Raw genomic sequence first — 55,458 nt, forward strand, 5'->3', positions numbered from 1 at the left:
AAAGAGTTTCGGAGTGCCGGCGCCGCCGCGCCAGAACCCCCCTGCGGTCCGAGCGGATCCCGGCCGACGACGGGGCTGTCCATCAGGGGACAGGGGTCTAGAGTGGACGCGTGCTGGGAGTAGTCGCGGCCGCGCTCGGCGGTCCTGAGGTGTTGCAGGTGACGGAGCTGCCGGAGCCTGAGGCGGGGCCGGGGCAGGTTGTGGTCCGGATCCGTGCGGTCTGTGTGCACCCGGCTGACGTCGCCGCCACCACCGGAGAGATTCCTCGCGGGCCGGATGTGCCGCCGTTCTCGCCCGGGTGGGACATCGCCGGCGAGGTGGCCTCGGTCGGCCCCGAGACGGCTGATTTCGGGGTGGGCGATCGTGTCGTCGGGATGATTCCGTGGTACTTGACCCGGGGTGCACCGGGCGGCTATGCCGAGCTGGTGGCGGCCGATACGGACTGGTTGGTGCGGCTGCCGGACGAGCTCGACTTCGTGTCCGCGGCCACGGTGCCGCTCAACGCCCAGACCGCCCACCAGGGGCTGTCACTGGTGTCGTTGGCCATGCTTCCGGCCGGCAGCAGCATTCTGGTCACCGGTGCGAGTGGCGGTGTCGGCGGCTTCGCCACCCAGCTTGCCGTTCAGGGCGGCTATCGTGTCCTGGCGCAGGCCGCCCACGAGGATGAGCCATGGGTCCAGGGTCTCGGCGCTCACGAGGTGGTCTCCCGTTCCGTCGAGCTGGCCAAGGTGGGGCCGGTGGCCGCGGTGTTCGACGCGGTCCCCCTCGGCGAGGCGGCAGCCGCTGCCGTCGAGGACAGGGGAATCGTGGTCGTGACCCGGCCCACGCCGGCCATCGTTCCGGCCCGTGGTGTGCGCCAGGAGCTGCAACTCATCCGGCACGACCGCGAGCTGCTGGCCGACTTGGTGGGGCAGGTGGCGGCGGGACGGCTGCGCACGCGCGTGGCGGACACGATGCCGTTGACCGAAGCGGCCGACGCCCACCGGCGGGTGCTGGCCGGTGGCCTGCGCGGAAAGCTCGTACTGACGGTCGGCTGACGGTCGAGCGTGGCGGCGGCCGAGCCGGCCGCCGGCTCGCGATCACCGGTTGGTGGAGGACTTCCGGTCCAGGTACGGATCGGCTTCGGCTCGGACCGTGAGACAGTTCGTGGGAATGGTGTCGACCATCGTGCCGGCGCCGTTCGGGCCTCGGTAACGGACCAGGGCTGCCCATTCGCAGGCACTCTCGACCACTCCCGCACGACGGGCGCCGCTGCGGTGCACCCATACCGGGTCGCCCGGCCGGCACGCCACCGCAGGGCCCGGGGCGGTCAGGTCCGACGGCGATCCGGGGGTCGCGGCCGGCTCGTACGTCCCGGTGTGGTCGCCGCTCTCTGTGGCCACAACCCAGGTGATGCCGGTCTTGTCGGTCGTGTTCGCGTGCCGCTTGGCGCTGAACATCGCCTGGTCCGCGCGGCGCAGCAGGTCGGCCAGGTCGGCGGAGCGTCCAGCCGGTACGACGCCGATCGATGCGGTGACGGACAGGGTGTGGCCCTTCACGTCCATCGGGGGTGCGATCGCGGCGCTCAGCGAGCCGGCCACCTCGTGCCACCACGCCTGCGGGACGTCGGCGCGCGGGGCGCGGGGCAGTGCGGCGAACTCGTCGCCGCCGAACCGGGCCACCAGGTGATCGGTGAGGCAGGTGGCCATGCGCCGGGCGACGACGCAGAGGACCTCGTCGCCGGCGTCGTGCCCGTACGTATCGTTGATCGGCTTGAAACCGTTGAGGTCGAGGATCAGGACGGCCGATGAGTGATCGTCGCCGCGCAGCAGCTCCGGGGCGAGCGCGTGGAAGAGGCGGCGGTTGGCGAGGCCGGTGAGCTCGTCGTGGTCGGCCATCCACCGGAGCGAGGCGCGCTCCTGCTCCAGCTGCTGGACGTGCGCTGCGAGCTGATCGATGCGGGCTCGGAGGTGAGCAGTTGCCGGCTCGGTTCGCGGCTGAACATCATCCGGTAGTGCACCGCCCGGGTCGGCGGCGGCAGGTTCGAGGATCCGCATCGGCCGTCCTCTCAAGACTGCGGCGGACCAGCGGGAGCTGTCGAGTCGATGGCGAGGCATCACCGAGCGCCACAGTGGAATCATGGCAGTCGGCCGAGGCGCGTGCAAGATTTCACGCGGACAACTATCACGCCGACAAGATGCATCCGTGGCAGGTTTCGGCTACGTTAGGTACGTGCACTTTCGTGGTGAAAGAGTCGCCCCTGGACCTCAAATGCAGTTCTCGCACTTCAGGCCGGTAATGGGAGGGGTGCTGGACCGCTGGACCGGTGGCCCGGCGATGACCCACGGTGAGCAACTCCAGAAGGAGGGGCACTGATGAGTGGCGAAACCGGCTGGATCATTTCCAGCAGGTCGACGGGCAACGGAGGCAGTTGCGTCGAGGCCCGCCGCCAGGACGGCCTCATCGAGGTCCGCAACAGCAAGGCCCGGGAGGCCGGTACCGTGGTGTTCACGATCGAGGAATGGGACTCGTTCCTCTTCGGGGCCAAGCGCGGCGAGTTCGACCAGCTCCTGACCGACTGATCCCGGCGCGCCTCCGCACCGGGCTCAGTTCGTCAGCGGAACTCCCCGACCGGTACGGAGTCTTTACTGATGAGATCGAAGATCCGCCGGTATTCGTCGACCTCGACCTGTTCCTCCAGGTAGAGCGCGCCCACGTGGGATTCGAGGTAGACCACGTCCGGATCGGCCGGGTCGTCGAACTCCAGGATCCGGAAGGCGCCGGCCATCGCCGCGTGCGCCCCGACCGAGAACGGCAGCACCCTGATGTCGACCGTGTCCTCTTGGGACAGCCGCCGAAGATGCTCGATCTGTCCCTTCATCACCTGTTCGCTGCCGACCGCCCGGGTCAATGTCCCCTCACCGAGCACCGTCACGAGGCGGATCGGTGGGTTGCGGGCGAACAGCGTCCTCTGCCGCTGCATGCGGAGATTGATGTGGCGTTCGGCGATCTCCGAGTCGACCGGCTGCTCGGCGCCGAAGACGGCTCGTGCGTACTCCGGGGTCTGCAGCTCGCCGGGAACGACCTCGCCGTCGTAGCCGAACATGCGGGACGCGGACGCCTCCAGCCCGACGTACAGCTTGAACCATTCGGGGATCACCGGGCTGGCGTCCCACCACTCCTGCTGTGAGGTGCCCAGCGCGAGGTCGGCCAGCGCGTCGGTGATGCTCTGGTCCGCACCGTAGAGCCAGCAGAGCGCGCGCACGTTGGCCCCGGTGACCGGCACTTTGCCCGTCTCGATGCGGTGCAGCGTCGGCTCCGAGATGCCCAGCCGCGCTTCCACCACATCACGCCGGCTCATGCCGGACGCCGTGCGTAGCCGCGTCAATCGCCGCCCCAATGCCCGTCGCACGACGCGTTGGCCTGTGACCGGCACCCTTACCTCCGCCTTGCCAACCCCTGTGGACGGTGACGCCGACCACCGTACCCGCAACGGCGCGTCGTCAACAGGCGACCCGGCGTTGCTCACCGAACGTGCCGGGGCGATGGGCCCGTGTTTGCGGTGATGCGCGGTGATCTCGCTGGACGCCCCTTCAGCGGGGTGGCCCGGGTCGTCGCTCGCGGCACACCGTCGTGTGACAACGGCTGGGGAACTCTCTCCCTATTCCGGCGGGTGTATCCCTATTCGGGCTATTCTGCGTCCGTGACGCATGTATCCGCCCCCAGTGGCGAGCCGGCTTCCTGGATCCATGTCGGGCGGCAGCCGATCTACGACCGCAGCGGAGACGTGGTCGCCTACGAGCTGCTGTTCCGCGATTCAGCGGCAGCGCAGAGCGCCTCCCGGAGCACCGCGCAGGCCACCAGCCAGGTGATCGTGGCTGCCTTCACCGAGTTCGGCCTGACCGAGCTGGTCGGGTCGAGGGCGTGCTTCGTCAACGTCACCCGCGAGTTCCTGACCGGCGAACTGCCTGTGCCGTTCGACTCCGACCAAGCCGTTCTGGAGATCGTGGAGACCGTCGAGGTCGACGACATGGTCATCGACGGGACCCGGGCGCTGGTCGAGCGAGGTTTCACCATCGCGCTGGACGACTTCGTCTGGGGCGCGGGAGCCGAGCGCCTCCTGGATTGGGCCACCTACGTCAAGGTGGACATGCTGGACGCCGACCCGGCCGGCGTGGCGGAGACGGTTGAGCAATGCCGCCGATACCCCCAGATCCAGCTGGTGGCGGAACGGCTGGAGACCGAGGAGCAGTTGCAGCACGCCATGCAGCTGGGGTTCGACTTCTTTCAAGGCCACGTGCTCGGGCGCCCCCACGTGCTGTCGACCGCGTCGATGTCGCCGACACGCGCTGCTCGCCTGCAGTTGATCGCCGCGTTGAATGCCGACGAGGTCGACTTCGACGGGGTCGTGTCGCTGATCAGCCGGGACCCCGCGATCACCTACCGGTTGTTGCGGGCCACCAACTCCGCGGCCTCCGGTCTCGCCGCCCGCGTCTCCTCGGTCGCTCAGGCCGCGACCCTGCTCGGTCCGGCGACGATCCGGCAGTGGGTCACGCTGATGCTGTTCAGCGACCTCACCGACGCCACCGAGGACCAGGTGATGTCGACCTTGATCAGGGCCCGGCTGTGTCAGCTGCTCGCCGAGAGACTCCGCTTGTCCGGCGGCGCGGCCTTCACGGTGGGACTGCTGTCCGGCATCGCGGACCTGCTCGCCGAACACCCCGCACAGCTGATCACCGAGCTGCCCTTGGCCGACGACGTCGTCGCGGCACTGACCGCCGAAGCCGGAGACCTCGGCCGGGTCCTGCACGCCGTACGCGCATACGAACAAGGGCAGCCGGCCGCCGGTGCGGTCATCAACGCCGAAGACATGATGGAGATCTACCTGTCTGCGGTGAGCTGGTCCACCCACACCGTGAGCGGCGCCCTCGCCGACCAACCCCTGCGCCGGGTCGACCTGTCGCGTTGATCCGCTCGGACACCAGGTGGGCGGGGGCCCGGGTCAGCCGTCCAGGCCGTGCACGGCCGGCACGCGCAGGGTCCGCGCGCCGGGCTTGCCGCCCAGGATCACCTTGCGCAGCGCGGCGTTGTTGTCGGTGCGCAGTTCGGCCAGATGCTCTTCGGGGTTGGCTCGGACCTCGATCCAGTACGTGCCGTTGGGCAGGTCGGTGACCTCGAAGGACTGGCCCGGGAGGAACTGCCCGTACGTGTCGCCGTTGCCGATGTCGAGCACCTCGCGCACCGCCACCGCCGTGTTCTGCCCGCACGAGGTGGCCAGGCTGGTGTTGCCCGGCCGCCACTTGGCCAGCGGCATGGTGTAGTCCACCGGGTCGGTGTTGGCGAGGCAGAACGCCTCCTTGCCGGAGCGCACGGCCAGGTTCTGGCTGGCGTCGAGCAGGTTGTACTGGGCGAAGTCGGTGAAGTGCCAGTGCAGATGCCCTTCGCGGGCGTCCCACTGCATCGTCCCGGCGAGCCGGGCGCCCACTTCGGTACCGGCGGCGTCGTAGAAGTACTGGTACGCGTCCATGAGGTCCTCGCCGGTGCGGCGGAAGCCGTCCACCACCAGTGGGGACGTCCCACCGTTCCAGACGGTGGCCGCGAAGGTGAGGTACGCCTTGCCGTCGGTGTCCTGCTGCAGGGCGATGTCCCAGGCGGGCAGCGAGCGCAGATCGGGCTTCGGGCCGGTCGCCGGCACCGCGGCCAGGGTCGCCGGCACCTTCGCGGGCGGCCGGAAGCGCGGGTCGTAGCCGGTCACCTGAGCCGCCGGGTCACCGGCCGTGGCGTGCCGGTGTGCCTCGGTGGCCGTGCGGACCTCCGCCTTCGCCACCGGGGCCGACGCCTGGCCCACGCCGATGTCGACCACGGTCAGGTCGAGGTTCACGGTGGCGTCCGCGGCGGGCACCGCCAGCCATTCCCGGTACGGATCGTTCAACCGTACGGTGACCTGGTATTCGCCGCCCGGCAGATCGATCTCCGGTTGCCCGGTCCAGGCCCCGTCGCCGCGCGGGACGGTCTCGATCGGGGTGGCCCAGCCGGCCGGGATGCCCCAGACCGAACCGAGCAGGAACGGATTGCCGCTGCCGCCGTCGCCGTACCCCTGCCAGCCGCAGTCCAGCGGGTACGCGTTCTGCGACGGGCCGTCCGGGCGGCTGCGCACCGAGCGTTCCGAGTTCGGGCACCAGTCGGTCGTGTAGTCGTGGACCACCGCGCCGGCGGCGTCGCGGATGGTGATCGAGGTGAAGTCCTCGAAGCCACCGAACGACGTGAACAGGCCGGCCGGCAGCGGGGTGCCGTTGAGCTTGGCGACGATCGGCTGCGCGTACGACTTGCGTTTGGCCCGGATGTCAAAAGGCTGCGTCCCGGCGACCATGTGGATGCCGAGATCGAGATCGAACCAGATGTAGTCACCGTCGACGAACCGTTGCGCCACCGGGTGCGCGGTGGCGGAGCGGAGGGTCAGGATCGGCTGAGCCTCGGCGGCAGCTGCGACGGCGGGCCCGACGCCGACAACGAGCAGTGCGGTAGTGGTCAGGGCGGCCAGTGGACGTCGAATGTGCATAGATCCCCCTCAATGCTACATTCGGTCAACGTAACATCGCCCTCCTCCAGGGGTAGTGCCGTCGTCCGCTAGCGGACACTCGGGCCGGCTGAGTGCGCTGTCATCCCGCGCGGATCGGTACGGCGGTGCAGTGCGCGTCGACCCGGTCGACCAGCAGGTCCTCGGGTGTCGGGTACCGGCGGTGCAACGCGGCGACGGCATGCTGGTGAGCCAGGCGGTTGTACGGCGTCTCCTGCATTCTGGCCACCGAGTCCCGTACCACCGACAGGAAGCCGGCCGGCCAGCGAACCCGGTGCACCGCCCGGATCACCCGGCTGTCCCGGTCGACCAGCGCGATCCGCACCCCGTGCGTACCGTCGACGCCGGCCGGTCCCTCCTCGGCCGGGACCAGATGAGGGTGGAAGGTCACCTGCCCCCAGGGCAGCACCGGGCCGAGCCGGTACAACAGGACCCCCGCAGCGCCGACGTCGATCCACGCGAACCGGGTCGGGGCCGCGGTGACCGCCTGCACTTCCAGCTCGTGTGGACGACTCAGCGCCAACAGCAGCTCCACCGGCGCCCCGGAGACCATCGTCAGGCCGGCATGCTCCGGGAGCTTGACGTCCGGATCCAACCGGCTGCCCTTGCTGAGGACGGTATGCACATCCTCAGCGTATTGGCTCGGAGGCGAGCCCGTGGGCGCTTCGCCTCTGTCCGGTCGCCGGCCGGGCCACCCGAACGGGTGGCTCTGCTGCCATCGGCGGACCGGCCCGGGGTCCGGCCCTTTAGCGTCGCGGTTGATCCGGGGATGTGCCGGACGCCGTAGCCGAGGGCGTCGCGGCCGGCCCGGTCCACCGGGAAGGGATGCGGACATGAGGTCACAGACGGTTCCACGGGTTGCCGCCGCCGCGGCCGCGTTGGCGGTCGCCGCGGGTGTCGTGGCGGCGCCGGCGAGTGCGGTGCAGGCCGGTGGGAAGGACGGGCCGCGCCTGGTGGACAAGGCCGTCGTGCCCACGGTGCGGGCCGGTGTGGCGAAGTGGGTCAAGACGTGGTGGACGTCGCGCTCGGATGTGTGCGATTTGCGGGTCACGGTCACCGGCGACGACGTCGCCGCGCTCACCTATCCCAGCAACACCGGCTCGTACACGTCGCTGTCCCGCAGCGCGAACCTGGCCGGTGGCGATTTCGACTACACCGCGTTCCGGGTGACCCCCGATGCCGACGCGGCCGGTTTCATCACCTTGCAGGTGTCCGTGTCCTACACCAAGCGGCCGGCCGGGACCCCGGGCCCCGGCAGCGGCGGCGATGAGGCTTCGTGCAGCGGGCACCGCTCGCATCGCGCCACCACCGCCAGGTTGTACGTGCGCCCGCGTTCCTGACAGGGGATACCGGCCGCAGCCCGGCACATTCGAACGCGGATCAAGCAAGAGGCGCATCCGAGACCGGCGGACAACGGCAGGACACGGCCCCCTGGCCTACGCCAGAGGGCCGTGTCGCCACCGTCAGGAAACGATGCAGTTCCTGCCGTTGGCGCCGGAGCCGGTCTTGGTCGGTTCGGCGCCGGTGTTGTTTCCGGTGTACAGCCAGCAGGTGGGGATACTGCCGATGTTGTTGCCCTTCAGCGTCGCGACGTCACCGTAGTTGGTGTTGACGCCGGCGATCACCTTGCCGCTGGTCGCGGTGACGTTCTGGATGGTCACCTTGCGGGCGGCCTGGGTGGAGCAGTTGCCGCAGGAGCGGTAGAGCTTGCCGAAGTTGGAGACCTTGAAGTTCTTGATGGTCACCGACCCGCCGGCACCGCGGTTGTCCTGGAACACCTTGTCCGACGCGCTCGCCGCACTGCCGCCGTCGATCACGACGGTCGCGTTGGTGCCGCGGAAAGTGGCGGCGTCCTCGCCGACGTCCTGCCAGACGACGTTGGTGAGGTTGCAGCTGCCGGCGCAGTGGACGCCGTCGGCGGACGGGGCGCCCAGGATGACGTTCTTCAGGGTGGCCCCGGCGGCCAGGTCGAAGATCGGGTCCTGGCCCTCGTTCTGGCCGCCACTGCCGAGTGCGCCGGAGCCGATGTAGCGCTTGCCGCCGCCGTCGAAGGTGCCGCTGACCTTGATCGACGCGGTGACTTTCACGTCCGTGGCGGCTGACGCCAGACCCACCGTCGCCACAGAGCCGGCCATGGCCGCAACCAGAACCGCGGCACCGATGAGTATGCGGGGTCTTTTCATGAGGGGACCTTTCGCAGAGCCTCCACCTTCGATGAAGGCGGACGGAACCGTCGTCATCGCAGCTCACGGGTTCGTGCGGACGATGCCGACGGTATCGGGGGAGGACTTCTCCAACCTGACACGCCAATCGATACACGTCAATGAATATGGTTTGCAGCTTTGTTGCAGGATTGGGGTGGTTGCCGGCCTTCGCACTCCCGGCAATCTGTAGTGGCCGTCCGGCCGCGGAAGGTTGCCCGACGAAGGCAACTTGCCGTTCGGTCAGCAGCGACCCGGCGGCGGGGAGGGCAGCAACTGGAACTGTGGCAGCCGCGGCCGGGCGGCGTCCGGTTCGACGGTCACTCCGGCCCACACCAGGTCGTCCGCGTCGGTCTGAACTCCCCAAGATGTGGACTCCATAGTCCAACCTCCGTTAGGGCATGGGCTGCCACAAACGCAGCGCGGCATTCTCTGCGGTCCACATGTTCGACTGTGGCTCGGTTGGACGCCCGGCCCTGTTGGACCTTATAGTCCTGTTGTGGGTGTCGCGAAGGTCTCGACGTGGGTCAGGGCCATGTCCAGCGCCACCCGCATGGGCTCGGCGTCATGTGCTGCCTGAGCCAGCAGGTAGCCGCCCTGAACGGCGGCCAGCACCGCTACCGACAGCGTCGCCGGGTCGGCGTCGGCGCGCAGGGTGCCGTTGTCACGCATGCGCCGGAAACCGTCTGCCAGCAACTGTTCCCAGGTGGCGAAATGGCCGGCCAACGCCTGCCGGGCGGCCTCGTCGGTGTCGGACAACTCGGCCGCGAGGGTGCCGATCTCACATCCGTGCGCGCCGCTGCGCAGCACGTTGCGTTGCAGCACGGCGTCGCGCCACCGGCGCAGCCCGGCGAACGAGCTGACGCCCCGCAGCAATTGGTACTGACGCTCCAGCACCACCTGGGCCTGATACGTGACGACCTCGCGGACCAGTGCGTCCTTGGCCGAGAAGTGGTGGTAGAGCTGGGACTTGCTGGTGCCGCTGGCGATCCTGACCTCGTCGAGGGTGGTGGCAGCGACCCCCTTGGCCGCCATCAGCTCGGCGGCCGCCAGCACGATGCGTTCCCGGGTGGCCGCGCCGCGCGCGGTCAGCCGGGTGCCCTCGCTGTTCACCGGCGGGTCGACCACGGCCGTCAGGCTACCCGACCCCCGAGGCGGAAAACGCGTGCCGGGCGCCTCCGCACCACCGCCACTGAAAACACCGAATGAGCAAGGAGACAACACCGATGAAGGCGATCGTGGTGACGGACCAGGCTGCCGGAACGGCCGGGATGACGCTGGTGGAGCGCCCCGAGCCGCCGGCCGCGATAAACGACGTCATTGTCGAGGTTCATGCGTCGGGGTTCGTCCCGACCGAGATGGCGTGGCCTTCGACCTGGACCGATCGCCGTGACCGGGACCGGACACCGTCGATCCCCGGGCATGAGCTGGCCGGAGTGGTCAGCGCCCTCGGTTATGGCACGACGGGTCTGTCGGTGGGGCAGCGGGTGTTCGGCCTCACGGACTGGCATCGCGACGGCACCCTCGCGGAGTATGTGGCCGTCGAGGCCCGCAACCTCGCGCCGCTACCCGGCGACGTCGACTTCACGGTGGGCGCGAGCCTGCCGATCTCGGGTCTGACCGCGTGGCAGGGACTGTTCCAGCACGGCCGCCTCCAGGCCGGGCAGAGCGTGCTCGTGCACGGTGCGGCCGGCGCGGTCGGGACGATGGTGACGCAACTCGCCCGTGAGTTCGGCGCGTACGTCATCGGCACCGGACGCGGGGCCGACCGGCAGCAGGCCCTCGAATTCGGCGCGCAGGAGTTCGTCGACCTCGAGAACGACGCGCTGGCGGACGCCGGCGGGGTCGACCTGGTCTTCGACGTCATCGGCGGAGACATTCAGCAGCGATCCGCGCGCCTGATCCGGTCGGGCGGAACGCTGGTGTCCGTCGTCGGGCCCGCCGAGGCGCGGCCGGCCGACGGCCGGGCCGTCGACTTCGTCGTCGAGGCCGACCGGGTCCAGCTGAACGAGATCGTCCAGCGCGTCCGCGACGGACGACTGCGGACGAACATCGGCACCGTCGCCACCCTCGACGATGCCGTCGCCGCTCTCCATCCGACCGGGCGGACCAAGGGCAAGACAATCATTCTCGTACGTCCGTCAGCAGCGCACAGTGGGTGATCCAGCAGCGAAGGCCGGGGCTCGTCCAGCGGAATCCGGTCGTACGCTTGCTCCGTGATCACGACCGTGGCGGTCATCGGGGGCGGTCAGTCCGGCCTGTCGGCGGCTTATCACCTGCGCCGGCGCGGCATCGACTTCGTCGTGTTCGACGCCGAGGAGCGGCCGGGTGGCGCCTGGCAGCACCGTTGGGAGTCGCTGCGGATGGCCACCGTCAACGGCATCTTCGACCTGCCCGGCTTCCCGAGGCCGCCGCTTGAGCCCGACGAGCCGAGCCGGACCGCCGTGCCACGCTACTTCGCCGACTTCGAGCGGGCCGCCGGCCTGTCCATCGAGCGGCCGGTCCGGGTCACCGCCGTACGCCGGGCGGACGCCGACCCGGACGGCGACCTGATCGTCGAGACCAGCACCGGCGTCTGGCGGGTCCGCGCGGTCATCAACGCGACCGGCACCTGGACGAACCCGGTCCGCCCGCACTATCCGGGCCAGGAGACCTTCGCCGGCCTGCAGGTGCACACCCACGACTACGTGTCGGCGGATCGTTTCGCGGGGCTGCGGGTGGCGGTCGTCGGCGGCGGGATCTCGGCGGTCCAGCAGCTGGAGGAGATATCGCGGGTGGCGACGACGTTCTGGTACACGCGCCGGGAGCCGGTCTTCCGCGACGGCGCGTTCGAGCCGGAGGTGACCGGCCGCGAGGTGATCGGCCGGGTGATCGCCGACGTCGAGGCGGGCCGGCCGACCGGGAGTGTCGTCTCCTACACCGGCCTGCTCTGGACGCCCTACGCGCTGGCGGCCAAGGAGCGTGGGGCGCTGGAGCGCCGCCCGATGTTCACCGCGATCGAACCCTTCGGGGTACGCGAGGCCGACGGCTCCTTCACCTCGGTGAACGCCATCCTCTGGGCCACCGGTTTCAAGGCTGCCCTGGCCCACCTGGACCCACTGAACCTGCGCAACGAGCAGGCGGAATCCGCCTGGTCGGCACCCAGGTCGCCGGCGAACCCCGCGTACACCTCATCGGTTTCGGCCCTTCGCAGTCCACCGTCGGCGCCAACCGGGCCGGGCGGGCCGCGGTCGCCGCCCTCAGCCGGCGCTTGAGCGGCTGACGGGGGCCGGCCGGACCGGAAGTCACTCGGTGTCGTCGCCGGCCTCGGACGCGGGCCGCATCCGCCGGTGCGCGAGCAGGCCTCGATCAGGGCGGTGAGGGCGACCGGCAGGGTCAGGCCGGACAGTGCCCCGGTGCATGAGCCCGATGCGGTCGGCGTGCTGCTGTGCCTCTTCGAGGTAGTGCGTCGTCAGGATGACGGTCGAACCGTTGCCGCGCAGTTCCGCCACGGCCTCCCACAGGGCGTCCCGGGACTGGATGTCCAGCCCTGTGGTGGGCTCGTCCAGGACGATCAGCTCCGGCCGCCCGTAGACGGCGGTGGCGAAGTCGAGTCGCCTCTGCTCGCCGAAGACCTGTACGGAGCCAGACGACGCCCTCCGATGCCCCTCGATGACCTCCAGACCGGTCCACAAGGCAGCAGTTGGCAGGCTCACATCTGCTGCGGGGTAACGGCGCCGTCGTGGAGGATGGCGGCGATGTCGGAGCGGGCCCGGGCCAGGCGTTCGATGTCGGCCGCGAGTCCGGCGTCGACCTGCCGCAGTGTCTCCGGGGCAACAGTTCCGTCCGTGCCGGCTTCGCCGATCCGGGCGAGCGGTACGCCCAGCTCGACGAGCCGCCGGATGCTCAGGAGCCGTTCGAGTTCCCGATTTCCGTACTGTTTGTAGCCGTTGTGCCGGCGCTCGGGCTCTTCGAGCAGGCCGAGCCGGTGATAGTGCCTGATGGTGTTCACGGTCGTGCCGGTGAGCTCGGCGAGTTCACGTGTGCTCCAGGCCACGGTCGTCTCCTCGTACGTTCAGGGGGCCGGGGGGTTCGCGGCGCGTGGCTGGACCAGTCCGTTGTCGTACGCGAAGATCACCGCCTGGATCCGGTCGCGCGCTCCGATCTTGGCCAGGACGCGTCCGACGTGCTTCTTCACGGTCGACTCGGTCAGGATGAAGCGTTCGGCGATCTCGGTGTTCGTGGCACCCTGGCCGATCGCCTCGAGGACTTCGCGCTCCCGCTCGCTCAGCGTGGCCAGCCGGCGGTCCTGCTTGACCGGCGCCGCATCCTGCAGATACGCGGTCATGAGCTTGCGGGTCAGACTGGGCGCCACCACCGACTCCCCGCTCGCGACGGCTCGGATGCCGGCGATGAGCTCCTCAGGACGGGCGTCCTTGAGCAGGAAGCCGCTCGCCCCGGCCCGCAGTCCGGCGTAGACGTACTCGTCGAGGTCGAAGGTGGTCAAAATCAGCACGTGGGTGCGCGAGCCGGCCGTGGTGATCCGGCGGGTGGCCTCTATGCCGTCGACGCCGGGCATGCGCACGTCCATCAGCACCACGTCGGGGCGAGTCTGTTCGACCATCCGCACTGCCTCGGCGCCGGTGGCGGCCTCGCCGACCACGGCCATGCCGGGCGTGCCGTCGAGCAGCATCTTGAAGCCCATGCGCTGCAACGGCTGGTCGTCGGCGATCAGCACGGTGGTCATGCGGGCTCCTTGAGGACGACATCGACGAGCCAGCCCCGCTCGGCCGGGCCGGCGTTCACCACCCCGCCGTACATGGCCGCGCGTTCGCGCATGCCGAGCAGGCCGTGGCTGGGGGCGGCGGGTCCGCCACGGCCGTCATCCCGTACGCGTACGCGTACCTCTCCATCGGAGGCAGCCAGGGTGACGTCCGCGGTCGCACCGCGCCCCGCGTGTTTGAGGGTGTTGGTGAGCGCTTCCTGCACGATGCGATAGACCGCGAGCTGCACGCCCCGGCCGAGGGCGCGCAGCTCGCCTGCGGTGGAGTAGGTGACCGGCAGCCCCGCGGCCCGCACGCTGGGCAGCAGCCGATCGAGATCGTCGATGCCGGGCTGCGGGCTCAGTTGCGCATCCGCGTCCTCCCCGCGCAGCACCCCCAGCACCCGTCGCAGCTCGCCGAGCGCCTGCCGGCCGGTCTCCCCGATCAGCTGCAGTGGTTCGGCGGTCTGTTCGTCGCGCGATCTCGCGAGCGTGACTCCGCCGTCGGCCAGGCCGATGATCACCGACACGTGGTGGCCGACGATGTCGTGCATCTCGCGGGCCACCCGGGCCCGCTCGTCGGCGACGGCGAGGCGGGCCCGCTGGTCACGCTCGACCTCCAGCCGGGCGGCCCGGTCCTCCAGCGCAACCAGGTACGCCCGGCGGGTGCGCACCGCGACGCCGGACGCGACCGCGGCCACCGACATGCCGAGCGCCAGCACCGACGTGAAGAGACGGTTCTCCACCGCCGGTCCGAAAAGATGGATCTCGGCGGCCAGGAGCGCGACGGTGATCACGGAGGCCCAGGCGAGCGACCGCCACGCTCCCCGGGAGGCGACCCCGAAGAGCATCACCAGCAGGATCACCCCGGCGCCCACGCCGATGTCCAGCAATCCCTCGATCAGTTCGGTGGCCGCAGTGACCACGAACGCCGGAAAGGGGTACCGTCGCCGCCAGTACAGCGGCGGCAGCAGCAGCAGGGTCGCGATCGTGGCCGGGAGAGGCTCCTCGATCAGGTTCGGGATGCTGAAGAGCACGATCGGGACGGCCAGGAAGGTGTCCATGACCCACGGCCGGCGGCGGTGGAAGGTCCGCAACCGGCCCTGCCGGTCCACCAGCCATCCTTGTGCGCTCATCCGCCGATTGTCCCCTCACGCGTCGGTCTTCTTGAGCCGAAATGCCGCGGCGGCGAGGGTCACCACGACATAGCCCGCGAAGACCGCGAGACCGGTCCACGGCGCCAGTGTGTTCTCGGCCTGGGTCAGCGCCATGACCGCGCTGCCGGCGTTGCTGGGCAGGTAAGGGGTGATCGTCTCGGAGACCGGGTCCGGCAGCAGCGCGGCCAGGCCGGGCACGATCAGCAGGAGGCCGGCCAGGATCGCGATGGCGCCGGCGCTGGAACGGACGAGCATGCCGAGCGCGACGCCGAGTACCGCGACCAGGCCCAGATAGCAGCCGGCGCCGAGCAGCGCGCGCAGCACGCCGTCGTCGCCGAGGCCGGCCCGGCCGACCCCGTCGTTGAGTACGGCCGAGCCCAGCGCGAAAGCGGCGAAGGCGCCGGCAGTCATCGTGACCAGTGCGGCGGCCCCGGCCACCAGACTCTTCGACCACAGGACCGGCAGCCGGCGCGGCACCGCGGCGAGGGTCGCCCGGATCATCCCGGTGGTGTATTCGCCGGCCCCCAGCAGCGCGCCGAGCACCCCGACGGCGAGGCCGGCCAGGGTGCTGCCGGACAGGGCCAGATCGACGGCCGACAGGCTGTCGCCGGAGAAGGACGCCGAGGCGATCATGCCGAACGCGATCAGCAGCACGACCGAGATCCCGGTGGTGATCCAGGTCGAGCGCAGGGAGGAGAACTTGGTCCATTCGGCGGCGACGACGCCACCAGGGGTGATCTTCATCGGGTGGCCTCGTATTCGACAGCGTTGTGGGTCAGGTCCATGAACGCCTCTTCGAGTGAGGCGTTCTGCGGGGTGAGCTCGAACAACGGGATGCCTCGGGTGGCCGCGGCCAGTCCGATCGCGCGGGCGGTGGTGCCGGCGACGAACAGTTCCTCGGCGCCGGTCGACGTGACGGTGATGCCCGGGCCGGCGATCACCGTGCGCAGCGCGTCGGGGGCCGCGGTGACGACCCGGACGCCTTCGGCGGTCACGAGGTCGGCCACGGTGGTGTCGGCCAGTAGTCGGCCCCGGCCGATGATGACCAGGTGGTCCGCGATCAGCGAGACCTCGCTCATCAGGTGTGAGGACAGCATCACGGTGCGGCCTTCGGCCGCCAGCCCGGTGAGCAGGTTGCGCACCCAGAGGACACCGTCCGGGTCGAGTCCGTTGACCGGCTCGTCGAGCATCACCACGGCCGGGTCGCCGAGCAGTGCGGCGGCGATGCCGAGCCGCTGACCCATGCCGAGGGAGAAGGCGCCGACCCGCTTGTGGGCGACGGCCGCGAGGCCGGCCAGGTCGAGCACCTCGTCGACCCGCGAGCGGGCGATGCCGTGCGTGCGGGCCAGGGCGCGAAGGTGGCTGACCGCGGTGCGGCCGGGGTGCATGGCCTTGGCCTCGAGCAGCACGCCGATCTCGCGCAAGGGGGCTTTCGACGACGCGTACGGCCGGCCGTTGATCAGCACGTCGCCCGAGGTCGGCGCGTCGAGAGCGACGATCATCCGCATGGTGGTCGACTTGCCGGCGCCGTTGGGCCCGAGGAAGCCCGTGACCTGTCCCGGCTGCGCGGTGAAGGACAGCTGGTCCACGACTGTTTTGGCACCGTACCGCTTCGTTACTTCGCGTACTTGAATCATGCTCACCACGCTAGGTACGCGGAACGCCGGGACCGTGGTACCGCGGTCGACACTTGCGCGCTTCCCTTGGTACCCCGGTACACCGGCGACGCGGTCAGGATCGGCAGGCGACGTCCCGGGCCGGTAGCTTGCCGCCGACCAGGTAGGCGGTGGTCAGGTTCAGCGCGCAGGCGTTGCCGCCGAGGACGTAGACGCCGTGCCCGCTGTCGTCGACGGTCACCAGCCTGGCCCGCTGACCGAACTTCTGGCGCAACAGCTCGGCGTTGACCGCCGGAGTGACCGGGTCGCGCCGGTTCTGCAGCATCAGCACATCGGCCGGCCCGGCGTTGTCGACCTTGACGGGTGGCTCGGACGGCTCGTGCTCCCAGTACGCGCACGGGGTGACGTTGGCGGTCGCCGCGCCGAACATGGGGTACCGCCGGCGGTCCTGCGCGACGCCGCGCCGGTAGGTCGCCAGATCCTCGGGCCAGTTCACGTCGTTGCAGGTGACCGCGAGGAACACGGTCAGCGCGTTGTCGACCGGGGGAGCAGCCTGGGCAGCCGAGGGCGCGGAACTCGCCCGGGCGGTGCCCGGGGTCAGCAGCGCCTGCCAGATCCGGGCCAGGTTGCCGTACTGAACGTCGCCATAGAGGTGGGCGAAGGTGAGGTACCGGAAGATGGCGCCGGTGGTCCCGTCGGCGGCCGGGGTCCGGTCGAGCCGTTCGGCGATGGCGAAGTAGGTCTTGCGCACCTGCGCGGGCGTCCGGCCCAGGCCGTAGGAGGCGTGCCGCGCCGCCGCCCATTGCGCGAAGTCCGGAAAGGTCTCCTCGACACCACGGGCGAACCGGCGCAGGCCGTCCCGGTCGAGGTGGGTGTCGGCGAGGTTGCTGTCGATGACCGTACGGTCGGTGGTGTCCGGGAACAGCGACACGTAGGCCGCGCCCAGCGCCGAACCGTACGATGCGCCGTAGAAACTGGCCGTCGGCTCGCCGAGGGCGGCGCGGATCCGATCCAGGTCGCGGGCCATGTTCGCCGTCGTGAGGTGCCGCAGCCGCCCGCCGACGTCGTTCGCGGCGCATGTCTGCGCGACTGCTTCAGCGATCCTCGCCTGCGCGGTCACGGCCGCGTCGTCCGCCGCGTACGGCGGCACGTTGGCCCAGTAGCCGATCTCCTCGGTCAAGCCGCAGCTCATCGGCGTCGAGTGCCCGACGCCCCGGGTGTCCATGCCGATCAGGTCGTAGGTGTCCATGACGGTCGCCGGCAGGCCCTTCTTGGCCAGGAACGCCGGCTGGTCCAGCCCGGAGCCGCCCGGCCCGCCGGGGTTGAACATCAGGATGCCGCGTCTCTTCTCCGGCCTGGTGCTCGCGATCCGCGACACCAGCAGCGAGATCTGCGCGCCGTCGGGTTCGCTGTAGTCGAGGGGAACGGGTACGGTCGCGCACTGGGCCGTCAGTGGCGCCGTCTTCGCGTTCACATCCGCGGGGCAGGCGGCCCAGTTCAGTTCCGCCGCCGCCGCAGGATTCTCCGCTCGCGCCGGCATCACCGTGATCAGCGTACCGATCAGACCGAGCGCTGCCACCCAGGCGGCGCTACGCCGTCGACTCATGTCCAGCCTCCATCGATCGTCCTTTGCGGTCCGATCCATGCGACACCATGTCCTCGGCACACAGTCAAAGCCGGAATTTGACTGTGTTCCTGGAACACAGGCTTCACTGCGGAGATGTTCGACGAATGGCGAAGGCGCCGAGCCATCCAGCGCGTCAAACCCGGGGACGGGCGCGCACTGAAGCGATTCCGCTGGTGGCAGCTGCTGACTCGATCCCTGTTCTTCCTGCCCGTGGACGCCGGTACCGGCCGTCCGGTGGTCTATGCCGTCGACGTGAACCACCTGAAGAGCAATGAGAACGGCGACACCGAGGCTTACCTGTACCGCGACGGACGGCTCCGCGCTCGAGCGAGGCTCCCCGCCGTCTTCCCGATCGAAGGTGGTGAGATCGAGGTGGAGACGTCGTCGTTCGGTATCCGGCGATGCCACTTCGTCACCACCGACGGGATCGAGCAGCAACTCGTGCCGGAACCCCGCTCCGCCGAGGGACGCCGCGCGCGTCTCGACCGCGAGCACCCCGCCCTCAGCCGCTGGATCGGCACGCTTGCCGTCATCATGGTCGCCGTCCCGCTGTTCTTCGTCGTTCCGCAGACCCTGGAAGCGATCTCCCGGTTCCCGCCGCTGGCCGACCGGTTCGGGGTCTTCGAGTCACCCGTCGAGGCGCCGGGTTGGTTGACCATCGCGCTCACGATCAGCGCTGTGGTGGGCAGCACCGAGCGCGCCCTGCGCCTGCGGTACAACCGCTGGCTGGACCCGGTGGCGAGCTGACCGGGAGGGCGGTGTCGGCAGCAACGCCGATACTGACGGTGAGGTTCAGGTCGAGCTCGCCGGTGGTGGTCAGGCTGCCAGTTGCTCTGCGATGGTCCGGGCGTCGAGGAGGTACCACATGCGCTCGAAGCGGCCGTGGCGGAAGTGGTGGACGTCGGCCAGATAGACCTTGCGCAGGTCGGTGTTGCCCATCGGAGACTTTTCCGGGGGATCAGGCTGCCGCCGGACCTGGGGCCCGGTAGGTGAAGATCCCGTAGCCGAAACCGGCCGCACTGAAACCGTCGGAGGTGGCCGTGACTCCGGATGCCAGCAGCGCAGTGGCGCCGACCGCCTCGGCGGCGGCCAGCGTCGCCGGTTCCCGACGGGGATTGACGACGACCAGGTGGGACTCGCCGCGCACGTACGCGAACGGGTAGCCGTCGTGGAGCACGCGCGCGGTCGCCCGGGTCCTGAGCGCGGGCGTGGCCTGCCGCAGGGCGATGAGGTCACGAACCAGGTTGAGCGTCGATGACGGGTCCGTGTCCTGGGCGGCCACCGTGGGCCGGTCCGGGGCCGGGTCGACGGGCAGGTAGAGCCGGGACGACTCGGCCGTGGAGAAGCCGGCGTTGGGCCGGGCGTCCCACTGCATCGGGGTACGGCAGCCGGCCCGGTTGTACGCCGGGTTGCACACCGATCCCTCCACGTTCGGCAGGCCCGGCAGGTACCGCATACCGATCTCGTCGCCGTAGTACAGGCACGGCACGTTTCCCCAGGTGAACAGAAAGGTCAGCGCGGCGCCGAGCTGCTCGGCGGTCCGCGGGCCGCAGCAGAGCCGGTCGTAGTCGTGATCGGCGGTCGACATCACGATCAGCCGGTCCGGATCCCCGGCGCGGGCCGCGTCCCAGGCGTCGAGGAAGACCCGGGTGCTGCCGCTGCCCGCGGCGTCGAAGAACGGTTCGCGTGGCTCGTGGAACGGCAACAGGCCGGCGTAGTGGTTGTCGAAGAGGCTGCCGTGTTCGTCATGGATGACGAGGAAGAAGTCGGCGTCGAAGGCGGCCGGTCCGCCCGTGCGGGGCTCCGTGCCCTCGGGTATCAGGACGGCGTCCGGATACTCGGCATCCAGCCACTCGCGGATCTCGCGCCACAGGGCCACCGTCTCGGCCAGTCCGTCGGCCACCTGCTCGTCCTTGACCAGCGAGAACGCCATGTCCACCCGGAAGCCGGCCACACCGCGGTCGAGCCAGAAGGCGATGATGTCCTTGAGGGCCTGCCGGTTGCGACGCGGGCCGGGCGCGTCGATCGGATCGCGCCATGACGGGTCTCCGGGCCGTCGCACCCACCCGAAGTTGAGCGCGGGCTGCTCGTCGTAGAAGTTCTTGAGGTAGTAGCCCGGCCGGTGGCCCGGCGACGGCACCCAAGCCGGCGTGCCCGGAATGTCACGATTCCACGCTCGGTCCGGCAGGTCCTCGCACCAGATGTAACGGTCACCGTCCGGATCCGGCCCGTCGGCGGCCAGCTCCCGCTGGAACCATGCGTGTTCGATCGAGGTGTGCCCGGCGACCAGGTCGAGCATGACCCGGATACCGCGTTGCTTCGCCGCGGCCACCAGCTCGACCATGTCGTCGTTGGTTCCGTAGCGCGGAGCGATCGAGTAATAGTCGGAGACGTCGTAGCCCGCGTCCACGAACGGCGACGTGAAGCACGGGTTGAACCAGATCACGTTTACGCCGAGCGAGGCGATGTGGTCCAGGCGCGAGATCACGCCCCGGAGATCGCCGACGCCGTCGCCGTCCGAGTCGGAGAATGACTGCGGGTAGATCTCGTACAGGACGGCGTCGGCAAACCAGTCTCGGCCCATGACCGCCATGCTAGAGAGACATCGCCGAGGTGACTGACCTAATCCGCGGCACGGTGGCGCCCACCGCCGCCTGGCTGGGAAGCGGCCGTACCGCGCCCTCCAGGGGTCAGCGGGCTGCGCTCGACCGCTCGGTCGGTGGGCTGCTCGCCGACGGGATCCTTGTTGATCCATTCGTGCGGGGCAGCGGACACCTCGGTGCGCAGATCCGACAGCCAGTGTTCCAGGTCGTCGCTTGGTCGGTCCGGACCAACAGGCTCGCTGTCCGGGCCGGGGTCCTCGATGGCGCTCATCGCGGCGCACGCTCCGATCGGTCGGGTGCGGTCAGGCTGAGAGTAGCTGGCTCGCGCGAGCCGCTGATGGCGCCCGATGTCAGTCCTGCAGGCCGCGATGGTCGACCGGCGACCCACTGCGCCGAGGTGTCAGCCGCTGACGATCCTGTTCGTTCGGCCGATCACAGGGAGCGGCGTTGCTCGTGCGCGTCGGTGGGGTCACTTTCCAGCGGTACGGAAAGGGGCTCGTCGCTACGGTCGACCACGGGCATGCTCTGTTCGATGACGTCGGCCTCGGCCGCCTCCATCGGTACGGCGTCAAGGTCCAGGTTCGCCGTGCTCATGGCCGGCGAGTCGCCGGTCGAGCCTGCTGCCGCGGTGGTGGTGGCAGCCTTGGGGCGTCGGTTCCGCGGCCGGCGCGGCTTGTCACCGGTGACCGCCGGCGTTGGTCGTTCGATGGTGGGCACCTCGGCCGGCAACACGGCTGCCCCGGCATCAGGGTCGTCGGCTGACGGACCCCCGGGCCGGTTGCTCACTGTACGGACGGCAGCCGTGATCTTTTCGTACTGCTCTCGCCCGGCGCGCGCCCCCAGCACATACCCCGCGGCGAAGCCGGCAGCCAGTTTCACGATTCTCATGCGAAGGTTCTCCATCTACTCGGTGGGTCGGTGATCAGGCGCCGGCTCATGGCATCGCCGAGCGCGACGGCGGGGCGGTGCCGCCCTGCGGTTCGGTGGCGTGCATGAGCTCGGCGATGGTCGATCGGTCCGCCTCCGACGGCAGGCCCCAGCCGGGTTGGTAGCCGTACACCTGGTCCAGGCCGGTGGCCGCGGTGCGGCCGTCGAGGATCTCCACGGACCCGGTGTCGATCAGGCCGGGATGTTCGACGCCGCACGCTTCGGCGACCTTGAGCAGGTCGCGGCGCAGGGTTTTGATGTAGTTCGCGGCGCGCACGCTCTTGAGCGCCGGGTCCAGTCCTCGGGTGAGCCAGGGGTTCTGGGTGGCGACGCCCGTCGGGCACGTGTCGGTGTGGCACTTCTGCGCCTGGATGCAGCCGATCGCGAGCATGGCCTCACGGGCCACGTTGACCAGGTCGCAGCCCAGTGCGAACGCGACCACGGCGTTGTCGGGCAGTCCGAGCTTGCCGGCGCCGATGAAGACCACCTGCTCGTGCAGGCCACGCTGGGCGAACGTGGCGTACACCCGGGCGAAGCCGATCTGGAACGGCAGTGACACCGTGTCGGTGAAGATCAGCGGCGCGGCGCCGGTGCCGCCCTCGCCGCCGTCGATGTTCACGAAGTCGACGCCGCGCCCGGTCGTGGCCATCAGCGAGGTGAGTTCGTCCCAGAAGCCGAGGTCGCCGACCGCCGATTTGATGCCGACCGGCAGGCCGGTCTCCGCGGCCAGCAGCTCCACCCAGTCGAGCAGGCTGTCGGTGTCCGAGAACTCGGCGTGCCGTGACGGGCTCACGCAGTCGACGCCCTGGGTGATGCCGCGGGTGGCGGCGATCTTCGCCGACACCTTCGCTGCCGGCAGCAGGCCGCCGAGGCTGGGCTTGGCGCCCTGACTGAGCTTGATCTCAAGGGCCCGCACCGGGGCGCCGGCCACCAGATCCTTGAGCCGCTGCAGGTCGAAGCGGCCGTGCTCGTCACGGCAGCCGAAGTAGGCGGTGCCGATCTGGAAGACGAGATCGCCGCCGTGCCGGTGGTACGGCGACAGCCCACCCTCCCCGGTGTTCTGCCAGCAGCCGGCCAGCGCGGCGCCCTTGTTCAGCGCTTCGATCGCGTTGCCGGACAGCGAGCCGTAGCTCATCCCGGAGATGTTGACGACCGAGGCCGGCCGGAACGCCCGCGCCCGGCCGCGCGCGGCCCCGAGGATCTTGGCACACGGCACCGACGCCTCGTAGCCGGCGGCCGGCGCCGACCGGGGCACCGCCCGCCCGAACGTACGGTGCTTGATGATCGGATACCCGGCTGTGTACTCGATGTCGTTGTCGGTCCCGAAGCCGAAGTAGTTGTTCTCCTTCTTCGCCGACGCGTAGACCCAGCGCCGCTGGTCGCGGGTGAACGGCCGCTCCTCGTCGTTGCCGGCCACCACGTACTGCCGCAGCTCGGGACCGATGGCTTCGAGGAGGTACCGGCCGTGGCCGATGACCGGGAAGTTGCGCAGCAGGGCGTGATCGCGCTGCAGGAGATCACGGACGGCGACCGCCGCCAACGCTGACACTGCGGCCGCCGCGGCGCCGATGCCCACCTTCATGCCGCATCATGTTGCCCCCAGCAGGACCGCTAAACAGCAGATGGCCACCGTCCTTCACCGAGAGCTGGCCGGGCCGCCTTCGGTCGCGACGAGGCGGTGGGCCGGCGCCCGCCTGTCGCTGGACCGACGGCGGACGTGGACCACAGCGGTGCGGACCGCGCGGAGCTCGAGGGCCTGGTGCTGGTCGACCCGTGGCGGGAGGACTGGTGGCGCAGCTCATGCTGGCGCTCTACCGGTCCCGGCGGCAGGCCGACGCGCTCGGTGCCCGTGACAACCTTCTCGCCAACATCAACGATGTGTCGAATTTCCGGACGTCCGTCGATCTGCCGGGTTCGGCGTTGATCCGAGTTCCGGCTCGATCTCCTCGATCCCCTTGGTTCACGCGAATCGCGGAGAACAGGGTGCTGGAGCTCCGGTGCGGAACCGGAGCTCCAGCACTCATCGGCGTTTCTTGGGCAGGTCGAACTGGTCGGCGGCGCGGCAGTCCTTCTGGCTTCCGATCGCGGCGGGACCCAGTTCGGCGAGGGCTTCACGGGCCCGTTGCCGGCCGAGGTTCCAGGCGTACCAGGGGTCGGGGTCCTCGAGGTCTTCGGCGATCCAGCTGAGCGTGCACCGGCGTACCGGATCCGGCAGTTCGGTCAGGGCCGGCGTCGCGTCGGCGGAAAGGGCCCGCAGGTACCAGGCGTCAATCTTGCCGGAGCCTTCGTAGCGGGCCGCGTTGCGGCTGGCCACATAGCCCTCGGGGTCGAGGGCCGCGAGGCCCAGCAGCATCAGCACGGCCAGACCGACGGTGGCTCCGGGGATCCAGCGGCCCTGCCACTTGACGCCGGCCACCGCGATCAGCACGAAGATCACGCCGAGCAGCATCTCGGAGGCCATCACGAAGATCCGCTCACCGGTGAAGCTGTAGACCCGCTGATACTCCCACATCCGCGACAGTGCGGACGCGACGATGATGACGCTCAGGGCGCACAGCAGACCCAGCAGCAGGCGCAGCAGTATCCGTTCCACCGGCTGGTCCCGTTTCGCCCAGCGGGCCAGGCTCGCGATCAGCGCGAGGGACAACAGCGTGACCGCGACCAGCTGCCAGAAGCCGCTCCGGGCGTACTGGGAGTAGCTGAGCCCGGCCGTCTCCAGCACGTGCCGGCTGCCCCCGAACAGCACGGTGAACTGCACGGCGACGAAACCGCCGAAGAGCAGCACGAGCGCGGCGCCGGCCGGCGCCCACTCGATCAGGCCGAATCTGCCCTTGCCCTCGGTGTCCAGGCTGGACGTCACCGGCGGTGCGGCCAGCGTGTAGATCCCGGAGACGGCGAGCAGGCCGCCGGCCGCGGCCAGGAAGATCCACTGGAAGATCGAGTCGATGCTGAGATCGGGGATGGCGTCGTCCAGCAACCGGGAGAACGCGACGTCGGCGGACGACAGCAGCGCACCGAAGACCAGCAGCACCACAGCGGTGAGGGCGACCGAGAAGAGGATCCGCCGGGCCATGCCCGGACTGCGGCCCGCTTTCAGGTGCCGGCGGACCCACGGGATGCCGACCAGTGCGGCGTACGGGGCAGCCACCAGGCTGAACAGGATCGATCTGATCCGGCGGCCACCGACGATCGCCAGCGCGGTGCAGCCGATCGCGCCGAGCACACTGAACGTCACCAGCCACCACGCGTTGCGGAACGCCGGGATGAGCAGCAGGGCCAGCGCTGCCACGGCCCAGCCGGAGCGGAGCAGCCGCTCGCGGCGCGGCAGCTCGGCGGATCGCCGGACGGCGAACGCGACTCCCAGCGTCAGCGCCAGCCAGCCGAGGAACCAGCCGATGCCCACCCGATTCAGCGGCAGGAAGATCAGGAAGCCGAGGGCGCCGGCGAGCACGCCGGCCGGGACGGCCCAGCCCCGGGCCTCCTTGGGCCCGGGCCAGTGCTTCTTGCGGAACGTCTGCCACGCGCTCGGCGGCCGCTCGTACGTGCCGAGCGGCCGCGGCGGGTACTGCGGCGAATGGGGTTGCGGTCGCTGAGGAGCCGGTGGCAGAACCTTCGCCGGCGGGACGGCCGAGGGTGCGGTGGCCGGGCTCTTGGCTGCTGCCGGAGCGGCGGCTGCCGGAGCGGCCGTGGCCGGGGTGGTGGCAGCCGGTTTGGCGACGGCCGGGCTGGCGACTGCCGGTGTGGTGGTGACGGCCGGCGTTGCCGCGGATTTCTGCGGTTGCTCGGCCGGCCTGGCGGCGGGCGGCTCGGTGGCGGCCGGTTCGGCGACGGCCGGGGCCGGCGCCTCGGCGGGAATCATCGGCATGAAGATCGCGTATCCCCGCGTACCGGGCGGAACCAGGACCGGTATCGCCCAGGCCGGTTCCCCTTCGGCGCCCGGCCAGACCAGCGACGGGATCGCTTCGGTGGGCGGCATGACCAGCAGTTGGGGCGTCGGCGGCGGGCCCGCGGAGGCGGCCTGCGCCGCCTTCGGGGGATCAGGCTGTTTCGGTGGCAGATCCGCCACTGCACCCTCCTCGGTTGATCAGTTCGGCACACGGTGAGCCGATCGCGCGGCACTTCGTGCGTTGGGACGGGTCCGTATCGCCGCGACGACGGGAGAGTAGCCTGCGGGAACAAGGAGCGCCCGTACGGACGCTGGCATCGGTGTGATCAACGCCGAAGTTCGACTCTCGCTGCTGGACCGGTCACGCACCCGTAGCGGCGAAACCGACGGTGCGGCGCTCCGGGGCACCGTGGCTCGCGCGACGCGGGCCGAGCAGCTCGGCTTTCACCGCTTCTGGGTCGCTGAGCACCACGGAGTCCCCGGGATCGCGGGCGCCGCCCCGGCGCCGCTGCTGACCGCCGTCGCCGGCGCCACGACGATGATCCGGCTCGGCTCGGCCGGTGTCATGCTGCCGCACCACCAGCCGCTCGTCGTCGCCGAGCAGTTCGCCACGGTGTCCGCCTTCGCTCCCGGCCGCGTCGACCTCGGGCTGGGCCGCTCGCCGGGCTTCACCGCGCCGGTGCGCCGGGCCCTGCGGCAGACCGACAACGACTTCGCGGCCGACCTGGCCGAGCTGCGTGACTTCCTCACCGGTACGGCGGACATCACCCTGCACCCGCAGCCGGACGGCCCCATCCCGCTGTACGTGCTGGCCACCGGGACCGGCCTGCGAATCGCGGCACGACTGGGCCTCCCGGTGATCGTGGGCGGCCCGCTGCTCGGCGCGGACGGTACCCAGGCGCTGGCCGACTATCGGCGCACCTTCGAGCCTTCCGCCCAGCAACCCGAGCCGTGGCTGGCGATCAGTACGGACGTGCTGATCGCCGACACCGACGCGGAAGCCGCCGACCTGCTGCTGCCCGAGGCGTGGGCGATGGCCCAGAGCCGTACGACCGGGGTGTTCCCGCCGCTCGAACCGGTGGCTGCCGCCCGCTCCGCTGCCCGCACCCCGCGCCAGCAGCAGTACCTCGACCGGATCACCACGGCGGCGATCACCGGCACGCCCGACCGGGTACAACGCCGCCTCGCCGAGATACTCGACCGCACCGGAGCCGCCGAACTGGTCGCCGCCGGCAGCACCTTCGACCGCGGCGCTCTGCACGCCTCGGACGCCGCCCTGGCTGCTATGTTCTCCCGCCCCTGATCTGCGACTATCGTTGCGCCGATGAGTTCGAGCACGCCTGTACCCGCATCCGGCCCGGTCGCCCTGCCCGGCTGGCAGCGGTACACCGTGCTGATGGCCGAGGCGGACTACCGGTCGGTCAGGAAGGACCCCCGGGTCGCGTACGCGTTGTGGTGCGTGGTCGGCATTCTCGGTGGGCACCGGTTCTACCTGGGGGACACCGGCCGGTCCATAGCGATGCTGTGCACCTTCGGTGGGCTCGGCCTGTGGACGCTGCTCGACGTGTTCTTCGTAGGACGCCGGGTGCGCGCAGTCAACCGGTCCCGCCGGTCAGCGATCATGGCCCGGTACGGCATCATCGAGGACTGAGCAGCGGATCGGCCTGCCACTCCTCGCCGGGCCAGCGCCGTTGGTCGACATCCCCGATGACCTCGGCATAGCCGGCGACGTGGTCCGCGAACTCGATCGCAGTCGGCAGACTCCGGTGCGGGCTCCGCCGCGCTGTGCGCAGCCGTTGCTGCATCTGGTGCTCGGTCCACGAAGCGGTGTAGGCGTGCATCGGAGACTGGCCGGCGACTTCGCTTGTCACCATGGTCAGCAGTGTCCAGCACACCAGTTCACCGACGACGGCCGCGTGGATGTGCTGAGCAGAAGCGTCGTCGGGGCGGTCGGCGCCGACTTCCGCGACCCGGTCGATCAGCTTGAGCACCTGCGCGGTCGGTTGAGCCTGCTGCACGAGTTTGGCGAACTCGTCGGGATGCTTGACGAGCATGGTGCCGAGGAACACCGAGATCGCCTCGGTGGAACCCTCGAAAATCCTGAACAGCCGGTAGTCACGGAAGTGCTGGCCGACGGTGTTGGTGTCCAGGAAACCCCGGGCCGCCAACACTTGCAGAGCCGTGTCTATGGCGCCCCATCCCAGCTCACACCCCAATATCTTCGCGCAGAAGAACCAGGCGTCGGGCACGTCCCGGCCCTCGTCCTGCCACGTCGCCATACGGGAGATCAGCGTCTCCACTGCCTGGACCGCGGCTCCGGCCTCGGCCAGCGTTTGCCGGATGCGGCCGTTCTCCGCCAGCGAGCCGGTGGCTACCTCACGGCCTTTGGCGAATCTCTGGGCCAGCTCGAGGGACCGCATGGCCGCGCCCACCGACATCGCGGCGAGCACGACGCGACCGCCCATGAACGCCGCTTTGGCCGTAGCCAGACCGTCTCCCTCGATGCCCAGCAGCGCAGACGAGGGAACCTGCAGATCGGTGAAGCTGAGATCATACTGTGGCACTGCGCGTAGACCCAGAGTGAGCATCTCGGGACCGATTCCGAAACCGGGTGTGCGGCTGTCCACCAGGAAGCCGGTGATGCCCCTCGGCCGGCCGCTTTCATCGTGGAGCTGAGCGAACACGTTCACGTATCGCGCGTCTCCGCCCAAGGAGATCCATTTCTTGGAGCCGTTGATCGTGTAGGTGCCGTCCCTGTTCTTGGCCGCCCGGGTGGTCATTCCCCGCAGGTGCGAACCGATGCCCGGTTCACTGATCGCGCTGGTGGTCAGCGCCTGGCCCGCGGCCAGGCGGGGCAGCACGTGACCCTTCACATCCTCAGGTGCGGAGAGCAGAATCGGCGCTGCCCCCAGGGTGTTGTGCACGGCGCAGAATACGGCAAGGTTCGCATCGATGGCGCCGAGTTGTGTGAACACCCGGTTCATGTCGGCATGGGACAGATCTTGTCCGCCGAGTTCCCGGGGAATCTGCAAACCGAGCAGACCGGCTGCGGCGAAGTCCGATACCAGTGCCGGAGGTAACGAGCGGCGCTCGTCCAGCAATCGGGAGTTGAGGAAATTCTGGGCGTACTCGCGCAGGAAATTCAGCATCCCCGTCGCCGATGACGTTTCCGGCCGGTCGTCCGTCGCTGCGGAGAGCACAGCACCCTGACTGAGGGCATCCGGGTCCATCGTTCGCTCCTTCTGGGGATTCATGCCGCCCCGTGCTGACCTTCGTAGCCGGGTGGTCTCACCCTCCAGGAGACAACTGGATGCATGAGGCATCCTTGATCCGTTTTGTACACCTGGGTGTACGTTCGTCTATTTCGAGAGCACTCTACAGCGGAACCTTTGGTTCCTCAACGGGGTCGTGTCGCTACACACGGTGAAGTGGTTCTCGTTGACGTCCGCGGCATGGCCTCTGACGCGGGCCCTTGTAGCGAGCGCCAGGTGCCTCATGGTGCGTAGTTGTCTGTAGTCGTGCGGCGCAGCCGCCACCCTCGGGCAGGACCGGGCGATGGTGCTTCGTCTGTTTACGCAGGACGCCTCCGGCAGATGCGCCAATATGCCGCAGGCGCCCGGCACCTGCGGCATGTTCGCGGCTTTTCCTACTTCGCCTCGCGGGCATGGATCTGGGCAACCAGTTCCACGGCAAGGGCCTTGATCGTCTCCAGCCCCGGCCGGCCCCAGGGGCGCGGTTCCATGTCGACCACGCAGACCGTGCCGAGCGCGATGCCGGTTCGATCGATCAACGGCGCACCCAGATAGGAACGGATGCCGATCTCGTCCACCACCGGGTTGCCGGCGAACCGGGGATAGTCGCAGACGTCATCGAGGACCAGGGCCTTGCGCCGGACGACGACATGGGGGCAGTACCCGTGCTCGCGGGTGAACGTGCGGCCGGCCAGGGCGGCCTGCAGAGCTCCCGGAACGGTGGCGCCGGTGTACAGACCGCCCAGGTACTGACGGTCATCCTGGATGAAGTTGACCATCGCGAGTGGCGCCCGGGTGACGTCGCCGACCCTGCGCGCGAACTCGTCGAGCTGCGCGTCCGGGCCTTCACCCAGGCCGATCTCGCGCAGCCGGCGCATCCGGGCGGGAATCTCGGGATCCGCCGGGGTGAGGGGATGGTGGCCGGAGAGGTCGTAGATCATGCCGGAGCTCCGTTCGGTCATCGGCGGGCACGCGAAGCGAGGAGATGGTGGATCAGACTGATGAGCACGGCGGTGGCAGATCGTCGGTCACGCGCATCGCAGAGCATGATCGGGATGTCGGGCTTCAGGTCGAGCGCGCTGCGCAGGTCGTCTGCCTCGTACCGGCACGAGCTGTCGAATTCGTTGACCGCGATCAGAAAACCGATGCCGCGCGACTCGAAGAAGTCGACGGCGGGAAAGCAGTCCTCCAGCCGGCGGGTGTCGGCCAGCACGACCGCGCCCATCGCGCCGCTGGACAACTCGTCCCACATGAACCAGAAGCGCTCCTGTCCAGGGGTACCGAACAGGTAGAGCACATGATCCTGGCTGATCGTGATCCGGCCGAAGTCCATCGCGACCGTGGTCGTCGACTTGTGCTCGACGCCGGTCAGCCGGTCCGTGCCCACGCTTGCGACGGTGAGCAGCTCCTCGGTGTGCAGGGGCTCGATCTCGCTGATCGCACCGACGAACGTCGTCTTGCCGACGCCGAAGCCGCCCGCGATCAGCAGCTTCAGCGCGGACGGGAACCCGTCAGAGCCGTCGTTGAAGGGCATTGAGAATGGTCTCCAGTACCGCCGGGTTTGAGGCATTGGCCATCGGGTCGGGGGAGCGGGCGTCCACCGCGCCCCAGTCCACGAGATCGGAGAGCAGGATCTTGGTGACCACCGCGGGCAGCCGTAGTCGCGCCGCGACCTCGGCGACCGTGGTGACGCTGCCGCAGAGCCCGAGCACCTGGGCATGGTCCGGTCCGAGCTGACCGTGCGGATGGCGGCCGGTGGCGATCACCATCGACAGCAGCTCCATCGGGGTGGTCGGCTCGGTCCGGCCGTTGCTCACCGTGTACGGCCGGATGAGGCGTCCCGCAGCGTCGTCGAACCAGTGCTCCTCGTCGGTCCCCGGCTTGATCACCGTGCGCGCACGTCCAGGAATTCGGGTTCATGCCGGGCCGGCGTCGCCAGGTACGGCCGGACGCTCTTGACCATCTGTGCCATCTCGTAGCCGAGCACCCCCGGATCGGCCGCTTTTCCCGCGATGACCGCGAGCACCGCGCCGGAACCAGCCGCCGAGACGAACAGCAATGAATCGTCCAGCTCGGCCACCACCTGCCGGACCCCGTCGCTGCCGCCGAACCGGGTGCCGGCGCTACGGGCCAGCGAGAACAGCCCCGACGCGACCGCGGCCAGGTGATCCGCGCCGTCGTCGTCGAGTCCGTGAGCGGCCTTGCGCAACCCGTCGGACGACAGGAGCAGCGCGCTCTTCGTGTCCGGTACGCGATCGACCAGGCCGGACAACAGCCAGACCAGGTCCTGGGACGTGCGTGCGGGGTCGCTGCGCGACATGTGAGCTGGGCCTTCCTGGGGAACGAAGTGGGGATCAGCCATGACTTCCGGGGGCGGACGCGTCTGCCTCGCCCCGCGAGACGCCGTTCATGAACGACGCCATCAGGCCTGCTTGGTGCTCAACGGCCGGTTCCGTGGCCGGGCGCGGCGGGCCCAGCTGCAGCTGCGGGGCCATGTGGGTCTGACTGCGGCGACGCGGGAGCGGGGGCCGCGACGGCGTGGGTTGAACCTGTTGCCGGTCGAGGGTCGCGCCGGCGATCTGCAGGGTCGCGGCGGACGCCGAAGCGGCTCGACCGGACCCGGCCGGGCCCGGCGAGACACGAGCCGGACGTTCCTGCGGCGGGACCCGTTCCCGCAACGGGATCCGCTTCTGGAGGGGAACCCGTTCCTGCACCTGGAGCTGCTCCGGTGCCTGGGGCAGGCGCTGCGGCCGTACCGCTTCCGGCGCGGACTCCGGCGGCGAGCCGATCAGCATCTGCGGCAGGATGACCACGGCTTGGGTGCCGCCGTAGATGTTGGTCTGCAACTGCACGACGATCCCGTGCTGCCGGGCGATCATCGACACCACGTAGAGCCCGATCCGCCCGTCCCGCAACAGATCGTCGAGGTTGGTGTCCTCCGGGTTGGCCAGCAACTGGTTGACCCGGTCCAGATCGACGCGCTGCATGCCGAGCCCGCGGTCCTCCACCTCGATCGCCATGCCCGCGGCGACCTGCTGTGCCCGCAGCAGCACCTGGGTGTGCGGCGGGGCGAACATCGTCGCGTTCTCGATCAGCTCGGCGATCAGGTGGATGACGCTGGCGACGGCGTGCCCGGGCACCGTACCTTCGATCGGCGGCACCAGTTTGACCCGCGAATAGTGCTCGACCTCGGCGATCGCGGAGCGCAGCACCTCGGTCAGCGCGACCGGCCGGCTCCACTGCCGGCGCGACACCGACCCGCCGAGCACCGCCAGATTCTCCGCGTGCCGCCGGATCCGGGTGGCCAGGTGGTCGACCTGGAACAGGCCCTTCAACAGGTCGGGATCCTCGACCTCGTTCTCCAGTGCGTCCAGCAGCTTGATCTCGCGGTGCACCAGCGACTGCAGCCGCCGGGACAGATTGACGAAAACCTCGACATGCCGGCCGTCGGCATGCGCAGCCGGCACCCGGACGGCTTCCACCGCCGGAGCCTGCCGGAGCCGCTCAGTGAGCTGATCGATCTGGGAGCGGGCCGCCGCCAGCTGCGACTGGGTCTCGGCCAGTGCCGACGGGGTCTCGTCGGCCGTGACCCGCCGCCCGCTCGACCGGGCGCTGGAGTGCCGGGCCGCCCGGACGGCGAAGGCAACCGCGGCCAGCACCGCGACGACGGCGATCAGATAAGGCGTATCGGGCATGAGCATCCTCGTTCTTGGTGATGCGGCAATGTCCGGTGCGAAGGCGTTTACTTTAGTGCGGACAGGACGCACGACCAAAGGCAGGAATCTCGCGCGACATCGATCTGATGAATCGGCCGGTCTCGATACTGAATTATGTCATCTGAATGGGTGAACCAGTGGTGACAGAATTCCGCGGCCGAGGTTATTCTCCGGCTGGCCGCAATGCCCGGTCCCGGGATCGATGTCTGCCTTGTCGTCCGGAATCCCTGTGCTCGTCAATCGGGCCCGTGAGGGCGGGATGCGGTGGAGCCCGTCCGCGCAGTTGCCTTCGCGACCTGCGCTGCAACCATGCTGCAACGCCCCGCCTGAACCATCGGTCAGCGTATCGCCGGCCCGATGGACAGGAGCGACAACATGGACGGTCTCCGCAAGACGTCGACCTGGTTCCTCGAGCCCTACGCGGACCACTCCGCCGCCTTCGTGTTCTCCCGCGAGCCGTTCGGCGTCAGCGTTCTGGACCGGCTGACCTGGTACGTCCTCGAGCTGTGTGACGGGCGCTCGGCCGAGGCGATCGGGGAGCGCGTCGCGGGCCTGCTCGGTGACCGCGCCACCCGCGAACAGGTCGCCACCCTGGTCGACCGGAAGCTGGACCTGCTCGGCCGGCACGGGCTCATCACGGCGGGAGCCGGGCGATGACCGCCGCTGTCGTCGACTGGTCCGGTGTCCTCGCCCTCGCGACCGGGCTGGAACGCCGGCTCGCCGGTGGCATGTTCGGCCGCGGGGACGACATCCGCCGCACGGCTGCGGCCTATTACCGCGGCCTGGGTGTGCTCTGCGCCCAGACGTGCGGGTTGGACCCGGCCGATCTGGCCCCCGCCGGCGTACCCCAGCTCGAGTCGCTGCGCCGCGGTGCCCTCGATGCCGGGCTGCGCCTCCTGCTGGCCGGCGACGTCGAGCAGGGGCGTGTGCTGCTGAGCGAGCATGCCGCGTACCGGCGGACCCACCAGGACGATCCCGCGCTGGCGGCCGACGCGGCGCCGGGACGGGCGCAGCCCGGGGCTCTTCAGGCCTGGCACGGGCATCCGGTCGGCGAGGAGCTGGTCGCCCGGTTCAACACCTCGATGGCCGGTACGGCCGACACCTCCGTGGTCGCGACCGTGCCGTCCCGCCGGGATTCCGACACCGCCCTGCGCGCAGCGGCCGAGGTGCTGACCACCGCCCTGCCGTTGATCGGCCCGGACGTGGTCGAGGGCATCTCTGTGGGCGTCTACGACGGGGCCATGAACAGCGGCTACTACGCCGGCACTCCGCTGATCGTCTACGTCAGCGAACGGATCTTCGCCGACCCGGTTCGTACCGCCGAGATCGTGCTGCACGAGAGCCTGCACCAGAAGCTCGCCGACCTGGGCGTGGCCCGCGACATCCTGCGGGCCGGCTACGTCGACGAGAGCAGCGAGCTGCTGCCGGTGCCCTGGGGTGGACCGGGCCGGCTGTTCAGCGCGGACCGCTCACTCGCGGCGTACCACGTCTACACCCATCAGAGCCTGTTCTACCTGGCTCTGCTCTGCCGGTACGCCGACGACCCGGCCCGCCGCGCCGGGACGGCCGGCAATCTCGTCAAGTCCTGGGCCCGCGCGCGGCACTTCGCGCGAGGGGCCGAGAGTCCCGGGCTCGCCGGTGAGTACGGCGTCGACGGCCGCCGTCTGACGGCCTGGCTGGCCGAGGTCGTCGATGCGCTGGCCGAGGTGCCGTTGCCCGGCGGTTCGCCGCTGAGCGCCCACGCCGAGAACTACACCGGCGTGTCCGTTCCCTCCTGATACCCGCACAACACCGTTCGGGACTGTGACGCTGAAAGGAGGTGAGTGTTATGGAGTCCATCGAGGCGCTGGAGCGGTCTCTCGCGGACATGTTCGCCGAGCCGCAGGGGCTGAAGGTCGAGGACCTGGGTCTGACGGACGACGTCGAGGTGCTCAGCGGGGACGTCCGGGAGATCCGGACCGACCTGTCGATCCTGGCGATGAACCGCCCGAAGACGAGCGAGCTGGGCCAGTAACGGCCCAGGCGTTCGGGTGCCGGGCGCGGCCGGACCGCGCCCGGCACCGTCCGGCCCGCAGACGAAGGGAACCTGACGTGACCACACCCTCGGCCGGCCGGCCGGTGCCACCGCTGGTGCGGTTCCCGGACGCCGCGATGTTCCGGTACGCGCTGGAGCTGCCGACACCGTCGCTCGTGTACGACCTCAAGGGACTGCGCCACTCGGTCGGCGTGCTCGCCACCGACGTCGCCACGGTGCACGGAGCACAGCTCAATGTGGCCCTGAAGGCTTGTCACACGATCGGCATCCTGAGCGAGCTGGCGGGTCTGGGTCTCGGGGCGGACGTCGCCTCCGTCGGAGAGTACGAGCTGGCCCGGGCGGCCGGGTTCGCCCGGATCACCGCCACCGGCCCGGCCTTCTCGATCGCCGACGCCGAGAAGCTGCGCGCGGACGGGGTGCTCGTCGACGCGAGCTCGTACGAGCAGCTCGACGCCCTCTGCGCGGCCTTCCCGGGCGAGCCCGTCGGGGTGCGGCTGCGGGTGCCGTTGCCGGACGAGATCGAGAACGAGCACAGCACCTTCGGCGCGCAGAGCCGCTTCGGGCTGCTCGCCACCGATCCGCGCCTGCACGAGCTGCTCGGCCGTACCGGAAATCCGCTCGTCCGGTTGCACACTCACACCGGGCAGATGAGCGCGGCCCACCTGATCTTCAAGACCCGCTACCTGCTCGCGGTCGCCGAGGCCTTCCCGAGCCTGCACACCATCGACCTGGGCGGCGGCTTCTTCAGCCTCTACGCCCAGCGCAGCGCGGCCCTGGGCGCGCTGGCCACCGTCGACCGCACCGTGCGGCAGTGGTGTGAGCGCACGGGCCGGCCGATGACGTTGCAGTTCGAGCCCGGCGGTGGGGTCCTCGGCCCGCACGGCTACCTGTTCGTCTCCGTGCTGTCGACCGAGCGCGATCATCCGGCCTTCGCCGCCGATGTGGTGACGGTGGACGCCTCGGCCTGGAACTACGCGCCCTGGCACCGGCCGGCCGTGCTGCCCGCCGACCCGGACGCGACGCCGGGCGAGACCCGCACCACCCTGCTGGCCGGCAACACGCTGTACGAGAACGACTTCTTCGGCACCGATGTACGCGGGCGGCGTGCCCCGTTCGACCTCGGCCCCTGCGCGGTGGGGGACCGGCTGGTGCTGACGGCCTCGGGCGCCTACACCTCGACCAACCGGCGGTGGTTCAACCGGCTCGAGCCGCCCGGCGAGTACGCGTACGACGGCACCGGGATCCGGCCGGTGTCATGAGCACGGGCACGCGGGTCGCGCCGGCGACCGGGCAGCGGCACCGCGACGAGCTCGGCCTCGAACGCGAACTGCTGACCGGCCTCGCCACCCTCGCGCAGGCCCAGGATGCCGGCGATCAGCGGCACTGGGCCCGCTTCCGCAGCCGGCTCGCCGCGGTCGACGTGACCGCGGACGCGCGGGCCGCCGAGCACCGCCTGGAGACCGCGTCCGAGCGGCTCCGGACGTTGCTGCTGCGTCGCGGGCACCGCCTGGACGAGGAGCATTTCCGCTCGCCGGACTCGACCGGCGACCGGCGCCTGCCCAGCGGGCTGGCCTTCCCGCACAGCTACGAGCGCGGCCTGCCGGTCGCCCACCTGGAGAACCGGCTGGCGGCCGGGCCCGTTCCCGACGGCTGGCACAAGACAGTGGTCACCTTCAACAGCTGTATGGCGGGTCTGGGCCACGTGTTCCAGTCCCTCGTGCACATGCTGAGCCCTGATCAGCGGCGGCCGTTGTCGGTGGCGTACTGGGGTGACTACTTCGAGACCGACCTGCTGCTGGAGTACCTCGGCTCGGCCGTGCTGCGCTACGACAAGGTCGACACCGCCGGCCTCACCCAGTGCCTGCGCCGCGGCGGCCACGAGGTGCTGCTCATCGAGCCGGTGCGCTACAACTGGGAGCTGGATGTCCTCGACGTGACCGCGCTGCTGCGGGCCTGGCGCGCCGCCGCGGCCCGGCCCAGGATCATCGTCGTGGACACCACGCTGGTCTCGCCGCTCTGGCCGACCCGGGCCGTGCTCGCCGGCCTCGCCGGCCTCGGGGACGTCCTGGTGGTCGAGCTGCGGTCCGGGCTCAAGCTGGATCAGCAGGGCCTCGAGCTGGCCAACCTCGGCATCGCCGAGATCTACTCACCGGCCGGCCCGGCGCCGTCGGCGGTGCCGAGCCATCAGCAGCTCGCCGAAACGATGCGCCTGGCCCGGGCCACCACCGGCGCCGGCATCCCGGTCGCCGCCGCGGCCGCCCTCGACGTCGGCTTCATCGCCGATCCGGCCTGGACCCGGCGCCACGCCGGTCAGGTCTACGCCAACAACGCCCGCCTGGCCCGGGAGCTGGAATCGGTGCGGGGCGTCTTCGCCGAGGTGGTGCACCCCGCGCTGGGCGCCGCCACGCCCGGGGTGGCGCAGAGCCCGTTCGTCATCGTCAAGCTGACCGAGGACACTCTGCACAACCACGGGCTGCTGCTGGCCGCCCTGCGCCGGGAGGTGGCGCGCCGCGGCATCCGCTGCACCCACGGGTCGAGCTTCGGTTTCCGCTCGCACCGCTTCGAGACGATCGTGCCGCGCGTCGCCCGCCGCGAGGGACTGTTCAAGATCGCCTCCGGGTCGCGGTCCGGCCCGTTCCTCGACACCCTCATCGAGGTCCTGCGCGACCTCGGCGGCCTGCCCGACATGGCCGCCCTGCACGCCCGGTATCCCGACCTGAAGGCGATTCCCCTGATATGACCGTGCCCCACCCGGCGCCGGCGTCGCGCCGGGCCCTGATGCGCTCGGCGGTACGCGGCCACCTGCCGGCGCTGAGCCTCATCCTCGGCGTCGCGCTGCTCGGCAGCGTGGCCGAGGCACTGACCCCGGCCGCGATCGGTGCCGTGCTCAACGCCGCGACCGGCGGCGAGGGCCCGGCCGCCGGTCCCGTGGGAGTCCTCGCGGCTCTGGTCGTCGTCGCGATCGCCGCCAGCGTCTGGCGCTACGGCGCATCGTCCCGCCTGCGGGTGAAGGTCGCGTTCCAGCTCAAGCAGCGCCTCGGTCTGGCGGTCGCGGGACGGGCCCGGGCGATCAGCCGCGAGGTCTCCCCGGGCGAGCTGGCCACGGCCATGACCTCGGACACCGACGCGATCGCCGGGTATCCGGGCGCCCTCATCCAGCTCGTCGCCTCGGTGGTCGCCTTCGCCGTGGTGGCCGGCTACCTGCTGACCAGCTCCCTGCTGCTCGGCGCGATCGTGCTGGTGGGCGTGCCGCTGCTGATGTGGGCGACCACGAGGGTGGCCGAGCCGCTCGAGGGACGCCAGCGCGAGCAGCGGATGCTGCTCGGCCGGCTCGGCGATCTCGGCTCCGACATCGCGCTCGGGCTGCGGATCCTGCGGTCGATCGGCGCCGAGCAGGCGTTCCGCGCCCGCTATCGGGAGACCTCGCGGCAGGCGCGGATGGCCGGCACCGGCATCGCCGGCACCGAGGCGCTGATCGAGGCGGCCAAGCTGCTGCTTCCCGGCGTGCTGCTGATCCTGGTCACCTGGGTCGGTGCCCGCCTGGTCCTGCGGGGCAGCATCGAGGTCGGGGCGCTCGTCGCGTTCTACGCCGCGGCGGCGTACCTGGTCGAACCGCTCGGCGCGCTCGCCGGCTTCGTGACCACCCGGGCCCGCTCGCGGGTGGCGGCCGACCGCGTGCTGCGGGCCCTGTCCGTCGTGCCGACGGCGTGGCCCGGCACCGGTACCGCGGCCACCGGCGACCTGCGCGACGGCAGCACCGGTGTCGAGGCCCGCGCCGGTGAGCTGACCGTCGTGGCGATCGGCGACGACCGCGACGCCGGGGCCCTCGGGGCGCGGCTGGCCGGACTCGACCCGCTCGACGCGATGACCACCACGATCGGCGGCGTACCGCTGGCGGAGCTGGACCGCTCGGCCCTGCGCCGGCTGGTCCGTCTGCACGGCGCGGAACCGACGCTGTTCTCCGGCACGCTGCGCGCCAACGTGGACCCCGGCGCGGCGGCCCCGGACGACGCGGTCGCCGGCGCGCTGGCCACCGCGGTCGCCACCGATGTCGTGGACGCGCTGCCGGACGGGCCGGCGACCGTGGTCGGGGCGCAGGCACGCACCCTGTCCGGCGGTCAACGGCAGCGGGTGGCGCTGGCCCGCGCGCTGCTGGACGCGCCCGCTCACCTGATCCTGGTGCAACCGACCACCGCACTGGACACCGTCACCGAGGTCGAGGTGTGCGCCCGGATCCGCGACCGGCGAGCCGGCCTGACCACCGTGGTCATCACCACCAGCGCCGCCTTCCTGGAGGCCGCCGACCGGGTGATCCTGCTGGCCGGCGACGTCCCGGTCAGCGGCACCCACGCGGAACTGCTGGCGACCGACGAGAACTACCGCGCGCTCGTGGCCCGGGACAACGCATGAGCGCGCCGGGCACTCTGCCACTGGCGGACCGCCGTACGGTCGCCCGGGAACTGCGCGCGCTGCAGCGCCGCCACCGGGGGCGGCTGACCGCGATCGTGGCGCTGCAGATCGCCACCGTCGTCGTGGGCCTGGGCCCCCCGATCCTGCTCGGCCGGCTGGTCGACGGGATCACCGCCCGCTTCGACATCCACGACGCCGACCTCACCGCCGCCCTCATCGCGGGCTGCCTGCTCGTCCACGCCGTCCTGGCGTTCGTGGCGACCAGGGCTGCCTTCACCCTCGGCGAGCTGGTCTTCGCCGAGCTGCGGGAGGACTTCACCGACCGGATCCTGGGCCTGCCGCTCGGCACGGTGGAGCAGACCGAATCCGGGGAGATCCTGTCCCGGACCACCACGGACATGGAGGCGATCCGCGAGATCGTCCGCACCGGCGTGCCGGAGACCCTGATCGGCGTGCTCACCACCGTGCTGACGGTCGTCGCCGCGTTCCTGGTCGATCCGCTGATCGCCGGCGGGGTGCTGGTCGGGCTGCCGGTGATCGCCCTGGCCACCCGGTGGTACACCCGCCGGGCCCCGGCCGCGTTCGCCGCGCGGTTCGCCACCCGGGCCCGGCTCACCTCGGCCGTCACCGAGACCGCGCGTGGCGCCGACACGGTGGAGGCCTTCGACCTGGCCGACGACCGGCGCGCGCTGGTGCGGGAGCGGACCGGGACCGCCCGCGAGGCCGCCCTGGTGCCCATCGGCCTGCACGTGCGCTGGTTCCCCGCGGTGCAGCTCGGTTACCACCTGCCGCTGCTCGTGGTCCTGGCCTGGGGCGCTCACCTGGTGCAGCAGGGCCGGGCCGAGATCGGTGCCGTCGCGGCGATCACCCTGCTGGTGCGGGCGCTGATCAACCCGCTGGACGACCTGGCCTACTGGTTCGGCGAGCTCCAGTCGGCGACCGCGGCGTTCGCCCGGATCTTCGGCGTCCCCCGGCCCACCCTCGCCGGGGCCGCCGCGCCCGCGGCCGGCCCGCCCGCCGACGCCCGGGTCGAGGTCACGCACGTGACGTTCGGTTACGTGCCGGACCGGCCGGTGCTGCACGACGTCAGCCTCGTCGCCGAGCCGGGGGAGCGGATCGCGATCGTCGGTGCCTCCGGGGCCGGCAAGTCCACGCTGGCCCTGCTGATCGCGGGGGTGTACTCCGGCACCGAGGGCCGGGTGGCCATCGGCGGCACCGCGGTGGCCGGCCTCCCGGCCGATGTCCTGCGCGACCGGGTCGCCCTGGTCACCCAGGAGGATCACGTCTTCACCGGTACGGTCGCCGACAACCTGCTCCTCGCCCGCCCCGGGTCCTCGCCGGAAGAGCTCGACCGGGCCCTGCGAGCGGCCGGTGCCACCTGGGTGTCGGCGCTGCCCGGGGGAATGGACACCGAGCTCGGCGCGGACGCGTACCCGCCGACGCCGGCCGAGGCCCAGCAGCTCGCCGCCGCCCGGCTCATCCTGCGCGCCCCGCTGGTGCTGGTGCTGGACGAGGCGACGTCGGCCCTCTCCCGGGCCCAGGCCGCCCGGTTCGAGCAGAGCCTGGCCCGGGCCGCGCGGCGCAGCACGATCATCGAGGTCGCGCACCGGCTCGACACCGCCGCCCGGGCCGACCGCGTGGTGATGCTGGTCGACGGCCGGGTCGCCGAGGCCGGTGCCCACCGCGACCTGCTGGCCGGTGACGGGCCGTACGCGCGGCTGTGGTCGGCCTGGCTCGGCGGCCAGGCCCGGTCGGTGCCGTCGTGACCGGCCCCGACGACGTCCTGATGATCGCCGACGACGTGGTACGGCGGCCCGCGGGCCATGGCTCCGGCGCAATCTACTGGTGGCCCCGTACCGGCCGGGAGGTGCGCCTGGGCCCGGCGGCGGCACGGCTGCTCACCGCCTTCGCCGTGCCCACCAGCCCCGCCGTCGTCTCGGCCGATCTGGGTGGCCGCACCGGCGAGGCGCTCGACGCCGTTGTCGAGGCTGTGCGGACCTTGGTCGGGCACGGGCTGCTGCGGGCGTACGCACCGGCGGCGGTGACCGACGTGGCCCGGCGCACCGGGCTGTTCGGCACGCCCGTGACCGACCTGGCCGGGGCACTGCGGGGCCGGACCAGCGACGGTGTGGTGATCGGGGTCCCGTACGACGCCGGGGTCACCTACCGGGCCGGGGCCAAGTTCGCGCCCGAGTATCTGCGCCGGGTCAGCACCGGGCTCTTCCGCGCCACCGTCCGCGACGGCCGTCCCACCGGCATGTTCGACCCGGTCCGCGGCCGCCGGGTGCTCGACGGGGTCCGGCTCGTCGACATCGGTGACCTGACCGGGACGGCGCCCCGGCCGGGCGGTGCCATGGTGACCGCCCTGACCGACACGGTGGCCGCCGTCGTCGCGGCTGGCCGTGTCCCGATCGTCCTCGGCGGGGACCACTCCATCACGATCTCCGTCCTCGACGGCATCACGCGCGCCACGGACCGCGTCGGCGTGCTGCACCTCGACGCGCACCACGACTTCGGCCGGATCCGCACCGGGTCGCGGGACGACCTGCACCACGGCAACTTCCTGGACTGGGCGCTGGGCGATCCGGCCGTCGAGTTCGTCGCCCAGCTCGGCATCCGCCAGCTCACCGACGAGGTGGGCCGGGCCCCGGGCCGGCTGCGCTGCTGGCCCGGCCGGACGGCCCTGGCGATCCCGGCCGCTCAGCTCGCCGCCGCCCTGCCACCCGGCCTGCGCTGGCACGTCACCATCGACGTCGACGTGCTCGACCCTTCCGTGCTCACCAGCACCGGCACGCTGCTGCCCGGCGGTTTCGGCCACCTGGAGACAGTGGAGCTGCTCGAAGGGCTGTGCGGCCGGCTCGACGTGCTCGGCGTCGACATCGTCGAGCTGATCGCCAGCCCCTCCGACGCCCCGGGCATCGTCGTCGCCGACATCCTGCTGCGCACACTCGACGCGGTGTTCCGGCGCCGTGGCGAAGAAAGGGACAGACCATGACCGCGGCCGGCCTGATGCTCGAGACCCTCACCGAACCCCTGCGGCAGCGGCTCGTGACCGCGCTGTGTACCGCTGAGACGGGCGCCGCGTGCTCCGGTGGCGACGCCTGCGAGCGGCGGCACAGCCGCCTGCTGCGGCCCTTGCGGGCGGCCGCCGACGGCGACGTCGCGGTGGCCCGGGTGGACGGTGCTCTGGCGGGCTTCGTCCGGCTGGAACGCAGCACGGACGCCGGCCACGCCCTGGTCGAGGTGACCGGGCAGGTGTTCCCGCCCTGGCGGCGCCGCGGGGCCGGGTCGCGGCTGATCGACTGGTCCCTGGACCGCGCCGCGGCGGGCGCGGGCGGGACGGTGGAGGTGCTGGTCGACGTCGTCGACGACCACGAACCCCTGGGTGCGGTGCTGGTGACCCGCGGGTTCGCCCCGGTCTCGGCGTTCACCGAGCTGACCAGGCCGCTGCGGCCGCCGCTGCTGCCCTCCGGTGTGCCCACGGCGCTCGTCACCGCTCTCACCGAGGCGGACCATGACGCGGTCGGTCAGCTCTACACCGAGATCTTCGCCGGCGACCCGCACGCGGGGCGGGGCCGGGCGGCCATCGCGGCGGCACTGGCCCATCCGGGGCTGCGACCCGGCGACTCCCGGGTGGCCCGGTCGGCCGGGGGCGAGCTGCTGGCCTACCTGCTGACGGTGACCTGGCCGGGCGATCCGGCGGACCTGTGGATCGAGACGATCGGGCTACGGCCCGCCGCCCGCGGCCTCGACCTGGTCCGGCACATGATCGCCGACATCACCCGGCGACCGCCGGCCGACGCGGCGACGATCAGCATCGGCGTCCCGCACCGCCGGGACGAGGCCGCGATCACCGGCTACGGGGAGCTCGGCTTCACCGTCAGCGGCGGCTGGGAGCGCTACTCACTGCTGCTGTTCTGACCGGCGGCTGAGGCTGTGCCGGGCGGCGGCCCAGCGGCGGGCACCGGCCGGTTCCGCGCCGGCCGGCAGGCCCCACCGATTGAGGTGCATGTGAACCAGGCTGGCGAGCACGGCATCGCCGTGCTCGCTGTCGACCAGCCGGGTCAGCGCCGGGTCGACTTGGCGCCCCCGGTACGCCCCGGCCAGCTGCTCGCCGGGACCGGTGGCGAGCAGGTCGACGAGGATCTGCCGTTGGCGGTGCTCCTCGGCCCGGGCCCGGCGGTCCGGCCGGCCGGGAGGACCGGCGAGCCGTTGCACCGCCTGGGTCATCGCCGGGGCGGACGCGCCGATCATGGCGGCGAACTGGTCGATCACGACAGCGGCCAGCGTGGCCGGGTCGAGGTCGCCGCGGCGCCGGGTGAGGGCGTCCAGCACCACGAGCGTGTCCACGGTGAACCACTGCTCGCACAGCGCCAGGCCCGCGGGGCCGCCGTAGCGGCGGGTCTCCGGCTCGTACGGCTCCAGCGTGAACCGCAGCACCGGACCGCGCCGGGCGATCAGCCGCAGCGCCGCGCACCACTGCGCGACGTCCAGCTCGCCGGGCACACGCAAGCGCAGGTGCGGCGCCGGGACGTCGTAGCGCACGAAGAACCAGCCGGCGTCCTGCCCGGCCAGATAGGTGGCCAGCAGTCCCAGCACCTCGTCCTGCGAGCCGGGCGCGCAGTACACATGCGTGGACCACCACCGGTCGCCGGGGAGCCGCGCCGGGCTCGCCCCGCTGAAGCCGCCGGGCCGTGCGGTGCGCAGCGGCGGCAGCGGCTGATACGCGTCGTTGACCGCGGTCGCCACGATCTCGGTCACGTGGGCCGGCCCGCTCGGCTCGACCAGGCACTCCTCGGCCCACTCGGCGCCCCGGCGGCGTTGCTCGCACAGCAGAGCCCGGTGCCGCGGGTGGTCGAGGTCGAGCAGCAGCCGGGTGTCGCCGGTGCCGGCGTACACGTAGCGCGGCACTTGCAGGCCGGCGCGCCACGTCGTGACCTCGCGGTCCGCCGCGGGGCCGGTGAAATCGTCCATCCGCCACCGGGCCGCGGCCAGGACGACACCGGCAGCCTCGACACGCGGCAGCACGCAATGGGCGTCGGCGAAACGCCCCCAGCTCCAGCCCGGGGTGGCGTGATGAGCGCGCGAGATCCGGTGGACCAGATCCAGCAGCGGTGGCGCGGTCTCGGTGGCCACCAGGTGGTCGGTGCGCACGAGCACGCGCCGGCCGTCGCGGCGCGAGCGCAGATAAAGCGCGCCATCCTGTACGCCCAGCAGCAGATCACCCATCCGCAGCGCCCGGCGCCCCGGCCGCACCGAGGACCACAACAGCACCGAGTCGTACGCCGACGTCCCCTCGCCCAGGTTGATGGTGCTCTCATGCCAGTAGTCCATGGCGACGAGGTCGATGTCCTCCTCGCCGGGGGCGTGCGCGGCCGAGCGGACGTGCTCCGGCACCCGCTCGTCGGCGTCGGCGAACCTGGCGAAGGCGCGGCCCCCGGGCACGACCGCACCGCGGGGAGTGACAGCCGCCCGCCCGTCGGACAGCAGCTGGACAAACAAGTCGCACGACGGCGCCGCTGCGCCCGCCGGCCGGGGCAGGTCGGCCACATCGGACTCCGACAGAGTCGCGACCGGCCCGCGACGCACCAGCAGGCGGCGCAACCGGTCGAGGGCTGGATGGTCCTGCGCGGCGGCCAGGGGCGGGAGCGGCCCGAGACCGCGGGACGGGTCGGCGACGTCCTCGAGCGGGACCTCCTCGTACCCATAACGCTCGGCGAAGGCGTGCGCGTACCGGCGCAGGCCCGGGTCCGGGTCGGTGGCGAGACCGGTGCGTTGCAGCACGGTCAGCGCCGTGGCCAGGCCGACGGTCAGCCGGCGGTCGACCGTACCGGCCGGGCGCATCGTCAGGTCGATCCTGCCGTCCGCCGGCCACTCCGGCGGGAACCCGTCCGGCGCGCTCGGATGCAACGCGCTGACCAGCAGCCCTTCGTCCAGCAGCCGGGCCGCCACGGTCTCGTCACCGAGCCGGCCGGCGACCTCGGCGTACGGACGCGGCCGGGCGGCGTACTCCAGCAGCGTGTCGATCCGGGCCGAGCGGCGCAGGGTGCGCCGGCGCGCCGCGTACGGTGGCTGGAAGGTGATCCGGTCGGCCAGTACCCGTACCGTGGGATTGGCCGCGACCGGATGTCCGGGCGCGGCCCGGCGCAGCAGGCCGATGGCGTCCCGGCTGTCGATGCGGTGCCGCCGCACCGGTGGCGTCCGCGGTGGACCGATCGGTCCGTCACCCCAGGTGCTGAAGCCGGCCATCGCGAACAGGCCGAACGGGGTCGGCCGGGTCGCCATCCGGATCGCGTACTTGGTCAAGGCGGCGGCCAGGCGCTCGCGCCGGACCGCACCGGTGTCCCGCCTGACAGCCAGCGCGATCTGCGGATTCGCCTGCTCGACGGCCTCGCGCAGCTGCGGGATGCCCCACAGGTCACCGACCGGATCGGACTCGTCCACGGTCGTGGTGCGGGCGAACGTGGCCAGGCTCAGTGCCGGCATCCGCACCATGACCAGCGGTAGGAAACGCCACGCGCCCGGGCCCGCCGGCAGCGGTGATGGCATCGATCCTCCTGCTCGGACAGCTGTCCCCGAGCATCACCGGGTCTGGTTGCAGCCCTGTTGCAGTCAAGGTCAGCCCCGAGATGATCACGCACAATCACCAAGTCGACCCGGACGGTGAACTTCGGCTAGGGTGCACGAAGCGCATAGATGACCATGTGACCTCTCGGGGGGAGTTGCATGCTGGAGTTCAGCGTTCTGGGTCCGATGACGCTGCGGCAGGAAGGCCAGGTACAACCGGTGCCGACCGTGATGCTGCGGCGGGTGCTCGCGTTGCTGCTGGCCCGGGCGGGCACGCCGACCTCGGTCGACCTGCTGATCGACGAGCTCTGGGCCGAGCGGCCACCGCGTTCCGCGCGGCGGACCCTCTCGGCGTACGTGTCCCGGCTGCGCAAGCTGCTCGGCGAGCACGACCGCGTCGAGTCCGCACCCGGCTTCTACGCGATCTGTCCCCGCCCCGGCGAGCTCGACGTGGAGTCGTTCCACCAGCTCACCGAGCAGGCGGCGCGGGCCCGTACGGCGGGTGACCGGAGCGGTGCGGCGGCGGCCATGCGCGCGGCGCTCGCCCTGTGGCGGGGCCGGGCGTTCGACGGCCAGCGCGACACCGCCCTGGTCGAGCGCACCGCCGAGGGGCTGGAGCAGGCACGGCTGAGCACCTTCGAGGACTACATCGACTTCAAGCTGGACGCCGGCGCCACCGGCGACATCGTCAGCCAGCTCGACGCGATGATCGGTGAGCATCCGTACCGGGAAAGGCTGCGGGGACAGCGCATGCTGGCGCTGTATCGCGGCGGGAACCGGGCTGACGCGCTGGAGACGTTCCGCCGTACCCATCACGTGCTGGTGCAGGACCTGGGTGTGGAGCCCGCGGTGAAGCTCCAGCAACTGCACCAGAGGATGCTCGCCGGCGACCCGACCCTCAGCTGACGGGCCCGTGACCACCCTCAGAACCGGACGTCCCAGCTGACCTCGCGCGGGCCGTCGAATCGTCCCTCCGTCACCGAGATCAGCACCTCCGTGCGTACCGGCGCCCCGCAGCCCGGGCAGGCACCGGTCAGTACGGCCGCGTAACCGTCCTCGAACTCGCGCATCCGGTCCTCGTCGCGGTACTTCCACGTGGGTGGACCCTGCACCCGCGCCGAGGTGCCGCAATCCGGGCACGGCACGTGCAGCACCGCTTCCGCCGGTTCGCCACGCGGGCCGACGGCAGCCGATCCGTGCAGCCGGAGGACGACGGTGCGGCCCCGCTGAAAGCGCACGCGCAGCAGGTCGAGATCCTCGGTCAGCAGGCGACTCAGCGGTCCCGGCGGCAGCGGGTCCAGACCGGCGCGGAGCTGCCGGGCCGTGAACAGGTGGGCCAGGCGCAGCACATCCGAGCCGAGGTCGACGGCCAGCGCGCGCCGCAGGTCGCCGTCGACGGCTGCGTGCAGCAGGTCGGCGACCGGCCCGGTGCCGAACCAGTCGTGCTCGGTGATCCACTCCGCGGCGGTGTGGTCGTCCGGTGCCGCCAGCCACGCCGCCAGCCCACCCGATTCCCCGGCACTGTCCGCCTCCACGACGCGATGCGCCCAACCCAGGACGGCGCGGAGAAGCCGCGCTTGCTGCACCGGGTCCAGGCCGTCCGCCGGATCTTCCAGGGGGTACGCGGACCGCTCCCACCGTGGCAGCCGGCCCAGAATGCCCAGCAACTCGCCGTCCGTCGCGCTGCGGTGCAGACGCTGGAGTGGCTCCCCCAGCTCGGGCGCGTACTCGAGCAGGTGGGGGAACTCGGCCAAGGCCGCCAGGTGTGCCTCGTCGTCGACGACCAGGATCCGGGAGGCGACCGCCGCAACGAGCCCGGGGGTGTCGATCAGGCGCAGGCGCCGGGCCGCCGTGCGCCCCACCCAGCCGTCGTCGGCCAGGTATCCCAGCAGCGCCCGGAACACATCGTCGGTCAGCGGGCGGTCGACCAGCGCTTCGACGTACTGCTCCCGGACCTCGCGTACCGTCTCGACGCGCGCTGCGGCGAGGAACGCCGGCGTGTCCCGCCACTGCACCTTGCGCACCGCGGCCAGCCGTACCTCCGCGTTCGTGTCGGTCAGGGCCCGGGACGCGTCCTCCGGGCCGAACCGGGAACTTCCACGCAACGCCTCGAGCCGGACGACGGGCGAAGGGTCGGCGAGGAAGCGGCGGTTGAGCTCCACGGGACGGTCGACGGGAAGGACCGCCCGCAGCGCCCGTACCCGGAGCCGTTCCTCGCTGCTCATCTCCAGCTCGCGGCGCACCGGCTCGGCGTCGGGACCGAGGAAGTACAGCAGCCGGCCGACGCGGTCGTCGTCCTCGGCCAGGTCGACGACAGCCCGGCCGATCCGTTCGTCGGCTGCGGCATGCCGGCGGAGGACGGCGGCCAGGGCTCCCGCCGCGGCGTCGCTCACGTTGTCCCAGCGCTCGGCCATGCCACCGGCCGTCCGGACCTCGGCAGCGTCGTGCAGAGCCAGGTCGAGCAGCTTGCCGATGACCTCGGGCCCACCGTCCCGCGCGGCTCGCCCGACGGCCAGCAACCGGATCATGTCATCCGGGTCGTTCAGGTCTTCGGCGAGCGACCCCACGACGACAGGTCACGCTCCTTCACAGCTGGGGTATCACCCGCAGGACGGTGCCGGTGGCGGTATCGATCACCACCAGGAGCCCGCCACCGCGGGCGTACCGCGGGTCGCTCAGCAGAACCTCCGCGACCGGCCCGTCGACCTCCACCTCGGCATGGCGCAAGGACGGGCGGCGGAGCTCGGCCGCTTTCGCCCGCGCGACGGCGATGAGCTCAGCATCCGTCACCGCTCCAGCCTAACTGCCCGGGTTCGGGCAGCGGGTTCGCCGTCGGCTGGCAGCAGACCATCGACAGAAGATCGTGTGCTACGGTTTTCCTGTTGCAGTTTTGATTTCCGTAGACGTTATCCGGCGCCTGATGGGTTATCCAAACCCACCCGGGCGCTTTTCGTTTTTCGTGTCGTTTCGACGCGGGTGATCAACGCGGCGGCGCCGGAGTCCGCACAATGCGGTCTCCCCGGCCTGCGAAGGAGCAGACATGACTACAGGCACCGTGAAGTGGTTCAACGCCGACAAGGGTTTCGGCTTCATCACCCCGGACGACGGCGGCGCTGACGTCTTCGCCCACTTCTCCGCCATCGCGACGAGCGGCTACCGCAGCCTCGACGAGAACCAGAAGGTCGAGTTCGACATCACCCAGGGCCAGAAGGGCCCGCAGGCGGAGAACATCCGCCCGCTCTGACCCTTGCTCTGCGAACGGCGGCCTGACTGGTTCAGCGGGCCGCCGTTCGGCGTTTCACCCTTCCGTCACAGCACCACCGCTTGATTGACTGTCAGGCCGCACGGACCGTAGGTGCACGGCGTTTCCCCCCGAAGGTTGATGAATATGACGACGACGTACTCAGGCCCCGCGCGGCTGACCCTGGCTGACGGCGCATGCATTTCCGGCATGGCCTCCCTCAGCACCAATCAGCGCGGTGGACTCGACGGATGGGGCGGCACGTTCCGTCCGGACGAGATCACCACAGACCTTCGCGACGCGGCCGAAGGGCTGCAACTGGAACTGCCCTACGACCGGGTGGGGACAGTCGCGGTCACCGGCATGCGCAAGCTGCTCGCCACGCAGCTGTTGATCTCGCTGGCCGGACGAGGACCGGCACCGTTCTGACAGTGCGCCGCCGCTGACCCGATTCGCCGGCTCAGGACGTCGGGCTGGGACTGGGGGCGCAGGCCGGTGAACGAGGGCTTACGGTGTCCTCATGGATGCCGCTGGAGACACCGATTGTGCCCGGTGCGGTGGCCCGGTGGTCGTCGCCGATGAGTCGAGCCATCCGTGCGGCGTCTGTGTCCAGCATGGCCGGTGCGCAGCCTGCGGTGTGCGGCTGTGGCGCCTGCTGGATGGGCTGCGCGTACCGGTGACCGGTTCGCGCGGCCGCTGGACGGCCGCGGCCGTGGGCGTCGGGCCCGCGGTCTCCCGTTTGTCCCGCCGTGTGACGCCTCCGGGCGTCCGCCCGGGTCAGCGGGTGGACCGCCGCCGGCCGTGACCGGTTCATCGATCACCCACCGGGCCGCTCAAGGCCCGGCGGGAGTCCGTGGTGGCTCGAACGAACTTCAGGCTCCTGGCGACTGCGGCAGCTCAGCGACCAGCCTGGCGCCGCTTGTGGTGTCGGCCGCGTACAGGCTGCCGCCGTGGCGTACGGCGATGTCCCGGGCGATCGCCAGGCCCAGGCCGGCGCCGCCGTGGCGGCGATCCCGGGCCTGGTCCACCCGCGCGAACCGTGCGAAGACCTGTTCCCGGTCGGCTTCCGGGATGCCGGGGCCGTCGTCGCCGACCTCCACGCGAACGATGCCGGGCTCGGCTTCCGCGACGGTCACGGTGATGCGGTCGCGTGCGTATCGGGAGGCGTTGTCCAGCAGGTTTCTCAGCATTCTGGCCAGCTCTTCCTCGCGCCCGATCACCTGTGCGGGCCTCCCGGCCACGACGACGAACCGCTCGTCCGGCGGCACGCGATAGCGGCGCTCCTCGACCAGCTCCTCGGCGATCGCGGCGACGTCGACCGGCTTTCCCGCAGTCGGCGTCGTCCGTTCCAGCCGGGCGAGCAGCAGCAGGTCGTCGATGAGCCGTTGCAACCGTTCGGTGCCGGTGCGCAGCACCTCCGGGTCGACAGCGCCGCCGTGCGTGGCGGCGACCTCGACGGTGTTGCGCAGGCCGGCGAGCGGGCTGCGCAGCTCGTGCGCCGCGTCGGCGACGAACCGGCGCTGTCGTTCGGCCGCGTCGGTGATCCGGTCGAGGGTTTCGTTCATGGTGACGGCCAGCCGGGCGATCTCGTCGCCGGTGCGCGGCTGGGGCACCCGGCTGCTCATGTCCGCGGCGGTGATGCGGGCCAGCTCGGCGCGCATCCGTTCGACCGGGCGCAGCGCGCGTCCGGCCGCCCACCAGGCCACCAGGGCGACGAACAGGATGGCGGCGGGCAGACCACGCCGGAGCCAATGGTCGACCGGGGCCACGGCGGCCTCCGCGTCGAGCGGAGAGACGAGGACGTAGACGGTCGCGCCCGAAGGGCTGACGTTGTGGGTCACCAGGGTGACCTCGCGACCGTCGAGCTGCCCCGGTGCGCCGCTGCGGGCCGGTCGCAGGTGAACGTCGAGGCGGCCGGAGAACTCCTCGTTCTCCCGCGGTGGGACGGCCGGGAAGGTCAGACCGCCGTCCCGTACGTAAGCGGCCAGTTGGTTCTGGGCCAGCAGCACCTTGCCGTGGATGTCGACCACCGCAAAGCTGAGTTCCGTGCCGTAGTACGGGAACTCGTACCACTTGTCGTACGAACAACGCGCAGCAGCAGCAACGCAGTCCACCGCCAGGGTGCCCCCGTCCGCGTTGATTCCGGCCGCAGGCGTCTGGTAGGTCGAGGCGATGGCGCGGGCCTGTGACCGCGCGGTCGCGAGGGACCCCGCCACACTGTTCGCGTGGATCACCTGGCGCAGCCAGAGCGCCCCGCCCCCGAGGCACAAGGCGGCCGCCAGCGCCGCCGCGGCGGCTGCCCGGACCCGTACCGGCAGCTGCGGCCTAGGCATTCGCGTCGACCAGCCGGTAGCCGGCGCCGCGGATCGTCTCGATGCTCAGCAGGCCGAACGGCACGTCGATACGGCGACGCAGGGCCCGGATGTAGACCTCGACGATGTTCAGGTCGCCGTCGTAGGCCGCGTCCCAGACCTCGTCCAGAATCTCCGCCTTGCTCACCACCGTGTTCGCCCGGCGGGCCAGGCAGGCCAGGACCGAGAACTGCTTGGCGGTCAGCGTGATCGGTATCGACCCGCGCGAACAGACCCGCCGAGCCTGGTCGACGATCAGATCACCGACTTTCAGCAGCGCCGGCCGGGGCTCACCACCCCGCCGCAGCAGGGCCCGCACCCGGGCCAGCAGGACGACGTACGAGAAGGGCTTCGTCAGATAGTCGTCCGCCCCGGTGTCCAGGGCCTCCGCCTCGTCGTACTCGCCGTCCTTGGCCGTCAGGACCAGCACCGGCGTGCTCACTCCCAGCTCCCGGAGCCGAGAGCACACCTGATAACCGTTCAGCCGCGGCAGCATCAGATCCAGAATGACTGCTTGATAGCCCTCGCTCGTGGCGAGTTCCAGCCCGATGTTCCCGTCGTGAGCCACATCAACGGTGTAACCCTCCGCGATCAGGCCGCGACGCAAAGACTCGGCCAGTTCCCTCTCGTCTTCCACTATCAGCAGCCGCACCGGACCATCCTGCCAGCTCACGGCCGCGCCAAGCGGAAATCCGGTTCAGCTGCCGGGGGAGTGACGCGGGCGAAGAGCACGACCCCACCGTCCGAAGTCACCCTCCGATAGCCCGGCACCGCCTCCGGGGAGTCGAGGACGGCCAGCCACTCGGGCTGGACCACGGCGTTCGGGTAGAAGGGGAACAGGTAGACCTCGCAACGGGCGGTGAGCTGCGGCGCCAGCCGCTGGTCGGCCGCCACGACCGCATCGTCGGGGATCCGCGTGAGCGCCGACCGGATCGCCGCGGCCGCCGGGTCACGCCGCCAGGTGGCCGGGTCGGCCAGGGCGTTGAGCGGCAGCACCGCCGACGCGGACACCGCGACGGCCAGGCAGGCGGCCGGCAACCACCGGCGGCACCGGTCGAGCAGGGCCGGCGGGGCGTCCAGCATCGCCACGAAGACGATCGGCATCAGCACCGCGCTGTAGTGGTACCTCGTCCCCCAGTAGTGCGGGTTGTCCGCCCAGAACCGCCAGGCCAGCGTGGGCAGGGTCAGTAACAGCAGCGATGAGCGTACGGCGAGGAAGCCGGTCGGAAGCAGCAGCAGGACCACCGTCAGCAGTTTGACCGGGACCCCGGTCAGCAGGGCGCTGCCGGAGGTGTAGGTGTACGCGTCGGCCTGGTTGAACGCCGGGATGACGACCCGGACGATGAGCAGGCCGGCGGCGACCGCACCGCCGGCGGTCGCCAGGCCGAGGCGCCACCGGCCGCGCAGGGCCAGGTAGGCGCCGATCGCCGCGACGGTCAGCGGCAGGTCCTCCTTGACCAGCAGCAGCGGCGTCGCCCAGGCCACGGCGGCGCCCCACCGCCGCCGCACCAGGCATTCGAGGCTGAACGCCAGGAGCGGGACGGCGAAGCAGATCTCGTGGAAGTCGAAGCCGGCCGCCTGCTGGATGCCCCAGGACAGCCCGTAGGCGGCGCCGATCGCCAGGCCACCCCGGGTCCCGAACCGCGCGACGGCCAGCCGGGTCACCGGCACCGCGGACAGTGCCAGCAGCGCGGCCTGCACGATCAGCAGGGTGATCGGGCTCGGGAACAACCGGTAGATCGGGGCGAGCAGGATCAGGATCGGATGGAAGTGGTCGCCGAGCAGGTGGACGCCGGGCCCCTTCAGCGGTGCCAGCGGAGCGCCCAGACCGGCGTAGCCGCGCACCCCCTGTTCAAAAATGCCCAGGTCAAAGGCATTGGTGCGCACCCTGAGGTGCTTCGTGACCGCCACCATGGCGTACGCGGAGAAGAGCGCGACCGCCAGCAGAACGACTCGTCTGAACACGCGGCGATGATCGACACCGCCACCTGAACCGGCCCTGAAGCAACCTGAAGATCACTTCAGCCGCCCCGCCGGCGCCGTGCACGTGAGGACCCTTACGCACTTCTTACGGCCGGCTCCGAAGTTCAACTGACACTTCGGGAGTGCCGTATCCGGGGACAGCAATGCACCGCTCGTTCGTCGGAGGTAGGACAGACATGCGTAGGAGAACTGGTATCGCCGTGGCCGCGGGCCTGCTGTTGCTGGCTGGTGGCGTGTCGACAGGAATCGCGTCGGCGCATGAGAACCCGGCCGACAGGCGTGCCGAGGCGACCACGGACGGTGCGGCGGCGAAGCGCGGCGGCATGGTCTTCGTCCAGTCGAACGACCCGCAGCGCAACTCGATCCTGGCCTTCCGGCGCGCGGCGGACGGCAAGCTGACGGCAGCCGGTGAGTATCCGACCGGGGGCCGCGGTGGTGCCCAGAAGGACAACCCGTTCGATCCCCTCGCGTCGCAGGAATCCCTCGTCTTCGACCGCAGGCACAGCATGATGATCGCGGTGAACGCGGGCAGCAACTCGGTCACCACCTTCCGGGTGCGAGACGGCAAGCTCACCCACCGGCGTACCGTGAAGTCCGGCGGTGACTTCCCGGCGAGCATCGCCGTGTCCGGCCGGACCGTCTACGTCCTCAATGCCGGCGGCTCCACGAATGTGACCGGCTTCCGGCTGAGCCATGACGGGCTGCGCCCGCTGGCCGGCTCGACCCGGAAACTGGGCATCACCAACGACGCCGTGCCGCTGTTCACCGATTCCCCGCCGCAGGTCGGCTTCAGCCCCGACGGCCGGCACCTGCTGGTCACCACGAAGAGCAAGAACACGGTCGAGGTTTTCGCGGCTGCCCACGACGGCATGCTCTCCGCCGAGCCGGTGACCACCGCGTCGACCGGGGACGTGCCGTTCTCGTTCGTGTTCGACCAGGCCGGCCATCTGCTGGTCACCGAGGCCGCCAAGTCCGGGGTCACTTCCTACACGCTGCGCAGGAACGGCACCCTCGACGTCATCACGCCGTCGGTCGAGTCGGGCCAGCAGGTGCTGTGCTGGATCGCCCGGGCCGGCAAGTTCTTCTACGGCACCAACCCGGGCAGCTCGACCGTCAGCCTCTACACGGTCGACGGCAGGGGAAGGGTGAGCATCGGCGGCAAGGACGGCGTGATCGCCGACGCCGGGGGCCCGGAGGCGGTCGCTGAGGTGGCCGCCGCGGCCGCGGCGGCCGAGCAGGACCCGGACGCCGAACCGGGCAAGGCGCCGGGTGCCGGCCCCATCGACCTGGCCGCCACGACCGACGGCACGTTGCTGTACGTGCAGAACACCCTCGCGGGCACCATCGAGGGTTTCCGGGTCGGCCCGGACGGTGAGCTCACGCTCGTGGAAACCGAGAACGAGGGTCTCCCCGTCTTCGCCGACGGGTCCGGCATGGAGGGCCTGGTCGTCTGGTAGCCGCCGCCAGCAGGCGAGGTACGCGTGCGGACCCGGCCCCCGCCCCCCAGTCCGCCCGCGTACCTCGCCGAACCTCCCGTCACCCGACGTGCGAATCCCGTGCCGCCGACAGCCGGCTGGCCGCACCTCGGGCACGGTCGGGGCAAGACCTGCCGCTGACCGAGACCTGCACACCGACATGCCGTCAGTGGCCGGCCGCGTCCGGCTTCCCCGTTGCGGGAGGCCGGGCGCCGGCCCAGGTCCAGAGGGCGAAACCCGCGGCCATGGCGAGCATCGTCTGCACTCCGCGCGGCGAGAAGATGTGGCTGTCGATGAACGACCACCCGGCTACCAGCAGCACCACGGTGCCGGGAAGCACCCGGAAGCCGTGCCTGCTGCCCAGCGCGACCGACGCGGCCAGCGTGGCGGCGAGGAAGGCGTACACGCCGACAGCTCCGAGCCGGTCTCCTGTCTCGTACAGCGCCAGCACCAGTCGTCGTAGCTCGGCCGGGTCTCCGGGCTGCCCGGCCACTGTGCCTGCGCCGATCCCGGCCACCGCGTCCAGCCCGGTGTATCCGATGGCGTAGACCGCCGCACAGATCCAGGCGACGATCCGGGCCACCCGGGGCACGCCGGCGCGGGGCTGTTCCCGCAACAGCACCACGAATCCCCCTGCCAGCAGCGGGAAGATCGGCAACAGGGCGATGTGCAGCCACACCCAGCGATGGGCCGTCGCGGCCGACAGCCCGCTCGGATGGACGAGGCCGGCCAGGGCCAACAGCACCGGCCCCAGCATCACGAGCACGAGCGTCAGCGCCGGGCCGCCGCGGCGTCTCACCGGCGGCCGTGGTGCTGTCGCCGGCGGTCACCCGCGAACCGCAGCGTCGCGAAGACACCCACGCCCAGGCCCGCGGCCAGCGCGAGCAACGCGACGGGCAGGTTCGTCGACATCGGGCTCTGCCCGGCGGCCGGCCGGGGCCTGACCGCGGTCGCCGGCGCGGTGGCTCCCGCTGCTGCTGCGGGGTTCGGAGCAGTCGGCAGGGCGGCGAAGTCGACGATGCCGCTGCTCTCCAGCAGCGTCATGTGGGTCACCACGAACTGGTTCGCCTGCTGCGCCAGCCTGCGGACGGTGTCGTTGCGCGTTGTCGCCCGCA

At 71.1% G+C, this 55,458-nt stretch carries 56 protein-coding genes (1 of these 56 cut by a window edge); 22 read left to right on the top strand and 34 right to left on the bottom strand.

Annotated features, from left to right (window positions below; all coding sequences use genetic code 11):
* Positions 1-110: 110 nt before the first annotated feature.
* Positions 111-1,037, top strand: coding sequence for an NADP-dependent oxidoreductase (locus tag AB0C12_RS33295; protein ID WP_360553856.1), 927 nt, complete (start codon positions 111-113; stop codon positions 1,035-1,037).
* 42 nt (positions 1,038-1,079) lie between these two features.
* Here the strand turns inward: AB0C12_RS33295 and AB0C12_RS33300 are convergent, their stop codons facing one another.
* Positions 1,080-1,877 (bottom strand): GGDEF domain-containing protein, encoded by a 798-nt coding sequence (locus AB0C12_RS33300; RefSeq protein WP_360553857.1) that lies wholly within the window; start codon positions 1,875-1,877, stop codon positions 1,080-1,082.
* A 477-nt stretch (positions 1,878-2,354) separates the two neighbouring features.
* Between AB0C12_RS33300 and AB0C12_RS33305 the strand changes: the two genes are divergently transcribed.
* Positions 2,355-2,561: a DUF397 domain-containing protein gene (locus tag AB0C12_RS33305; protein WP_360553859.1), complete on the top strand. Its 207-nt coding sequence runs from the start codon at positions 2,355-2,357 to the stop codon at positions 2,559-2,561.
* Positions 2,562-2,593: 32 nt separating this feature from the next.
* On the opposite strand, the gene AB0C12_RS33310 is transcribed toward AB0C12_RS33305, so the two are convergent.
* Positions 2,594-3,508 carry a helix-turn-helix transcriptional regulator gene (locus AB0C12_RS33310; protein WP_360553860.1) on the bottom strand — a complete coding sequence of 305 codons (915 nt, stop codon included), beginning with the start codon at positions 3,506-3,508 and terminating at the stop codon, positions 2,594-2,596.
* Positions 3,509-3,682: 174 nt separating this feature from the next.
* On the opposite strand from AB0C12_RS33310, the gene AB0C12_RS33315 reads away from it, so the two are divergent.
* Positions 3,683-4,948: an HDOD domain-containing protein gene (locus tag AB0C12_RS33315; RefSeq protein ID WP_360553861.1), complete on the top strand. Its 1,266-nt coding sequence runs from the start codon at positions 3,683-3,685 to the stop codon at positions 4,946-4,948.
* 33 nt (positions 4,949-4,981) lie between these two features.
* Here AB0C12_RS33315 and AB0C12_RS33320 read toward each other — a convergent pair whose 3' ends face one another.
* Together AB0C12_RS33320 and AB0C12_RS33325 are read right to left on the bottom strand one after the other, a co-directional pair.
* A complete protein-coding gene (locus tag AB0C12_RS33320) occupies positions 4,982-6,538 on the bottom strand; it encodes a lysyl oxidase family protein (RefSeq protein WP_360553862.1) in 1,557 nt (518 codons plus the stop codon).
* A gap of 100 nt (positions 6,539-6,638) precedes the next feature.
* Positions 6,639-7,181, bottom strand: coding sequence for a hypothetical protein (locus tag AB0C12_RS33325; RefSeq protein ID WP_360553863.1), 543 nt, complete (start codon positions 7,179-7,181; stop codon positions 6,639-6,641).
* 208 nt (positions 7,182-7,389) lie between these two features.
* Between AB0C12_RS33325 and AB0C12_RS33330 the strand changes: the two genes are divergently transcribed.
* Entirely contained in the window at positions 7,390-7,896 is a 507-nt protein-coding gene (locus tag AB0C12_RS33330; RefSeq protein ID WP_360553864.1) for a hypothetical protein, read from the top strand.
* A 123-nt stretch (positions 7,897-8,019) separates the two neighbouring features.
* Here the strand turns inward: AB0C12_RS33330 and AB0C12_RS33335 are convergent, their stop codons facing one another.
* The 3 genes from AB0C12_RS33335 to AB0C12_RS33345 form a co-directional block, all read right to left on the bottom strand.
* On the bottom strand, positions 8,020-8,691 hold the full coding sequence (locus tag AB0C12_RS33335; protein ID WP_360553866.1) for a pectate lyase: 672 nt from the start codon (positions 8,689-8,691) through the stop codon (positions 8,020-8,022).
* Positions 8,692-9,000: 309 nt separating this feature from the next.
* Positions 9,001-9,138, bottom strand: a complete 138-nt coding sequence (locus AB0C12_RS33340) for a hypothetical protein (RefSeq protein WP_360553867.1) — start codon at positions 9,136-9,138, stop codon at positions 9,001-9,003.
* A gap of 105 nt (positions 9,139-9,243) precedes the next feature.
* Entirely contained in the window at positions 9,244-9,885 is a 642-nt protein-coding gene (locus AB0C12_RS33345) for a TetR family transcriptional regulator (protein WP_360553868.1), read from the bottom strand.
* A gap of 98 nt (positions 9,886-9,983) precedes the next feature.
* Between AB0C12_RS33345 and AB0C12_RS33350 the strand changes: the two genes are divergently transcribed.
* Positions 9,984-10,919 (top strand): NADP-dependent oxidoreductase, encoded by a 936-nt coding sequence (locus AB0C12_RS33350; RefSeq protein WP_360553869.1) that lies wholly within the window; start codon positions 9,984-9,986, stop codon positions 10,917-10,919.
* Between the two features lie 54 nt (positions 10,920-10,973).
* Complete coding sequence (locus tag AB0C12_RS33355; protein WP_360553870.1) at positions 10,974-12,011, top strand: NAD(P)/FAD-dependent oxidoreductase; 1,038 nt, start codon at positions 10,974-10,976, stop codon at positions 12,009-12,011.
* Between the two features lie 30 nt (positions 12,012-12,041).
* Here AB0C12_RS33355 and AB0C12_RS33360 read toward each other — a convergent pair whose 3' ends face one another.
* The 7 genes from AB0C12_RS33360 to AB0C12_RS33390 form a co-directional block, all read right to left on the bottom strand.
* On the bottom strand, positions 12,042-12,431 hold the full coding sequence (locus tag AB0C12_RS33360; RefSeq protein ID WP_360553871.1) for an AAA family ATPase: 390 nt from the start codon (positions 12,429-12,431) through the stop codon (positions 12,042-12,044).
* Between the two features lie 17 nt (positions 12,432-12,448).
* A complete protein-coding gene (locus tag AB0C12_RS33365; protein WP_360553872.1) occupies positions 12,449-12,793 on the bottom strand; it encodes a MerR family transcriptional regulator in 345 nt (114 codons plus the stop codon).
* Between the two features lie 18 nt (positions 12,794-12,811).
* Positions 12,812-13,483, bottom strand: coding sequence for a response regulator transcription factor (locus tag AB0C12_RS33370; RefSeq protein WP_360553873.1), 672 nt, complete (start codon positions 13,481-13,483; stop codon positions 12,812-12,814).
* A complete protein-coding gene (locus AB0C12_RS33375; protein WP_360553874.1) occupies positions 13,480-14,634 on the bottom strand; it encodes a histidine kinase in 1,155 nt (384 codons plus the stop codon). Before AB0C12_RS33375 ends, AB0C12_RS33370 begins: the two co-directional genes overlap by 4 nt.
* Positions 14,635-14,649: 15 nt before the next feature.
* Positions 14,650-15,399: an ABC transporter permease gene (locus AB0C12_RS33380; RefSeq protein ID WP_360553875.1), complete on the bottom strand. Its 750-nt coding sequence runs from the start codon at positions 15,397-15,399 to the stop codon at positions 14,650-14,652.
* Positions 15,396-16,292: an ABC transporter ATP-binding protein gene (locus AB0C12_RS33385; RefSeq protein ID WP_360553876.1), complete on the bottom strand. Its 897-nt coding sequence runs from the start codon at positions 16,290-16,292 to the stop codon at positions 15,396-15,398. The genes AB0C12_RS33380 and AB0C12_RS33385 overlap by 4 nt, the downstream gene beginning before the upstream one ends.
* A gap of 94 nt (positions 16,293-16,386) precedes the next feature.
* Complete coding sequence (locus tag AB0C12_RS33390) at positions 16,387-17,877, bottom strand: alpha/beta hydrolase (protein WP_360553877.1); 1,491 nt, start codon at positions 17,875-17,877, stop codon at positions 16,387-16,389.
* 114 nt (positions 17,878-17,991) lie between these two features.
* On the opposite strand from AB0C12_RS33390, the gene AB0C12_RS33395 reads away from it, so the two are divergent.
* On the top strand, positions 17,992-18,645 hold the full coding sequence (locus tag AB0C12_RS33395; RefSeq protein WP_360553879.1) for a hypothetical protein: 654 nt from the start codon (positions 17,992-17,994) through the stop codon (positions 18,643-18,645).
* A gap of 69 nt (positions 18,646-18,714) precedes the next feature.
* On the opposite strand, the gene AB0C12_RS33400 is transcribed toward AB0C12_RS33395, so the two are convergent.
* The 6 genes from AB0C12_RS33400 to AB0C12_RS33425 all read right to left on the bottom strand — a co-directional run bounded on the left by AB0C12_RS33400 (position 18,715) and on the right by AB0C12_RS33425 (position 25,494).
* Complete coding sequence (locus AB0C12_RS33400; RefSeq protein WP_360553880.1) at positions 18,715-18,837, bottom strand: hypothetical protein; 123 nt, start codon at positions 18,835-18,837, stop codon at positions 18,715-18,717.
* 19 nt (positions 18,838-18,856) lie between these two features.
* Positions 18,857-20,482, bottom strand: a complete 1,626-nt coding sequence (locus AB0C12_RS33405) for an alpha-amylase family glycosyl hydrolase (protein ID WP_360553882.1) — start codon at positions 20,480-20,482, stop codon at positions 18,857-18,859.
* A gap of 38 nt (positions 20,483-20,520) precedes the next feature.
* Positions 20,521-20,772 (bottom strand): hypothetical protein, encoded by a 252-nt coding sequence (locus tag AB0C12_RS33410; protein WP_360553883.1) that lies wholly within the window; start codon positions 20,770-20,772, stop codon positions 20,521-20,523.
* Positions 20,773-20,933: 161 nt separating this feature from the next.
* Positions 20,934-21,389 (bottom strand): hypothetical protein, encoded by a 456-nt coding sequence (locus tag AB0C12_RS33415; protein ID WP_360553885.1) that lies wholly within the window; start codon positions 21,387-21,389, stop codon positions 20,934-20,936.
* 46 nt (positions 21,390-21,435) lie between these two features.
* Positions 21,436-23,010, bottom strand: a complete 1,575-nt coding sequence (locus tag AB0C12_RS33420; RefSeq protein WP_360553887.1) for an FMN-binding glutamate synthase family protein — start codon at positions 23,008-23,010, stop codon at positions 21,436-21,438.
* Positions 23,011-23,448: 438 nt separating this feature from the next.
* Positions 23,449-25,494, bottom strand: coding sequence for a DUF4153 domain-containing protein (locus AB0C12_RS33425; protein ID WP_360553889.1), 2,046 nt, complete (start codon positions 25,492-25,494; stop codon positions 23,449-23,451).
* Positions 25,495-25,636: 142 nt separating this feature from the next.
* Between AB0C12_RS33425 and AB0C12_RS33430 the strand changes: the two genes are divergently transcribed.
* Positions 25,637-26,617 carry an MsnO8 family LLM class oxidoreductase gene (locus AB0C12_RS33430; RefSeq protein ID WP_360553890.1) on the top strand — a complete coding sequence of 327 codons (981 nt, stop codon included), beginning with the start codon at positions 25,637-25,639 and terminating at the stop codon, positions 26,615-26,617.
* A gap of 21 nt (positions 26,618-26,638) precedes the next feature.
* Positions 26,639-26,965: a TM2 domain-containing protein gene (locus AB0C12_RS33435; RefSeq protein ID WP_360553892.1), complete on the top strand. Its 327-nt coding sequence runs from the start codon at positions 26,639-26,641 to the stop codon at positions 26,963-26,965.
* Here the strand turns inward: AB0C12_RS33435 and AB0C12_RS33440 are convergent.
* From AB0C12_RS33440 to AB0C12_RS33465, 6 genes are all read right to left on the bottom strand, one after another.
* Entirely contained in the window at positions 26,952-28,544 is a 1,593-nt protein-coding gene (locus AB0C12_RS33440) for an acyl-CoA dehydrogenase family protein (RefSeq protein WP_360553894.1), read from the bottom strand. The genes AB0C12_RS33435 and AB0C12_RS33440 overlap by 14 nt on opposite strands.
* A 416-nt stretch (positions 28,545-28,960) precedes the next feature.
* On the bottom strand, positions 28,961-29,527 hold the full coding sequence (locus AB0C12_RS33445; protein WP_360553896.1) for a GAF domain-containing protein: 567 nt from the start codon (positions 29,525-29,527) through the stop codon (positions 28,961-28,963).
* Positions 29,524-30,099 carry an ATP/GTP-binding protein gene (locus tag AB0C12_RS33450; RefSeq protein WP_360553897.1) on the bottom strand — a complete coding sequence of 192 codons (576 nt, stop codon included), beginning with the start codon at positions 30,097-30,099 and terminating at the stop codon, positions 29,524-29,526. The genes AB0C12_RS33445 and AB0C12_RS33450 overlap by 4 nt, the downstream gene beginning before the upstream one ends.
* Entirely contained in the window at positions 30,077-30,454 is a 378-nt protein-coding gene (locus tag AB0C12_RS33455; protein ID WP_360553899.1) for a DUF742 domain-containing protein, read from the bottom strand. The genes AB0C12_RS33450 and AB0C12_RS33455 overlap by 23 nt, the downstream gene beginning before the upstream one ends.
* Positions 30,451-30,885: a roadblock/LC7 domain-containing protein gene (locus tag AB0C12_RS33460; RefSeq protein WP_360553901.1), complete on the bottom strand. Its 435-nt coding sequence runs from the start codon at positions 30,883-30,885 to the stop codon at positions 30,451-30,453. Before AB0C12_RS33460 ends, AB0C12_RS33455 begins: the two co-directional genes overlap by 4 nt.
* Before the next feature lie 34 nt (positions 30,886-30,919).
* Positions 30,920-32,260: an ATP-binding protein gene (locus tag AB0C12_RS33465; protein WP_360553903.1), complete on the bottom strand. Its 1,341-nt coding sequence runs from the start codon at positions 32,258-32,260 to the stop codon at positions 30,920-30,922.
* A 378-nt stretch (positions 32,261-32,638) separates the two neighbouring features.
* Between AB0C12_RS33465 and AB0C12_RS33470 the strand changes: the two genes are divergently transcribed.
* The 9 genes from AB0C12_RS33470 to AB0C12_RS33510 all read left to right on the top strand — a co-directional run bounded on the left by AB0C12_RS33470 (position 32,639) and on the right by AB0C12_RS33510 (position 42,647).
* On the top strand, positions 32,639-32,938 hold the full coding sequence (locus AB0C12_RS33470; RefSeq protein ID WP_360553905.1) for a hypothetical protein: 300 nt from the start codon (positions 32,639-32,641) through the stop codon (positions 32,936-32,938).
* Positions 32,935-34,059, top strand: coding sequence for a hypothetical protein (locus AB0C12_RS33475; protein ID WP_360553906.1), 1,125 nt, complete (start codon positions 32,935-32,937; stop codon positions 34,057-34,059). Before AB0C12_RS33470 ends, AB0C12_RS33475 begins: the two co-directional genes overlap by 4 nt.
* Positions 34,060-34,109: 50 nt before the next feature.
* Positions 34,110-34,295: a hypothetical protein gene (locus AB0C12_RS33480; RefSeq protein ID WP_023362323.1), complete on the top strand. Its 186-nt coding sequence runs from the start codon at positions 34,110-34,112 to the stop codon at positions 34,293-34,295.
* 77 nt (positions 34,296-34,372) lie between these two features.
* Positions 34,373-35,575, top strand: coding sequence for a hypothetical protein (locus AB0C12_RS33485; RefSeq protein WP_360553908.1), 1,203 nt, complete (start codon positions 34,373-34,375; stop codon positions 35,573-35,575).
* Entirely contained in the window at positions 35,572-37,056 is a 1,485-nt protein-coding gene (locus AB0C12_RS33490; RefSeq protein ID WP_360553910.1) for a hypothetical protein, read from the top strand. The genes AB0C12_RS33485 and AB0C12_RS33490 overlap by 4 nt, the downstream gene beginning before the upstream one ends.
* Positions 37,053-38,726: an ABC transporter ATP-binding protein gene (locus AB0C12_RS33495; protein ID WP_360553911.1), complete on the top strand. Its 1,674-nt coding sequence runs from the start codon at positions 37,053-37,055 to the stop codon at positions 38,724-38,726. The genes AB0C12_RS33490 and AB0C12_RS33495 overlap by 4 nt, the downstream gene beginning before the upstream one ends.
* Positions 38,723-40,492, top strand: a complete 1,770-nt coding sequence (locus AB0C12_RS33500) for an ABC transporter ATP-binding protein (protein ID WP_360553913.1) — start codon at positions 38,723-38,725, stop codon at positions 40,490-40,492. The genes AB0C12_RS33495 and AB0C12_RS33500 overlap by 4 nt, the downstream gene beginning before the upstream one ends.
* Positions 40,489-41,721 carry an arginase family protein gene (locus AB0C12_RS33505; RefSeq protein WP_360553915.1) on the top strand — a complete coding sequence of 411 codons (1,233 nt, stop codon included), beginning with the start codon at positions 40,489-40,491 and terminating at the stop codon, positions 41,719-41,721. Before AB0C12_RS33500 ends, AB0C12_RS33505 begins: the two co-directional genes overlap by 4 nt.
* A complete protein-coding gene (locus AB0C12_RS33510) occupies positions 41,718-42,647 on the top strand; it encodes a GNAT family N-acetyltransferase (RefSeq protein ID WP_360553916.1) in 930 nt (309 codons plus the stop codon). Before AB0C12_RS33505 ends, AB0C12_RS33510 begins: the two co-directional genes overlap by 4 nt.
* On the opposite strand, the gene AB0C12_RS33515 is transcribed toward AB0C12_RS33510, so the two are convergent.
* Positions 42,630-45,275 (bottom strand): thiopeptide-type bacteriocin biosynthesis protein, encoded by a 2,646-nt coding sequence (locus AB0C12_RS33515; RefSeq protein WP_360553918.1) that lies wholly within the window; start codon positions 45,273-45,275, stop codon positions 42,630-42,632. The genes AB0C12_RS33510 and AB0C12_RS33515 overlap by 18 nt on opposite strands.
* Positions 45,276-45,452: 177 nt before the next feature.
* On the opposite strand from AB0C12_RS33515, the gene AB0C12_RS33520 reads away from it, so the two are divergent.
* Entirely contained in the window at positions 45,453-46,199 is a 747-nt protein-coding gene (locus AB0C12_RS33520) for an AfsR/SARP family transcriptional regulator (RefSeq protein WP_360553919.1), read from the top strand.
* 17 nt (positions 46,200-46,216) lie between these two features.
* Here the strand turns inward: AB0C12_RS33520 and AB0C12_RS33525 are convergent, their stop codons facing one another.
* Both AB0C12_RS33525 and AB0C12_RS33530 read right to left on the bottom strand, forming a co-directional pair.
* The gene (locus tag AB0C12_RS33525) at positions 46,217-47,860 is read right to left on the bottom strand and encodes a hypothetical protein (RefSeq protein ID WP_360553921.1); all 1,644 of its coding nucleotides are present in this window, start codon (positions 47,858-47,860) and stop codon (positions 46,217-46,219) included.
* A gap of 19 nt (positions 47,861-47,879) precedes the next feature.
* Positions 47,880-48,083, bottom strand: a complete 204-nt coding sequence (locus tag AB0C12_RS33530; protein ID WP_360553923.1) for a hypothetical protein — start codon at positions 48,081-48,083, stop codon at positions 47,880-47,882.
* A 250-nt stretch (positions 48,084-48,333) separates the two neighbouring features.
* Here AB0C12_RS33530 and AB0C12_RS33535 point away from each other — a divergent pair, with 250 nt between their 5' ends.
* Both AB0C12_RS33535 and AB0C12_RS33540 read left to right on the top strand, forming a co-directional pair.
* Positions 48,334-48,537 (top strand): cold-shock protein, encoded by a 204-nt coding sequence (locus AB0C12_RS33535; protein WP_184995226.1) that lies wholly within the window; start codon positions 48,334-48,336, stop codon positions 48,535-48,537.
* A gap of 144 nt (positions 48,538-48,681) precedes the next feature.
* Complete coding sequence (locus tag AB0C12_RS33540; RefSeq protein WP_360553924.1) at positions 48,682-48,963, top strand: hypothetical protein; 282 nt, start codon at positions 48,682-48,684, stop codon at positions 48,961-48,963.
* A gap of 443 nt (positions 48,964-49,406) precedes the next feature.
* Here the strand turns inward: AB0C12_RS33540 and AB0C12_RS33545 are convergent, their stop codons facing one another.
* From AB0C12_RS33545 to AB0C12_RS33555, 3 genes are read right to left on the bottom strand one after another with little or no spacing between them, the layout of a single operon-like run.
* Entirely contained in the window at positions 49,407-50,867 is a 1,461-nt protein-coding gene (locus tag AB0C12_RS33545) for a HAMP domain-containing sensor histidine kinase (RefSeq protein WP_360553926.1), read from the bottom strand.
* Positions 50,860-51,537, bottom strand: a complete 678-nt coding sequence (locus tag AB0C12_RS33550) for a response regulator transcription factor (RefSeq protein ID WP_360553928.1) — start codon at positions 51,535-51,537, stop codon at positions 50,860-50,862. The genes AB0C12_RS33545 and AB0C12_RS33550 overlap by 8 nt, the downstream gene beginning before the upstream one ends.
* Positions 51,538-51,554: 17 nt before the next feature.
* Complete coding sequence (locus tag AB0C12_RS33555) at positions 51,555-52,850, bottom strand: DUF2079 domain-containing protein (protein ID WP_360553930.1); 1,296 nt, start codon at positions 52,848-52,850, stop codon at positions 51,555-51,557.
* Positions 52,851-53,044: 194 nt separating this feature from the next.
* On the opposite strand from AB0C12_RS33555, the gene AB0C12_RS33560 reads away from it, so the two are divergent.
* Positions 53,045-54,325, top strand: coding sequence for a beta-propeller fold lactonase family protein (locus AB0C12_RS33560; RefSeq protein ID WP_360553931.1), 1,281 nt, complete (start codon positions 53,045-53,047; stop codon positions 54,323-54,325).
* Between the two features lie 184 nt (positions 54,326-54,509).
* On the opposite strand, the gene AB0C12_RS33565 is transcribed toward AB0C12_RS33560, so the two are convergent.
* Entirely contained in the window at positions 54,510-55,142 is a 633-nt protein-coding gene (locus tag AB0C12_RS33565) for a hypothetical protein (protein ID WP_360553933.1), read from the bottom strand.
* Positions 55,139-55,458, bottom strand: the end of a protein-coding gene (locus AB0C12_RS33570) for a DUF4142 domain-containing protein (RefSeq protein ID WP_360553934.1). 478 nt of this gene lie beyond the right edge of the window; 320 of the gene's 798 nt are visible here — the last part of the coding sequence; the start codon falls outside the window, past its right edge; it ends in the stop codon at positions 55,139-55,141. Before AB0C12_RS33570 ends, AB0C12_RS33565 begins: the two co-directional genes overlap by 4 nt.

It is taken from the genome of Actinoplanes sp. NPDC048967, from assembly GCF_040649415.1.
GTDB lineage: Bacteria > Actinomycetota > Actinomycetes > Mycobacteriales > Micromonosporaceae > Actinoplanes.

Excerpts from the sequence above, each read along its gene's own strand:
- AB0C12_RS33395 (WP_360553879.1), top strand. The coding sequence starts at position 17,992 with ATGTTCGACGAATGGCGAAGGCGCCGAGCCATCCAGCGCGTCAAACCC.
- AB0C12_RS33510 (WP_360553916.1), top strand. The coding sequence starts at position 41,718 with ATGACCGCGGCCGGCCTGATGCTCGAGACCCTCACCGAACCCCTGCGG.
- AB0C12_RS33470 (WP_360553905.1), top strand. The coding sequence starts at position 32,639 with ATGGACAGGAGCGACAACATGGACGGTCTCCGCAAGACGTCGACCTGG.
- AB0C12_RS33490 (WP_360553910.1), top strand. The coding sequence starts at position 35,572 with ATGAGCACGGGCACGCGGGTCGCGCCGGCGACCGGGCAGCGGCACCGC.
- AB0C12_RS33460 (WP_360553901.1), bottom strand. The coding sequence starts at position 30,885 with ATGTCGCGCAGCGACCCCGCACGCACGTCCCAGGACCTGGTCTGGCTG.
- AB0C12_RS33380 (WP_360553875.1), bottom strand. The coding sequence starts at position 15,399 with ATGAAGATCACCCCTGGTGGCGTCGTCGCCGCCGAATGGACCAAGTTC.
- AB0C12_RS33390 (WP_360553877.1), bottom strand. The coding sequence starts at position 17,877 with ATGAGTCGACGGCGTAGCGCCGCCTGGGTGGCAGCGCTCGGTCTGATC.
- AB0C12_RS33515 (WP_360553918.1), bottom strand. The coding sequence starts at position 45,275 with ATGCCATCACCGCTGCCGGCGGGCCCGGGCGCGTGGCGTTTCCTACCG.
- AB0C12_RS33415 (WP_360553885.1), bottom strand. The coding sequence starts at position 21,389 with ATGAGAATCGTGAAACTGGCTGCCGGCTTCGCCGCGGGGTATGTGCTG.
- AB0C12_RS33440 (WP_360553894.1), bottom strand. The coding sequence starts at position 28,544 with ATGGACCCGGATGCCCTCAGTCAGGGTGCTGTGCTCTCCGCAGCGACG.
- AB0C12_RS33520 (WP_360553919.1), top strand. The coding sequence starts at position 45,453 with ATGCTGGAGTTCAGCGTTCTGGGTCCGATGACGCTGCGGCAGGAAGGC.
- AB0C12_RS33400 (WP_360553880.1), bottom strand. The coding sequence starts at position 18,837 with ATGGGCAACACCGACCTGCGCAAGGTCTATCTGGCCGACGTCCACCAC.
- AB0C12_RS33445 (WP_360553896.1), bottom strand. The coding sequence starts at position 29,527 with ATGACCGAACGGAGCTCCGGCATGATCTACGACCTCTCCGGCCACCAT.
- AB0C12_RS33375 (WP_360553874.1), bottom strand. The coding sequence starts at position 14,634 with ATGAGCGCACAAGGATGGCTGGTGGACCGGCAGGGCCGGTTGCGGACC.
- AB0C12_RS33500 (WP_360553913.1), top strand. The coding sequence starts at position 38,723 with ATGAGCGCGCCGGGCACTCTGCCACTGGCGGACCGCCGTACGGTCGCC.
- AB0C12_RS33540 (WP_360553924.1), top strand. The coding sequence starts at position 48,682 with ATGACGACGACGTACTCAGGCCCCGCGCGGCTGACCCTGGCTGACGGC.
- AB0C12_RS33420 (WP_360553887.1), bottom strand. The coding sequence starts at position 23,010 with ATGAAGGTGGGCATCGGCGCCGCGGCGGCCGCAGTGTCAGCGTTGGCG.
- AB0C12_RS33385 (WP_360553876.1), bottom strand. The coding sequence starts at position 16,292 with ATGATTCAAGTACGCGAAGTAACGAAGCGGTACGGTGCCAAAACAGTC.
- AB0C12_RS33335 (WP_360553866.1), bottom strand. The coding sequence starts at position 8,691 with ATGGCCGGCTCTGTGGCGACGGTGGGTCTGGCGTCAGCCGCCACGGAC.
- AB0C12_RS33495 (WP_360553911.1), top strand. The coding sequence starts at position 37,053 with ATGACCGTGCCCCACCCGGCGCCGGCGTCGCGCCGGGCCCTGATGCGC.
- AB0C12_RS33305 (WP_360553859.1), top strand. The coding sequence starts at position 2,355 with ATGAGTGGCGAAACCGGCTGGATCATTTCCAGCAGGTCGACGGGCAAC.
- AB0C12_RS33350 (WP_360553869.1), top strand. The coding sequence starts at position 9,984 with ATGAAGGCGATCGTGGTGACGGACCAGGCTGCCGGAACGGCCGGGATG.
- AB0C12_RS33330 (WP_360553864.1), top strand. The coding sequence starts at position 7,390 with ATGAGGTCACAGACGGTTCCACGGGTTGCCGCCGCCGCGGCCGCGTTG.
- AB0C12_RS33435 (WP_360553892.1), top strand. The coding sequence starts at position 26,639 with ATGAGTTCGAGCACGCCTGTACCCGCATCCGGCCCGGTCGCCCTGCCC.
- AB0C12_RS33320 (WP_360553862.1), bottom strand. The coding sequence starts at position 6,538 with ATGCACATTCGACGTCCACTGGCCGCCCTGACCACTACCGCACTGCTC.
- AB0C12_RS33340 (WP_360553867.1), bottom strand. The coding sequence starts at position 9,138 with ATGGAGTCCACATCTTGGGGAGTTCAGACCGACGCGGACGACCTGGTG.
- AB0C12_RS33405 (WP_360553882.1), bottom strand. The coding sequence starts at position 20,482 with ATGGGCCGAGACTGGTTTGCCGACGCCGTCCTGTACGAGATCTACCCG.
- AB0C12_RS33545 (WP_360553926.1), bottom strand. The coding sequence starts at position 50,867 with ATGCCTAGGCCGCAGCTGCCGGTACGGGTCCGGGCAGCCGCCGCGGCG.
- AB0C12_RS33480 (WP_023362323.1), top strand. The coding sequence starts at position 34,110 with ATGGAGTCCATCGAGGCGCTGGAGCGGTCTCTCGCGGACATGTTCGCC.
- AB0C12_RS33560 (WP_360553931.1), top strand. The coding sequence starts at position 53,045 with ATGCGTAGGAGAACTGGTATCGCCGTGGCCGCGGGCCTGCTGTTGCTG.
- AB0C12_RS33450 (WP_360553897.1), bottom strand. The coding sequence starts at position 30,099 with ATGCCCTTCAACGACGGCTCTGACGGGTTCCCGTCCGCGCTGAAGCTG.
- AB0C12_RS33475 (WP_360553906.1), top strand. The coding sequence starts at position 32,935 with ATGACCGCCGCTGTCGTCGACTGGTCCGGTGTCCTCGCCCTCGCGACC.
- AB0C12_RS33370 (WP_360553873.1), bottom strand. The coding sequence starts at position 13,483 with ATGACCACCGTGCTGATCGCCGACGACCAGCCGTTGCAGCGCATGGGC.
- AB0C12_RS33410 (WP_360553883.1), bottom strand. The coding sequence starts at position 20,772 with ATGAGCGCCATCGAGGACCCCGGCCCGGACAGCGAGCCTGTTGGTCCG.
- AB0C12_RS33300 (WP_360553857.1), bottom strand. The coding sequence starts at position 1,877 with ATGGCCGACCACGACGAGCTCACCGGCCTCGCCAACCGCCGCCTCTTC.
- AB0C12_RS33465 (WP_360553903.1), bottom strand. The coding sequence starts at position 32,260 with ATGCCCGATACGCCTTATCTGATCGCCGTCGTCGCGGTGCTGGCCGCG.
- AB0C12_RS33535 (WP_184995226.1), top strand. The coding sequence starts at position 48,334 with ATGACTACAGGCACCGTGAAGTGGTTCAACGCCGACAAGGGTTTCGGC.